This window comes from Citrobacter sp. RHBSTW-01044, assembly GCF_013781945.1.
In the GTDB taxonomy this organism is placed as follows: domain Bacteria; phylum Pseudomonadota; class Gammaproteobacteria; order Enterobacterales; family Enterobacteriaceae; genus Citrobacter; species Citrobacter braakii.
Map to the genome: position 1 here is coordinate 2,813,060 of NZ_CP056180.1, position 56,239 is coordinate 2,869,298.

Consider the following 56,239-nt stretch of genomic DNA (forward strand, 5'->3'; position numbering starts at 1 on the left):
ACCCTAAATAAACCAACAGGAATAATTATGCAAATCGTAAAAATCGAATTAAATCTGAAAGCAGTAAATAAAGAAATCGCATTATTCAACTGCGAAAAGAAAGTGTCTGGCGTTATTCACTCAGCCCAAAACGGTGAAACAACCGTCGTTCTCGATGGCGGCTATGTGCTCGGTCAGTTCGATTGCCCTCACTGTGCAGTAACAGCTATTTCACTACTTGCGGTTCAGGTAAACGATGGCGATAAGGCCGGGTTTGGTAACTACCGCAGCTACAAACTCGATTACTCAGAAAGAGTTTTCATCACCGTTCATTAAGAAAACGCCCACCGAAGCGGGCGTGCCCTGTCCGGTCCAACCGACCAAAGCGTACCGGACATAACAACCTGATATATCGGGGTGCTTTAAGGCACCTCCATTCTACACGAATCGAGGATAAAGTGATGAGTGGAACTAATCCTGTATTTTTAGTCCGCAGAGCAAAAAAACAATCCGGTAATAAAGATGCGGTGCTCTGGTGCAGCGATGATTTTGAGGCTGCAAATGCAACGCTGGATTATTTGTTGATTAAAACCGGCGCAAAGCTGAAAGATTATTTTAAAGCTGTTGCCACTAATTTCCCTGTCGTTAACGAGTTGCCCCCAGAAGGCGAACTCAGCTTAACGTTTTGTGATTTCTACCGCCTCAGCGACGACAACATGACATGGGAACAAATCCCCGGCGTTACGTTGCCCTCTTCTGATGCTGCCGCCGAAGCACGTCAGCATATCGTTAACGGCGTGGATACCAAAACCGGCGAAATCCTCGGGGAAAACGCAGGTGCTGTTGACAGCAAGAGCACAGGTAATACTTCGACGCCTGCTCTCACTGTTATCGCCACCATGCCTTTCCGTCATCGAGTTCTGGCTCAGTTCATTGGTGTTGGTGAGTATCTCTATCACGTCGATGCCGCGCAGAAAAAAGAAATCGTTGGCCTCGAAATGGATACTGATGAATCGTACATCCAGAATCTGCTGCTGGCCGCTGAAAACGTTGAAGACTTTAAAAAAGCCATCGAGCACGATATTCATAAAGCAGTCAATGCTGTTAAAAAAGCATTCCCTGTCGATGGAAAAATCCCTGAACTCGCGACCTTAATTCAGTTTTTGAAATTGTGGTTCGCTACAGATCATATTGACCGCGGTATCCTTGTTCGCGAATGGGCTGCAGGTAATCGCATCAGTAGCGTGCAGCGTACTGATTCCGGCACCAATGCCGACGGCGGTTACGTCACTGACCGTGGACCTGATGCACACCACACCCTTGACACTCTCGATTTAGAGATTGCCTGTGCCCTTCTGCCTATGGACTTCAACCACTTCGAGATCCCGGGCAGCATTCTTCGTCGCGCTAAAGAAATCGTGACCAAAAAAGAAGAACCGTGGAAATCATGGAGCAGCATTCTGCGCAATCAGCCTGGCGTTCTTGGCGTTAACCGCACGGCTATTTTTAATCTGGTACGTATCGCGCCGGAAAATATTCATCTCACTCCTGTCGCTCACCTGGAATTTGTTAACCAGACCATGACAGCCGCGTTCAATTCCGCGGTCGAGTTATTGCCATTGCATGAAGCCGAACCCGCAACACAGGGAATTCTCCAACCTGAAAGTAAGGAGCCTCCGCGCAAATCCTTCTGCACTCACGAAGAGAACCTGCAACGCGTGCGTGAAGAAGGAGCACGTCGCCGCGCAGAGGAAGCGACAGCACAACCGCAGAAAGTCGAACAAGAACTGGTTAAAAATGTCGGCAACGGAATATTCGACGTTACGGCTTTGCTTCAGAATTCAGCAACTCATGGCACGAAAAAGGCTACGGAGACCACCAGCGATGTGCAGGTTCAAGAAACTGTCAGTGATGAAAAACAGGCTGGTGATGAAGTGCAGTCAGGCGAAAGCAGTCTGGAAACTGGTGAAGAGTCACATACCAGCCAGCAGGCCGATGTAAACCAGAATACGGATTCTGTCGCCCAAAATAGCGATTCTGTAAACCAGACTGAACCAGTTTTGGCGCAAACCGAGCCAGAAGCGCAATCTGACGAACCAGCTGTTGTTTACCCTGCTTACTTCGAGCCAGGCCGCTATGAAGGTCTGCCGAACGAGGTTTATCACGCGGCCAACGGTATCAGCTCTACCCAGGTGAAAGACGCACGTGTTTCGCTGATGTACTTCAATGCGCGCCACGTAGATAAAACCATTATCAAAGAACGCTCTTCTGTACTGGATATGGGTAACCTGGTGCATGCACTGGCGTTGCAGCCAGAGCAGCTCGATGAAGAATTTAGCGTTGAACCCATAATTCCGGAAGGCGCATTTACCACCACGGCAACGATCCGCGCGTTTATTGATGAGTACAACGCCAGCCTGCCAGCGCAACTGAGTGCAGACGACATCAAAGCTTTGTTAGAGGAATACAACGCCACTTTGCCTGCACAGGTGCCGCTGGGTGGTTCAGCCGAGGAAACCGGCCAGAGCTATATGTCGCTGCCCGAAGAGTACCAGCGTATCGAAGCGGATCAGAAACAGACCGCTGCGGCGATGAAAGCCTGCATCAAGGAATACAACGCCACTCTGCCTGCACAGGTGAAAACCAGTGGTAGCCGCGATGCATTACTCGAGCAGTTGGCAATCATCAATCCTGACCTTGTTGCACAGGAAGTGCAAAAGCAGGCGCCGCTTAAAGTGTCCGGTACCAAAGCAGATCTGATTCAGGCCGTGAAGTCTGTTAATCCGGACGCCGTCTTCGCCGACGAGCTGTTGGATGCGTGGCGCGAGAATCCGCATGGGAAAGTGCAGGTCACCCGCCAGCAACTGAGCACTGCACTGAGCATTCAGAAAGCCCTGCTCCAGCACCCGACCGCGGGCAAGCTACTGACACACCCGAGCCGCGCAGTAGAAGTCAGCTACTTTGGCTTCGACGACGAAACCGGTCTGGAAGTCCGTGTGCGCCCGGATCTGGAAATCGACCTTGACGGGATGCGCATCGGCGCCGACCTGAAAACCATCAGCATGTGGAACATTAAGCAGGAAGGCCTGCGCGCCAAGTTGCACCGCGAAATCATCGACCGTGACTACCACCTGAGCGCGGCAATGTATTGCGAGACCGCAGCACTGGACCAGTTCTTCTGGATTTTCGTCAACAAAGACGAGAACTACCACTGGATTGCCATCATCGAGGCCTCCGCCGAACTGCTGGAACTGGGCATGCTCGAGTACCGCAAGGCGATGCGCGCTATCGCTACCGGCTTTGACACTGGCGAATGGCCAGCGCCGATCACCGCTGATTACACCGACGAACTGAACGACTTCGACCTGCGCCGCCTTGAAGCGCTGCGCACTCAGGCATAAGGGGAATGATGATGGAAAAGACCAACGTTGCAGTTGTTGAACATAACGAACCGAACACGATGAATAACACATCCCTGCTTCTGAATATCGACGTCATGGATCGCATGATGAAGCTAGCAGAGGTGATGTCTCAGGGCGTAGCGACAGTACCGAAACATCTACAGGGAAGACCTTCTGATTGCCTGGCAATAATAATGCAGGCCGCTCGTTGGGGTATGGACCCATTTGTTGTAGGACAGAAAACACACCTAGTTAACGGGGCTCTGGGTTATGAAACACAGCTTTACAACGCTTTAATCACCAGCTCCAAAGTTGTACACGGGCGCTTTAAATACGAGTACGGCGGCGAGTGGGAAAAAATTGTTGGCAAAAATGACGGGCGTGATGAATCAGGTTTGTTTGTTCGTGTCGGAGCAGTCCTTCGAGGCGAGACAGAGGTGACCTGGGGAGAGCCAATTTACCTTGCTGATATTACTACGCGAAATTCCCCTTTGTGGAAAACCGCACCTAAACAGCAAATAGGTTATTTGGCCGTCAAGTATTGGGCGAGGACTTACTGCCCTGAAGTCACAATGGGTGTTTATGACAGAGAAGATCTGGAACAACGAACAGAGCGCGAAATTAACCCTGCACCAATACAACGAATGAGCGCTGCTGAAATAGCAGGTGACACCGTCACAACCACGCAGAGCGCGCAGGAGTCGTCGGTAAATATCGACTCACTGGCTGATGATTTCCGCGAGCGTATAGATGCCGCACAGGATGTTGATAGCGCCAAAGCGCTGCGCGCTGATATCGAAAGCGCGAAGGTTACGCTGGGTTCAGCCCTGTTCACTGAGCTGAAGAACAAGGCGGTGAAACGTTATTACCTGGTTGATTCACGTAACAAGGTTGAGGCAGCGATCAACTCCCTACCGTCTCCGGACGAACCGGATGCAGCTGAACGGTTTGGGGAAGTTGAGCGAGTTCTTGCAACGGTGAAACGTCATCTAGGCGACGAGCTGCACGATCAGTTCAGCATCACCCTGGCGGATATGAAACCGGAATACGTGGCCTAAGGGAGGCGGGAGGCTTCGCCCTCCCACTGAGGAGATGTAATGCGACTGATTAACCGAGCCAATCAGCAATCCCCATTAGCGCGTCAGGCATGCGACATAGCACTGGCCACTCATGCAGAACGTTACGGCGACTATGGCCGCAGCAAGATGAAAGAGACGTACACGGTGAGAGTTGAAGGCGTAAAAGTCTGGGTTGAGGTAGTTAACCGTAAGGCGAGCTACGTGGCCACGGCAATGACAGGTATGCGCCGGTTGCGCGCGCTGCCAGGTCAGGTGAGTTGATAACGATATTTCATTAACAGTTTTCCGGCAGCTCTATAATAAGTTGCCGGAAGCCGGAGGTAGTATGGCCAAGCTTCTTAATCTGCTGGAATGGGCGAATTCAACTTATTCAACCCCTCCGTCTCTTTCAACACTTCGCCGCTGGGCGCGGGAGGGGCGCATTTTCCCTGCCCCGGAGCTTCACGGCAAAGAATATAAGGTTCAGCCTGACGCCATCTATGTGGATCCGAGCAAAAAGAACCTTCGTCACAAAGCAAAACACCTAGCGCTGCCAACTGGCGGCACTCTACTGGAGAGACTGACTCATGGCGAAAAGGCCAGTTCGTTACGACGCTAACCTGCCCCGTAACCTGACCTATCGTAAAAGAGACAGGCTTTATAGCTGGCGAAACCCGATTACCGGTCAAGAGTTATCTCTTGGCCGGATCGACAGAAAGGACGCCATTTCTCAGGCCATCGAAGCCAATAACTACATCGAACAGAATTACCTTCCGTCAGCGCTGCTGGACCGCATAAAGGAAACACCCACATTTACGGTGAAAGCGTGGCTTGAGCGTTACGAAGTAATTCTTGAGCGAAGAGAATTGAAGCCCAACACGATGAAGGTCAGGCGTAACCAGATCGCCACTATCAGTGATGAATTCGGACGTATGCCGCTATCTGCTGTCAGCACGAAGGACGTATCTTCTTTTCTTGAGAGTTACATACTCTGTGACAAGAAGAGCATGGCCTCCGGACTGCGTTCGGTGTTGTTGGATATTTTCAGGGAAGCGATTGTCGAAGGGCATATTGAAAGGAACCCGGCAGAGCCGACAAGAACGCCGACACCAAAAGTGAAGCGTGAGCGTCTTTTGCTTGAACAGTTTGAGATAATAAGAGATGCCGCAACAACCCATTCCGAATGGGCTGCAAATGCATGTGACCTTGCACTTGTCACCGGACAAAGAAGAGAGGACGTATCGTTGTTCAGATTCAGCGATATCAGGGATGGAAGGTTGTTTGTCACGCAGGAAAAGACAGGTCACAAATTGGCGTTGCCACTTGATTTGCGACTGGACTCTGCTGATTTGGTACTGCAGGATGTTATCGACCGTTGTCGTAAAAACAACCCGTCAGACTTCATGATTTATTCTTCGGTAAGGCGTGGCGGTAGGAAGCCAGGTCCGTTAACTCCGGACGGAATCACTCAAGCGTTTTCCGATATCAGGGATTCTACAGAGTTAAAGTTTGGCCCCAACCCTCCTCCGTTCCATGAAATCAGGAGTTTGGCGAGTAGACTCTATGAAAGGGAGCGCGGAGAGGATTTCGCACAGAGGCTGCTGGGGCATAAAAATTTAACAATGACCAAAAAATACCTGGACGCACGTGGTGCAGAATATGTTATGGTTTAGACAGGATATGGAAATTTCGAGTAATTTTCGTGGGATTTCGTGAAAGCACCGAAAAAACCCAACGAAAACAAGAATATAAAAAGAGACCGAATACGATTCCTGTATTCGGTCCAGGGAAATGGCTCTTGGGAGAGAGCCGTGCGCTAAAAGTTGGCATTAATGCAGGCTAAGTTACCCTGCCATTTAAGAATAGATGACAGCGCCAGGTTTTCCAGTCCGCGACTAAAGTGGCCTGAAAAAAAGGACGATTGTCACACATCCAAACGTAAAAACCGCAAGTTCTCCTGAGAGAGCCTTGCGGTTTTTTATTGGAAATCAGAACGCTACATCTGACAATTAGCAGAGCTTTTCTGCACGCTCCACAAACGGTGCGAGGCTCATTTTTTCGCCCGGTTTCGCCGGGTCGTCAATCTGGATAATCTCGATTGGCTTCGCCGTAGTTTTCCCACTCTCTACCTGCTGTCTGGCAACATCATTCAATGGGTATTGCACCAGCGTACTGGGATTGATGACATACAGCGCGTTACCTGGACGGCAGGTCAGCATCACCTCTTCCCGATTAAACGCCCACTTATCCTTGCCAACCTCAAAACGGCTGACGGTGATGACCTGTGGCGCAGCCAGCGCGGCCCCTGAACTTGCCAGTAGTAATAACGAGATAATGATTTTTTTCATGCGTTTCGCCAATCCATCAATCAGAAAGGTTCGAGGGTTGCAAACAGGCTGACAATCGCCAGCACAACGGCCCCAATTCCCCATTCCAGCTTAGTCATCCAAACAAAATAGAGTGTCATACTGCGGTTATCCTGCCGCATGCGTGGTACCAGAACATACCGATTCACCAGCGCAATCGCCACCATTAGCATCACCAGAGCACCTTTTAACAAAAGCAGTTGCCCGTAAGCCATGTGCCAGGGAACAGAAAAACCAACAATAAACAGCGCATTCATGATACCGGTAAGTAAAACTCCGATAACGAAAAGATGCCCGTAGCGGGAGAAACGCATCATAGTATTGATGGCCTGTTCCCGCCAGCGGCCTTGCGCCATTTGCATACAGTAAAGTACGGGCAGCAAACCACCGAACCAGGCGGCAGCGCATACCAAATGCAAGGCGTGGTTAACCTGCTGGATTGCCCCTGCGATACCGCTATGCAGCGTCGCGTGTCCGACGCCAGCCAGCAAAATAAACTGCGCAATCGTCAGCATTAACAGCCGTCGCGGCATGCTGCGCGGTACTATAATTACCACCACCAGCGTGACCAGTGCGAGGATAATCTGCCATAACCACACGCCGCCAAACTGCGTTTGCAACACGGCGCCCCATATGTCACTAGAAATAACATCCCGCCAGCCTGAGCCCATTAAACCACCCTGGATCGCCAGCATCAGCGTCGCGCTAATAAAGCTCCACGCTGCGGCATGTCGTTGTAGACGCAAAAATCGACGCATCATTAAACGACGAACCGAAACGGGAGCCAGCCATGCGCCGTAGAGCGCACAGCCAAACACCAGCATCAACGTGGTAAAATGGATAAACCGTAGTGCAACCCAGGTAAATTCCAGCATCGGTTATTTCACGCTAAAGGTATATTGCCCCTTTGTCTTATGGCCATCCACGGAGACGACGTGCCAGTCGACAGTATATTTTCCGGCCTCAAGCGTTTGAGCAAGTGGAATAATCAGTTGTGTTTTGTCCTGTTCACTGCGTGATGCCTTGCCCGTTTTGATCTGTTCTTTGTTTGGGCCTGTCAGCGTTGCGCCGCTGAATCCCGGCTCAACACCTTCAGAGAAATTCAGCGTCAACGCCTGAGGAGATACCGCAACCTCGGCATTAGCCGCCGGGCTTTGTTTTGTCAGGTGAGCATGAGCCAGGGCGGCGGGAGTTGCCAGAACGCTGGCGAGTACGATGAGAGCGTTGCGAAGCTTAGATGCAGATGAAGCCATTTCAACTATTCCTTTTTGTTATGTCTAATCTATAGAGAATAACCTTCTACAATGATCGAGTCGAGAATCATCATTTCGGTCTTGCCATTAATGCACACTCTTAGTAACTTTGCGCGCCGAAAGACAGAGAAAAGGAGAAGCCCATGAACATCAATCTGGCCAAACTTGAGCAAGCTGAAATGGATAAGGTCAATGTTGACCTGGCCGCGGCGGGTGTCGCATTTAAGGAGCGATACAACATGCCGGTTGTTGCCGAAGTCGTTGAGCGTGAACAGCCCGAACATTTACGCGACTGGTTTCGGGAAAGACTGATCGCACATCGTCTGGCATCCGTTTCCCTTTCACGTTTACCCTACGAGCCTAAAGTTAAATAAAACTTATATTACGTTACGATTCCTTACATGATGCCTGCTACAGTATAAGTATATTCTTAATCTATACTTTAAAGATGGTTGTAGACACTATGAAAAGGAAATCATTATGTCACACTGGAAAATCGCAGCAGCACAGTACGAACCTCTTCAAACCTCAGTTACCGAACATGTCGCGCATCACCTGCAATTCATTCAGGCAGCCGCTCAATGCCAATGTGAATTGCTGGTTTTCCCCTCCCTTTCCCTGTTGGGTTGTGTTGATGAGAATGACGCGCTCCCTGCCCCACCCGATGAAGCGTTGTTAGAACCTATCGCGCATGCAGCCGTGACTTATCGCATGACGATTATTGCGGGGCTATCGGTAGAACATAACAATCGGTTCGTAAAAGGTATCGCGCTTTTCTCTCCCTGGATGACCTCCCCCTTAATGTTTCATCAGAGCCACGGGGCCTGTATCGCCAGACAGCAAAATGCCATCAGCGTTGTGGATAGCCAGCCGGAAGGTATCGATATCGACCCGGCGTACTCGCTATTCACCAGCAGTCAGTCTGTCAGTGAGCCCGAATTGCTCTCCTCCACATCTCGTCTACAGAGTTTCTCGCATAAATTTGCCATTGCGGTATTAATGGCCAATGCGCGTGGCAGTAGCGCGTTATGGGATGAGCAAGGTCGATTGATTGTTCGCGCAGACAGCGGTTCCTTACTCTTAACCGGTCAACGCACGCCACGGGGTTGGCAAGGTGATATCATTCCTTTACGCTAATCGTTTTGGGTCAGGAGCATGGCATGTTGCGCATAATAGATACAGAAACCTGTGGTCTGCAGGGAGGCATTGTTGAGATTGCTTCTGTCGATGTGGTTGACGGAAAAATAGTCAATCCCATGAGCCACCTGGTGCGTCCTGACCGCCCCATCAGCCCTCAGGCGATGGCAATTCATCGCATTACGGAAGCGATGGTGGCCGATAAGCCGTGGATTGAAGATGTCATCCCACAATATTACGGCAGCGAATGGTACGTGGCGCACAATGCAAGTTTTGATCGCCGCGTATTACCCGACATGCCCGGGGAGTGGATTTGCACCATGAAACTCTCCCGTCGTTTGTGGCCAGGAATCAAATACAGCAACATGGCGCTGTATAAATCGCGCAAACTGAGCGTGCAGACACCAGCTGGCCTGCATCATCACCGTGCCCTGTACGACTGCTACATCACCGCGGCACTGCTGATCGACATCATACAGACGTCAGGCTGGTCAGCAGAACAGATGGTCGATATTACCGGCCGTCCTGCGTTACTCACTACTTTCACTTTCGGCAAGTACCGCGGAAAACCTGTATCAGAAGTGGCTGAACGCGATCCGGGCTATCTGCGCTGGTTATTTAATAACCTCGACAGTATGAGCCCGGAGCTGCGCTTAACGCTGAAACACTATCTGGATAACGCCTGAGCAGACGCATGCCCAGGCAGAGTCCCCTGCGCCAGTCCGATCAAAAACGCGTATTCCAGGGCCACGCCTTCGTATGATTTAAAACGCCCTGATTTTCCGCCATGCCCGGAATCCATATCCGTGCAGAGTAACAGCAGACGATCGTCCGTTTTCAGCTCGCGCAGTTTTGCCACCCATTTTGCCGGTTCCCAGTATTGCACCTGGGAGTCGTGTAATCCCGTCGTAACCAGCAGATGAGGATAATCCTGCGCTGTAACATTGTCATACGGGCTGTAGTTTTTCATGTAGGTGTAATACTCTTCGTCCTGCGGATTCCCCCACTCTTCAAACTCACCGGTCGTCAGGGGAATGGACTCATCCAGCATCGTGGTCACCACATCGACAAAAGGCACCTGCGCAATGACGCCATGGAAGAGTTCCGGGCGCTCATTAATGGCAACACCCATTAACATTCCTCCGGCGCTCCCCCCCATGCCATAACACAGCGAAGGCGCGCCATAACCCATTTTTAGCAGCGCGTCGCAGACGTCGAGGTAGTCATTGAAGGTATTTTTCTTGAGCAGAAACTTACCGTCTTCGTACCACTGCTGTCCTAACTCGCCGCCGCCACGCACATGAGCAATGGCATAAACAAAGCCGCGATCCAGTAAGCTCAAGCGGCTGCTGCTGAAATCGGCGTCCATGCTGGCGCCATACGAGCCATAGCCGTAGACTAGTAACGGGTTTTTCCCTTTCAGGAAATACTTTTGATGGTAAACCAGCGAAACCGGAACCTCGGTGCCATCACGCGCGGTGATCCAGACGTGTTCGCTACGGTAGTTCGCCGCATCAAATCCTGGGACCTCCGTCTGTTTGAGTACGCGACGCTCTCCGGTGTCCATATCCAGTTCAAACAGCGTGTCCGGTGTGGTCATGGAGGAATAGCCATAACGCAGACGCGATGTCTCCGGCTCTGGATTATAGGCAAGCCATGTCACATACGCCGGATCATCAAAAGCGATACCGACCACTTCGCGCGTTTTACGATTAATCTGTCGCAGGCTGGTTAAGCCCCGCTGACGCTCTTCCACCACCAGCCAGTCTGTGAACAGCGTAAAGCCCTCCAACATGACGCTGTCGCGCGGCGGGATCAGCGTCTCCCAGGCTTGTTCATCACGCACACGGGTACGGTACAGGCCGAAGTTTTTCCCCTGCCGGTTGGAACGCAGATAAAACGTATGCTGATAGTGATCGAGACTGTACTCGTGATCTTTGCGTCGCGCTAAAAAGACTAACGGCTCGGCATCCGCCAGTTCTGCGTCAAGCAGCAAAACCTCACTGGTGGTCGCGCTGGCGATATGAATAACCACATAATGTAACGAGGTCGTTTTATGCAGACTGACATAAAACATGTCATCGGCTTCTTCATACACCAGCTCATCCAGTGATGACGGCGAGCCGACGGTATGCCGCCACACTTGATACGGGAGCAGCGTCGTTGCGTGTTTGCGCACGTAATAGAAGGTTTGCGAGTCATTCGCCCAGACCAGATCCGCTTCAACGTTTTCCAGCACTTCCGGATACCAGTTACCGCTTTGCAGATTGCGAAAACGCACGCCATATTGCCGACGAGAGAGATAATCTTCGGCCAACGCCATGATGGTGTTATCCGGAGATATCGCCAGTCCCCCCAGCGTATAAAACTCACTGTGGGCCGCGCGCTGGTTACCATCCAGCAAGGTGTCCCATTCATCCCACTCTTCACTGAAGGCAGACTGACGTTGATAAATGGCATATTCGCACCCCGGTTCATAAATATGCCGGTAGCGATAACCATTCTTCACATAGGGGGCGGAAGCATCCTGAGGCGGGATACGGTCGATAATCTCTTTCAGGACGCGATCCTGCAATGCCTGCTGCGAGGCCATAATCTGGCGGCCATACGCATTTTCTTGTTGCAGATAATCCAGCACTTCTGGCTGCGAGCGGGTGTCATCTCGCAGCCAGTAAAAATTATCAACGCGGGTATCGCCATGATTCGTCATGGCGTGGGGGATACGAGAAGCTTTTGGTAGCATGTCATTGTTCTTTTGCTTAAACATCCTATAAGGGTGGCAAAAGACAGCAATGATGCAAGCGAAACATGCACCTTAACGGTAAGTAATTAACCCGGTAAAGCCTGTTTTTGTTCCTTGAGATCCTGTTCAATGCCTTCACGAACATCCTGCGGGATCTTCAACGCATCGCCCAGCGCGTTCAGATAGCTACGCTCCATAAAGTGGTCGATATCAATCGCTGCACAGCTCAGGAAGTAAATTTCCAGCGCCTCTTCTTCGTTGCGGATCCCTTGTGCCAGGCGCTGAGGATCTAACGGTTGTTCAATCGCACGTTCGATCAGAATGCGGCCCTGCTCTTCCACGCCTGCTTCACGGAGCTGCTGCTCAATGGCGGTACGTTCTTTGGCATCAATATGACCATCGCTTTTCGCCGCAAAAACCAGCGCCAGGATCAGTCGTTCGGTTCGCTCATCCAGCGGTGAGCTTTGTGCACCGAACTGCGGTTCACCCTGATGCGCCGCGCGAACCTTATCCTTGTATTTGTTCCATAATACGGTACCGGCAACCGCACCGCCGCCCACCAGAAGCGCGCTGGTGCCGTATTTACTCAGTAATTTCCGTGAAGATTTGTTGGCAACCAGTAATCCTGCCAGACCGCCTAACGCGCCGGGAACCAGAAGTTTACTCAGCCCTTGCTCACCAGAAGATGACGCGGAAGATCCTTTTTGCCCAAGAAGAGATTGAAGTTGATTCAGCCAGTTAGCCATGTTGCCCCTCAAGTACAGACGAATAATCATCAAAGCGTACCCGAGGGGATGTCAGGAAGTGTTCAGGTCATCAAAAGAAGTGCAAATACCTTCTACCTTCGTTACTGCGACTGATACTCCGCCGTTCCGGCTTTGCAGTCGACTTTTACCTGGTAGTGAATATCCGCGCTTTTACCGCGAACCGTGAGGGGAACTGACCATTTCCCATCTTTGCCCGTAATATCGGGCGTGTTGACCCAGGCGACAGGATCGGCTTGCCCGACGCGTTTTTGATCGTCAGCCCAGCGCGCGATGCGATTTTGCTGATAATCACGTTTCACGCTCGCCGCGATACCGTCAGCATTCAGTCCTTCGCACTTGGGGAACTGAACTTTCTTGCTTTCCATATTTGCCGCAAATACAGATACGCTGGCAGATAACAACAGCAGGCTCAACAACGCTCTTTTTTTATACATTCTTTTCTCCTTAATCTCCCCTTCGTCCTTCAGGTTGCCTGTTGCAACGTGAAAAGACGTCAGGGATTGCACAATGATTCAGGGAAAAGCATGGTACAAAACGTCAGGAGCGCAAGTCGTTTCAGGCAGCCTGAGTATCATCCTCAGCGTGCGCATCGCTTTCGACCGCCTGCGGAGAGGGCAGCTTGCCGTTTTTCAGAATGGCGCTCAGCACATCTTTCTGCTCAGCCAGCCACAGGGAAAGCGCTTCGCGCTGCTCGTCTTCCAGCGCTACCGGCGATTGCTCCAGCCATGTGTCGAGCAAATCTGCTGTATCAAGCATTTTGTCATACGCATCGGCTTCCTTTTTGCTGGTAAACGACATTTTTTCCTCACCTTCCCGAATGACTACGTATTTAACTTCAACCGCCATTTTTGCAGCCTCTTAAATTACCTGTATTTATGTACAGTATATTCTTTTTGCGCCTTGAAATCAACCTGGTAATAAAGACAGACGCAAACGTTTTCGTATATACTGCGCCCAGATAAAACAGGGGATTAATTTATGACGTTATTAGGCACAGCGCTGCGTCCCGCAGCAACGCGAGTGATGTTATTAGGTTCAGGTGAACTGGGTAAAGAGGTGGCGATTGAATGCCAACGCCTGGGTGTGGAAGTCATTGCCGTGGATCGTTACCCCGACGCGCCAGCCATGCACGTTGCCCATCGCTCATATGTAATCAACATGCTGGATGGCGATGCTTTACGCCAGCTCGTCGAGCGTGAAAAACCACATTATATCGTGCCGGAAATAGAGGCGATTGCCACGGATGTGCTGGTAAAACTGGAACAGGACGGTCAAAACATCGTGCCGTGCGCCCGGGCGACGCAGTTGACCATGAACCGCGAAGGAATCCGTCGTCTCGCCGCCGAAGAATTATCTCTACCAACCTCTTCTTACCGCTTTGCTGACAGCGAAGCCCGCTTTCGCGAGGCCGTCGCCGAAATCGGCTATCCCTGCATCGTGAAGCCGGTAATGAGTTCCTCCGGTAAGGGACAGAGCTTTATTCGTTCCGCCGATCGACTCACTGAAGCCTGGAATTATGCTCAACAAGGCGGCCGAGCAGGTGCCGGACGCGTTATCGTCGAAGGCGTAGTGAATTTTGATTTTGAAATCACCCTGCTTACCGTCAGCGCCGTTGATGGCGTACATTTCTGCGCACCGGTAGGACATCGTCAGGAAGATGGCGATTATCGCGAATCCTGGCAGCCGCAGCAGATGAGTGACCTGGCGCTGGCTCGAGCGCAGGAGATTGCCCGTAAGGTGGTGCTGGCGCTGGGCGGCCACGGTCTGTTTGGGGTAGAGCTATTTGTCTGCGGTGATGAGGTCATTTTCAGCGAAGTTTCCCCTCGCCCTCACGACACGGGTATGGTGACCTTGATTTCGCAGGATCTGTCTGAGTTTGCCCTGCATGTACGCGCATTTCTCGGTCTGCCGGTTGGCGCAATCCGTCAGTATGGGCCTTCTGCTTCCGCCGTTATTCTGCCGCAGCTTACCAGCCAGAATGTCACGTTTGATAACGTACAGGCCGCTGTGGGCACAGGTATGCAAGTCAGATTCTTCGGCAAGCCAGACATCGACGGGAGCCGTCGTATGGGCGTTGTGCTGGCCACAGCGCAGAGTATTGAAGACGCGGTGACACGCGCGAAAGACGCGGCGGCACAGGTGAAAGTCGCAGGATAAAAAACGGGCCAGATGGCCCGTTTCAGACTCGCAGGCCCGGTAATGATTACCGGGCATTTTACGCAATTACAGCTTCGCGCCTTCGACTGCTTCACGAGCCAGCTTGGTAATGCGTGCGTAATCGCCAGCTTCCAGGGCATCTGCCGGAACCAGCCAGGAACCACCGATGCACAGCACGCTTTTCAGTGCCAGGTAATCACGGTAGTTCGCTGGAGAGATACCACCGGTTGGGCAGAAACGGACCTGAGAGAACGGACCCGCAATTGCCTGCAGCGCTTTAGTACCGCCGTTGGCTTCTGCCGGGAAGAATTTGAACTCTTTCAAACCGTAGTCCATACCCAGCATCAGTTCAGAAACGGTGCTGATGCCTGGGATCAGCGGAATAGTGCCTTCAGTTGCAGCTTTCAGCAGCGGCTCGGTCAGGCCCGGGCTGATAGCAAACTGCGCACCCGCTTCAGTGACTTCAGCCAGTTGCTGTGGATTCAGTACGGTACCCGCACCAACGATAGCGTCGGGAACTTCTTTTGCGATCGCGCGAATGGCATCCATCGCACATGCGGTACGTAAGGTCACTTCCAGAACGCGCACGCCCCCTGCAACCAGCGCTTTTGCCATTGGCACCGCGTGTTCCAGTTTATTAACCACGATAACCGGTACAACCGGGCCCGTGGTCAGGATTGCTTCTGCACTTGTCTTCCAGTTTTTCATCAGAGTTTTCTCTCGCCTGATTACAAAATAAGTCTTAAAAAGTGATACAGGTTGCGCCCTGCTCCGCACCGGACAGCTTTTCACGCAACGCGCTGAACATTTCACGTCCCGTACCCACGCGCGATGCGCTGAGATCAGGAATGTGTGGCTGACGGGAGGCAAGTTCCTCTTCATCCACCAGCAGCGTCAATTCACCTGTCTGTCCATTCACACGAATGATGTCGCCATCGCGTACTTTTGCCAGCAGCCCGCCATCATAGGCTTCCGGGGTTACATGGATTGCTGAAGGCACTTTACCTGAAGCACCTGAAAGTCGTCCATCGGTAACTAACGCAATTTTGAAACAACGGTCCAATAATACACCAAGTGGCGGCATGAGTTTATGTAATTCTGGCATTCCGTTCGCTTTTGGTCCCTGATGGCGCACAACCACCACGCAATCCCGGTCAAGCAGACCCGCATCGAACGCGGGTAAGACATCATGCTGACTTTCAAAGACAACTGCCGGCGCTTCAATAATCTGGTTTTCTACCGGTACCGCCGACGTTTTCATCACCGCACGCCCGAGATTACCGCTCAGCACTTTGGTGCCGCCGTGGTGGGAGAATGGTTGGTCAAAGGTGGCGATCACGTTGTTGTCCAGAGACTTCACCGCCCCTTCGCGCCAGTCCAGTTCACCCTCGTTAAGCCACGGTTCCATGGTGTAGCGGGATAAACCGAATCCGGCAACGGTGTTCACATCTTCATGTAGCAGACCCGCATTAAGCAGTTCACGCATTAACACCGGTACGCCACCCGCGGCCTGGAAGTGGTTAATATCTGCTGGACCATTCGGGTACAGACGCGCCATCAGCGGCACGATATCGGACAGATCGGAGAAATCATCCCAGTTAATCAGAATCCCGGCCGCACGCGCCATAGCCACCAGGTGCATCGTATGGTTGGTAGAGCCCCCGGTCGCCAGCAGCGCCACAATACCGTTCACTACCACTTTTTCATCGATCATTTTACCGATCGGCATCCATTCATTGCCGTTGCCGGTCAGGCGTGTTACCTGACGGGCTGCAGCCGCGGTCAGCGCTTCACGCAGCGGCGCATCAGGATGTACAAATGAGGAGCCAGGCAGTTGCATACCCATAAACTCCACTACCATCTGGTTAGTGTTCGCTGTGCCGTAGAACGTACAGGTACCCGGAGCGTGATAAGACGCCGCCTCGGATTCAAGAAGCGCCATGCGATCGACTTTACCTTCAGCATACAGCTGACGGATACGCACTTTTTCTTTGTTCGCCAGACCGCTCGCCATCGGACCGGAAGGAATAAAGATTGACGGCAGATGACCAAATGACAGCGCAGCCATTACCAGGCCCGGGACAATTTTGTCGCACACGCCGAGGAACAACGCGCCGTCGAACATGTTGTGGGAAAGGCCCACTGCAGCAGACATCGCAATCACTTCACGACTGAGCAGCGAAAGCTCCATCCCATCTTGTCCCTGGGTCACACCGTCGCACATTGCAGGTACACCGCCAGCAACCTGGCCTACTGCATTGGCTTCATGCAGTGCTTTACGAATGATGGCCGGATAGTGTTCATACGGCTGATGCGCGGAAAGCATGTCGTTATAGGAGGTAATGATCGCGATATTGTTACGCAGCATGCTTTTCAGCGAGGCCTTATCGTCCGGCTGACACGCAGCAAAACCATGCGCCAGGTTACCGCATGCCAGTTGCGAGCGATGAACGGTAGTTGATTTCGCTTGTTCAATACGGGCGAGGTAGGCGGAACGTGTGTCACGAGAACGTTCGACGATACGTTGTGTTACGCGTAACAAATTCGGATTCATAGAGGCTCCTAAAATTTATCTGTCAGAGCGTTGGATCAACAATGTGTTTCAGTTGGGTAAAAATAGCTGAATCGCTTGTTGGCCGTAGCTCAGGGGCAAAATCGTTTCAGGCAGTGTAATAAAAAAAGCCCCGCGGGTGAATCCACGCGGAGCTTAAAAGTGCAAAAATTATTCTACAATCTGTGTTAGATCATGTTACCGGTAAAATAACACCTATGGGCTAGATGATATTTTACTCGAATTCGTTCCAGGAACGACCATCTCGGGTAATCATCGCCACAGAAGCAACCGGGCCCCAGGTCCCTGCCTGATACGGCTTCGGCGCGTCGTTGTCCATCGCCCAGGCTTCGGTAATTGAGTCGACCCACTTCCATGCTTCTTCAACTTCATCACGACGCACGAACAGCGCCTGAATTCCGCGCATTGTTTCGAGCAGCAGGCGCTCATAGGCGTCGGCAAGGTGCGTCTGGTTGAAGGTTTCGGAATAGCTCAGATCAAGCTTGGTAATTTGTAGATTATGCTTGTGATCCAGACCCGGCACTTTGTTCAGTACCTGGATATCGACACCTTCATCAGGCTGCAAACGGATGGTCAACTTGTTCTGCGGCAGATCCTGCCAGGATTCTCTGAACAGATTCAGCTCAGGCGTTTTGAAGTAAACCACCACTTCAGAGCACTTCGTCGGTAAACGTTTACCGGTACGCAGGTAGAACGGAACTCCTGCCCAGCGCCAGTTATCGATATCCACACGGATCGCCACAAACGTTTCCGTGTTGCTGCTCTTGTTCGCGCCTTCTTCTTCCAGATACCCCGGCACTTTTTTGCCCTGGGCAAAACCCGCGGTGTACTGACCGCGAACCGTTTTTTCACGTACGTTCGAACGATCGATACGACGCAGCGATTTCAGTACCTTCACTTTTTCATCACGAATGCTGTCGGCGCTCAGATCGGACGGCGGAGACATCGCAATCATGCACAGGATCTGCAGCAGGTGGTTCTGAATCATGTCGCGCATTTGACCTGCCTGGTCAAAATAGCCCCAGCGGCCTTCAATACCCACTTCTTCCGCCACGGTAATTTCTACGTGATCGATAGTGCGGTTATCCCAGTTGTTCACAAACAGGGAGTTGGCAAAACGCAGTGCCAGCAGGTTCAGGACCGTCTCTTTGCCAAGATAGTGGTCGATACGATAAACCTGACACTCTTCGAAATACTCGCCGACCTGATCGTTGATTTCACGGGATGTTGCCAGCGACGTACCCAGCGGTTTTTCCATCACAACACGGGCTGGTTTAGCATTCAGCTTTGCTTCACCCAAGCCTTTGCAGATCGCGCCAAAGGTGCTCGGCGGCATCGCGAAATAGTTAATGGTGGTACGTGATTTTTGATCCAGCATTTCGCCCAGACGGCTAAACGCGGCGGTGTCATTGACGTCCAGATTACAAAACTCCAGACGACCGCTGAGAGTCTCCCACAAACCTTCGTCGATTTTTTCTTTCATGAAGGTTTCGAGCGCTTCACGCACAACCTTGGTATAGGCTGCTTTGTCCCAGTCGGCACGCCCTACCCCAATGATACGGGTTTCCGGGTTAATCTGGCCGGCCTTTTCCAGTTGATACAGGGAAGGCAGCAATTTCCGCCGCGCCAGGTCGCCCTTCGCGCCGAAAATGACCAGATCACATGCCTGGGCTGTTTGCGTTACCGCCATGTCATTCTCCTCAATTAAGTGCCTGGTGCTTTTGCCAGACACTGGTTGTAATTTTATTACAGTGCACTGTACTGCTTTTACGTGAATCCGGAAACCGTAAACGCTTATCCAGCCGTGCTGTTACCGCGAACAGTCGCTTTATGGGCGTTTGCCGTCGCAAATTGGACAAAAAAGTCGTCTTTTTTCGTACCCCTGAAGACGTAAGAAAACCCGACTCCGATCATGTAATGAAAAAAAACAACAACTATTCTGTCCATTTTGCCCCGTTGCTGCATTAGCAGGGGTAATATCTATACACGAAATTATGCCCCGATTTCTCCGTATCATTGAAATCGTTTTTGCCCATGACCCATGAGTCTACCTACATCATGAATATGCTGGAAAAAATCCAGTTAAAACTGGAACAGTTGAGCAAGTCAGAGCGTAAAGTCGCCGACATTATTCTTGCCTCTCCCGAGCGGGCAATCCATTCAAGCATCGCCACACTTGCTGTGGAAGCCAATGTCAGCGAACCGACGGTGAACCGTTTCTGTCGCAGCATGGATACCCGCGGCTTCCCTGATTTTAAACTGCATCTGGCGCAAAGTCTGGCAAATGGCACCCCTTATGTTAATCGCAATGTGGATGAGGATGACAGCGTAGAATCTTACACGGGGAAAATCTTCGAGTCAGCGATGGCAAGCCTCGACCACGTCCGCCAGTCTCTGGATAACGCAGCGGTAAACCGGGCCGTAGATTTATTAACTCAGGCGAAAAAAATTGCCTTCTTTGGCCTCGGTTCTTCTGCCGCTGTGGCGCATGACGCAATGAATAAATTTTTCCGGTTTAACGTACCGGTAATCTATTCCGACGATATTGTTCTGCAACGCATGAGTTGCATGAATTGTAGCGACGATGACGTCATTGTGCTTATTTCTCATACCGGAAGAACCAAAAGTCTGGTGGAACTGGCGCAGTTGGCGCGGGAAAATGACGCCATGGTTATCGCCCTCACCTCTCCCGGCACGCCACTGGCGCGTGAAGCAACGCTGGCAATTACTCTCGATGTACCGGAAGATACTGACATTTATATGCCCATGGTCTCTCGACTTGCTCAACTGACCGTGATAGATGTGCTGGCTACAGGATTTACTTTGCGCCGTGGGGCAAAATTTAGAGATAACTTGAAGCGTGTCAAGGAAGCGCTCAAGGAATCGCGTTTTGATAAAGAATTACTCATCAAGAGTGATGACCGCTAAAAGCAATAACAATGTTCTACCCTTTTATCATCCGGGTCGTTCATTTACCGTTAATATTTGAGAACGACCGGATTAATGTTCACGCAACACCAAGTTGTTTCAGTCAACGGAGTATTACATGTCCAGAAGGCTTCGCAGAACCAAAATCGTTACCACGTTAGGCCCGGCAACTGACCGCGATAATAACCTTGAAAAGATTATCGCCGCGGGTGCGAACGTCGTACGTATGAACTTTTCTCACGGCTCTCCAGAAGATCACAAACTGCGGGCGGATAAGGTCCGTGAAATTGCCGCAAAACTGGGACGTCATGTAGCTATTTTGGGTGACCTGCAGGGACCTAAAATCCGCGTATCAACCTTTAAAGAAGGTAAAGTATTTCTTAACGTTGGCGACAAGTTCCTGTTAGACGCCAACCTCGGCAAAGGCGAAGGCGACAAAGAAAAAGTCGGTATTGATTATAAAGGACTGCCTGCTGACGTCGTCCCAGGCGATATCCTGCTGCTCGACGACGGTCGCGTACAGCTTAAAGTGCTGGAAGTTCAGGGCATGAAAGTCTTCACCGAAGTTACCGTCGGTGGCCCGCTGTCCAACAATAAGGGCATTAACAAACTGGGCGGCGGTCTCTCTGCTGAAGCCCTGACCGAAAAAGACAAAGCCGACATCGTCACCGCTGCGCAAATCAGCGTTGACTATCTGGCCGTCTCCTTCCCGCGCTGCGGCGAAGATCTGAACTATGCCCGCCGTCTGGCGCGCGACGCTGGCTGCGATGCGAAAATTGTCGCCAAGGTAGAACGTGCAGAAGCCGTCTGCGACCAGAATGCGATGGATGACATCATCCTTGCCTCCGACGTGGTGATGGTGGCGCGTGGCGACCTGGGCGTTGAAATTGGCGATCCTGAGCTGGTAGGTATTCAGAAAGCGTTGATTCGCCGCGCACGTCAGCTGAACCGTGCGGTCATTACCGCCACGCAGATGATGGAGTCGATGATCACCAACCCAATGCCGACCCGTGCGGAAGTGATGGACGTGGCTAACGCCGTCCTCGACGGTACCGATGCCGTTATGCTCTCTGCAGAAACTGCAGCAGGTCAGTACCCAGCTGAAACCGTCGCGGCTATGGCACGCGTCTGTTTGGGTGCTGAGAAGATCCCGAGCATCAATGTTTCTAAACACCGCCTTGACGTGCAGTTTGATAACGTTGAAGAAGCGATTGCCATGTCAGCGATGTATGCCGCTAACCACCTGAAAGGGGTCACCGCTATCATCACAATGACGGAATCCGGTCGTACTGCGCTGATGACTTCACGTATCAGTTCTGGTCTGCCGATTTTCGCGATGTCTCGTCATGAACGTACGCTGAATCTTACTTCCTTGTATCGCGGCGTCACCCCAGTTCACTTTGACAGCGAAACTGACGGCGTCGTTGCCGCCAATGAAGCAGTGAATCTGCTGCGCGATAAAGGCTATCTGGTTTCCGGCGACCTGGTCATTGTGACGCAAGGCGATGTCATGAGCACCATTGGCTCAACGAATACCACGCGTATTCTGACCGTCGAGTAACGCCCCGTTTGATGTAAAAAAGCCTCTCGTTTGAGAGGCTTTTTTTTATTTCTTCGGATAAAGATCTTTGCGCTTATAAGGCTCAATTTCACCGGGTTTGCGCGTCTTAAGCAGTTTTAGAATCCAGGTGTATTGCTCGAGATGCGGCGCCACAAAGATTTCCACTTCTTCGTTCATTCGTCTGGCAATGGTGTGGTCATCCGCCGTCAGGATGTCATCCATCGGAGGACGAACCTGAATCGTTAAGCGATGCGTTTTCCCATTGTATACCGGGAACAGCGGCACCACACGGGCGTGACACACCTTCATCAGGCGGCCAATTGCCGGTAACGTGGCTTTATAGGTAGCAAAAAAATCCACAAACTCGCTGTGCTCAGGACCATGGTCCTGATCCGGCAGGTAGTATCCCCAATATCCCTGACGTACAGACTGAATAAACGGTTTGATGCCATCATTACGCGCATGCAAACGACCACCAAAACGACGGCGTACCGTGTTCCAGACATAATCGAATACCGGATTTCCCTGATTGTGGAACATCGCAGCCATTTTCTGTCCCTGGGAAGCCATCAGCATCGCTGGGATATCTACGCCCCAACCATGAGGAACCAGAAAAATCACTTTTTCATCGTTGCGACGCATCTCTTCGATGATTTCCAGCCCCTGCCAGTCGACCCGATGCTGAATTTTTTCCGGGCCGCGTATGGCGAGTTCCGACATCATGACCATCGCCTGAGGTGCAGTCGCAAACATCTCATCGACAATAGCTTCACGCTCAGCTTCGCTGCGCTCAGGAAAGCAGAGGGATAAATTGATCAGTGCTCTGCGACGCGAGCTTTTTCCCAGCCGCCCTGCCATTCTTCCGAGCTTTGCCAGAATTGGATCGCGAAATGATGCCGGCGTTAACGAAATACCTGCTATCGCCGCCACGCCCAGCCACGCCCCCCAGTAGCGCGGATGGCGAAATGATTTGTGAAACTCAGGGATATATTCAATATTCTTTTTTTTCGTTTCCATGCTCTTCCAGTGTCTGGTGCGGCGAAAAGTAGATCTGCTGATAGTGTAGCGGCGCGCGATGCGCCGTACAAAATAAAAAAGCCGGCACGCATAGCGTACCGGCTCTGTCAGCGTGTTAATTAATCGAAACGCAACTGAGGAACAACCTCTTTCACCTGTGCCAGGTAATCGGTGCGGTCCGACCCGGTCAGACCTTCTGTGCGCGGCAGTTTCGCCGTCAGAGGATTCACTGCCTGCTGGTTGATCCAGACTTCGTAGTGCAGATGCGGACCCGTAGAACGCCCGGTATTGCCAGACAGCGCGATACGATCGCCACGTTTCACTTTTTGTCCTGGTTTGACCAACAACTTACGCAGGTGCATATAACGCGTGGTATAGGTGCGACCATGACGAACCGCAACATAGTATCCGGCTGCGCCGCTGCGCTTGGCTACAACCACTTCGCCATCACCCACCGACAGCACCGGCGTCCCCTGCGGCATCGCAAAGTCGACACCTTTGTGCGGCGCAACGCGTCCGGTCACCGGGTTCAGACGACGCGGGTTAAAGTTGGAAGAGATGCGGAACTGCTTAGCCGTCGGGAAACGCATAAAGCCTTTCGCCAGTCCGGTACCGTTGCGGTCATAGAACTTACCGTCTTCAGCACGGATTGCGTAATAATCTTTGCCTTCAGAACGCAAGCGTACGCCCAGCAGTTGGCTTTGCTCACGTTTACCGTCCAGCATTTCGCGAGACATCAGTACCGAGAACTCATCGCCTTTTTTCAGTTTGCGGAAATCCATCTGCCACTGCATGGCCTTAATCACTGCGCTGATTTCAGAGCTGGTCAGTCCGGCATCTTTGGCACTGGCGACAAAACTTCCGCCCACGGTGCCTTTGATTCGGCTGTTAACCCAATCGCCCTGCTGCATTTCGCTGCTCATTTTGAAACCCGTCGCGGTGCGATCGTAAGTACGGGTTTCACGACGGGAGACTTCCCAGGTCAGGCGCTGCAAGTCACCTTCCGCGCCTAACGTCCAGGACAGTTGCTGACCAATTTTCAGATTACGCAGTTGTTTGTCGGAAGCCGCGAGCTGACTGATGTCACCCATATCGATGCCGTACTGATTCAGAATACTGCTCAGCGTATCGCCCGTGGAGACAACATACTCATGCACGCCGGCTTCACCAGACGTTTTGTCATCCAGTTCGTCCTGTGGGATAGCTTCGTCTTCCTGAGCGGCCTGATCGATAGGTTCGCTGGCCTCAGGCAATAGTGAACGAATCTCGCTTTTTTCCAGCTCGATAGTTTTGACGATAGGTGCAGAATCAGGATGGTAAACATAGGGCCGCCAGACAGCGACGGCCAATGTCAGTACGGTAAGCGACCCCAGCATAACGCGATGGGGCCGCGGCAGATTATTAAATGCCAGAGCGACAGAGCGGGCTATCTGTTGCACGTAATCACTTCCTCATTAATCTCCTTTCAGGCAGCTCGCATACTGGTTGGCTAATTGGTTCAAAAACGCTGAATAGCTTGTTTTACCCAGTTTGATATTCGTTCCGAGCGGATCCAACGTTCCCATTCGAACGGATGTCCCTCTCGCGACGGCTTCAACGACCGCTGGCCTGAACTGTGGCTCAGCAAAAACGCAGGTTGCTTTTTGCTCAACCAACTGTGTTCTTATTTCATGTAAACGCTGCGCACCAGGTTGAATCTCAGGGTTCACGGTAAAGTGACCAAGCGGTGTTAGTCCGTAGTGTTTTTCGTAGTAGCCATAGGCGTCATGAAAAACGAAGTAACCTTTTCCCTTGAGCGGCGCGAGCTCGTTACCTACCTGCTTATCGGTTGCGGCTAATTGTGCCTCAAAATCCTTCAGGTTGGCGTCAAGTTTGGCTCGACTTTGCGGCATAAGTTCCACTAATTTTTCATGGATTGCAACCGCTGAGGCCCGTGCTATCTCTGGGGAAAGCCAAAGATGCATGTTGTAATCGCCGTGATGGTGATGCTCGTCACTTTTTTCACTGCCGGCATCATTATGTCCATGATCGTCATCATCGTCGTCAGCACCTTTCATGAGTAACGGTTTCACGTCATTGAGCTGCGCAATCGTTACCTGTTTTGCGTTAGGAATATTCTTGACTGATTTTTCCATAAACGCTTCCATCTCAGGTCCAATCCAAACGACTAAGTCCGCGCCCTGTAAGCGTTTTACGTCTGAAGGACGCAATGAGTAATCGTGTTCGGAAGCCCCGTCAGGCAGCAGAACCTGGGTGTCAGTAACCCCGTCAGCAATGGCTGAAGCGATAAACCCCAGTGGCTTAAGAGAAGCCACGACAGCGGCATTTGCCGACTGTGTTGCACTACCCCAAAGAGCAGCGGATAATGCTGCGAAAAGAAGCGTATTTTTATGTAACATAATGCGACCAATCATCGTAATGAATGTGAGAATTGTGATATTATAACATTCTATAACTTCTGCAAGACTAAAATTGATATGACGACTTTGGTTTCACTGGAAAATGTCTCGGTCTCTTATGGTCAACGCCGCGTCCTCTCTGACGTATCGCTTGAACTTCGACCCGGTAAAATATTGACGCTTCTCGGCCCAAATGGTGCCGGGAAATCTACGCTGGTGCGCGTTGTATTAGGGCTGGTAGAGGCTGATGAGGGAGTTATCAAGCGTAATGGTCGATTGCGGATTGGCTATGTGCCGCAAAAACTGTACCTCGATACGACGCTTCCGCTGACGGTAAGTCGGTTTATGCGCCTGCGTCCCGGCACCAAAAAAGAAGATATCCTTCCGGCACTGAAGCGTGTTCAGGCCGGACATCTGATGAATGCGCCGATGCAAAAACTCTCTGGCGGGGAGACACAACGCGTCCTGTTGGCCCGTGCTTTATTGAATAAACCTCAGCTACTGGTGCTTGATGAGCCAACCCAGGGCGTGGATGTCAATGGGCAGGTCGCACTATACGATCTTATCGATCAGTTGCGACGTGAACTGGATTGCGCCGTACTAATGGTTTCTCATGACCTGCATCTGGTGATGGCAAAAACCGATGAGGTACTGTGCCTGAACCATCATATTTGTTGTTCTGGTGCGCCGGAAGTGGTTTCCATGCACCCGGAATTCATCTCAATGTTCGGACAACGCGGTGCCGAACAACTCGGAATTTACCGTCATAATCATAATCACCGCCACGATTTACAGGGTCGTATCGTCTTACGCCGGGGAAATGGTCACTCATGATTGAATTGTTATTACCCGGTTGGTTAGCCGGGATCATGCTGGCCTGTGCCGCTGGCCCGCTCGGCTCGTTTGTGGTCTGGCGTCGAATGTCTTATTTCGGTGATACGCTGGCCCACGCTTCGCTACTGGGGGTCGCCTTTGGCCTGCTGCTGGATGTAAACCCTTTCTATGCGGTCATCGTCGTCACCTTGTTGCTGGCAGGCGGTCTGGTATGGCTGGAAAAGCGCCCTCACCTTGCGATCGATACTTTATTGGGCATTATGGCCCACAGTGCGCTGTCATTAGGGCTGGTTGTCGTCAGCCTGATGTCCAACATCCGTGTAGATCTGATGGCCTATCTGTTTGGTGATTTGCTCGCCGTGACGCCAGAAGATCTTATCTCCATCGCCATTGGGGTGGTTATCGTTCTGGCGATTTTGTTCTGGCAGTGGCGCAACCTGCTGTCGATGACCATCAGTCCGGATCTGGCATTTGTGGATGGCGTGAAGCTGCAACGCGTTAAGCTTCTGCTGATGCTGGTCACAGCATTAACTATTGGTGTGGCGATGAAATTTGTCGGGGCGTTAATTATCACCTCGCTGCTTATTATCCCTGCGGCAACCGCCCGTCGCTTTGCCCGTACGCCAGAACAGATGGCAGGGGTTGCCGTTGGTGTGGGAATGATAGCGGTTACAGGCGGGCTGACCTTCTCGGCCTTCTATGACACCCCGGCAGGTCCTTCCGTGGTGCTGTGTGCTGCGCTGCTGTTTATCTTCAGCATGATGAAAAAACAGGCGAGCTAATGCGTATTTTAGCCGGATGGAGGCTATCACCTTATCCGGCTTTTTATTTCATGAACGAAATGGCTCCCTTCCCGCGGTTTATTAAATGTCTATCCCCACAGCCACATAATCAGCGTTAGACTATAAAATTGATTTTGTAAATTTAGCAATTACAGTCAATTACCATAAAATCAATCAGTTAATGAAAAATCGCCTTGGACAATTTCGGGCAATGTGAGTCATTTCATCGCCCCAAATCATGCCCCGAACTGATTTTTGCCCCCAAATTTGCCCCCAAAAATTAACAATCGATGGTGGTCTAAGCTGCCGCTAATTTATGCACGTTCTGAAACTGCAACCATCAGCAGAATGTTTAAACCACTCTGGCAGCATGGCCGTGTAATTTGCTTAGCTGATGGCTGGTAAGAATGGAAAAAGGAAGACGACAAGAAACAGCCTTGCTTTATTCATCGGGCCGATGGTGCCGTACCGGCTGATAAATTTATACGACACGCGGTGACGCGTGCCGTTGGAAATGTGAAAAATCAGGGGCCCCAGTTAGCTCAACCAATGTGACGCAGCATTACATTGCCAAATTCATAGCTACCATTTGATATAATTGAAATTATCATGCTTTCTACTTTCAAAAACAGCCAGTGGCTACCTTTTACAACTCATTGATTATCTAAACTTTGATTTTAGTTTTGGGGAAGAGTTTTCGCCAAGAATCCAAGTTTTTCGCCGGCGCATTCAACGCGCTACCACTATTGGCAAACCTCGATGATAAAGCTTTTACTGCCGCTGAAGTCCGCTATGAGCGATAAGCAGACCTTAGGATAGTTCTTCTGGTATGCCATACCACGCTTCCAGCATGGGTTACTCTGCGTCGGGAAATTTGCAGAGCAGTAGTAATGTTACTTTTGTATTCTGTTAACGCGAACCACAGGAGGTTGCGTTTTGGTGTCAAGACTGCCGTTAATACTGATCATTTGATCGGGTTTTACCGTGCGACCGTCAAAGACAGAAAGTGGAATCAGTGTATAAATACTGCCGGTTTTGTCACGAAAAACAAATTTATCTCCACCTTGACCATCAATCAGATTCCCGCGCAGGGAGATGGTTGCACCATCATGCATACTTTTGGCTTGTTGAACCGTCATGATTCGCGCATCTTCTGTACCCCGGTACCCCTCATCCAGAGCGTGTGGTGGTGGCGGCGCAGTATCTTTTTTCAGTCCACCATTGTCATCGTCAGCGAAAACTGTCGGGATTAAAAAACAATATATTAATGGTATCACGTATAATTTCATTCCGTCCTTACCTCAGTAACAACTTGACTTATTAAGTCTGGTTGCTATTCCTTAATCTGGCAAACTGGAACTGTCTTAAAAAGTAATATCGTTACAAATCATCTAACTGGCGAGATACAAGCAAAACAGAGAGGTCAAACATGCCCAGAAAAAAACAGACAGTCCCCGGCATTGAAGAAAGTCATTACTTTCTGAATTTTGAGTCGAAATTTCATAAGGTTGGATTCGCTGTTTTACTCATTATTATTTCCCTGGCGGTATTAGGTGTTTTTTCGGATGGTTATTTCAGTAATGCCGTGAGTAAGAATACTACCGGAGAAGTGACACTGGATTTTGAGCGATTTGGTCGTTTGCAGACAGAGTTTAAATTAAAGATCTCGACTACAGGTCAACATTCTGAGGGGAACATTTATCGTATTGGTGGAGATTTCAATGCTTTCTATGAAACAGAAAATATCTGGCCTCTACCTGACAGAATGTACAGCAAGGGAGATGATCTGTACCTCGTGTATAATGCCAATAAAAAACAAGAAAATATATCAATCTGGTTACTTGTTACACCAGTAAAACCCGGAAGCGCCATGAGTGTGATCCAGTTAAATTCCGGCCCTGAAATTCGTTTCAGTCAGTTTATTTATCCATAGGAGATCATTATGGAAATGGTGCTGAGAGCCTTAGCAATTTATCTTATTTTACTCGTCGTATTTAAGATTGTTGGACGCCGCGCATTATTACAAATGACCAGTTTCGACCTGATTTTATTATTGATTATTAGTGAAGCCACACAACAGGCATTACTTGGCAATGATTTTTCCATAACAGGGGCGATGCTCACCATTGTCACTTTGGTAGTGATCGATATATTTTTCGGATTCATTAAAAAACAGATGAGCGGCGCTGAATCTGCTCTTGATGGCTCACCGGTGATTCTGCTGGACCACGGCGAACCGTTAATGGAGAAAATGAAAATGGTTGATGTCTCTCTCGATGATATTCTGGTGGCTGCACGCCAGAGTCAGGGCATTACGGAACCAGGGAAAATTAAGTATGCAATCCTTGAGCGTAATGGCCATATTTCAGTCATTCCTGATGAGGATTAAGGGGGGAAATGAAAAAATCAGCGTACAACAAAACCAAAACCACTGGCGAGTTAACAAAACAGATCGCGAATACGTTCATTGACAGCGGATTATCCTTAACCACAGCTGAATCTTGCACGGGTGGACGTCTGGCTGCTGCGCTCTGCGCAGAGGCAGATACCGCCGCGTTTTATGATATTGGCATCATTACCTTTAGCAACAGTGCAAAACAGAAAATGCTTGGTGTGCAGGCCAGTACGCTGGAGAAATATACCGCTGTAAGTGAACAGACGGTGATAGAAATGTCTGAAGGCGCCCGGGTACGCGCCGGAACAGATATCAGTATTGCCATTAGCGGCTATGCGGGGCCTGACGGCGGAGAGGATGGTACTCCCGCGGGTACAATCTGGTTTGCGTGGAATTTCCGCGGGCAGATAGTAACAAAACGAACCATTTTCTCCGGCAGTTGTCAGGATGTCATTGAAAAAGCGATCTGTTATAGCCTTGAGGTTTTAGTGGAAGAAGTTTCAGCCTGGCAACGGCACTGACTGTGGTTTGTCAGTGCATGCATTGCCAGAAATAGTCTGAAAAGAACTTATTTTTTCGCTTCGACGCCGTTTGCATCAGATCTCAAAAGGAACTGCGCCGTCGTGTTCGGGAGATGCTTAAGAAGCCAGTCAGCCATATCGAGTTCTTCCGCCAGAATTGACTTTATGGCAGGTATGGACGCGGTGTCACCCGCTTTCTCAGCAGCAACCAGGAGCGAGGTATAACAAGCTATTTCAAATTGTTCAAATACATAGCCGCTGATCGCTCCCTTTACAATTTCATCAGAGGGTAACATGCCTCCAATCGACTGGCCAAACGCGGCCATTTTACTCATCGAGTCTTTTAGTACAGAACGCGAGATATCATTTCGCTTAAGAATCTCTTCCAGCACGGTAATCTGTCGTTTTGTCTCGGTCAGGTGTTGCTCTATTCTGGCACGTAAATCAGGATAATTATCGATACGGCCTGCCATTGATTCCAGCATGGATTCCGCTTGCTTTTCCATCGCATGCGCATCCCGTAGCCAATCATGGTAATGCTCAATATAATTCATCGTGATTTCCTCGAGTCAGTAATTTTATTTTTTCTCGGCCTTTTTATTGATATTGCCTACCGCAAGGTCGGTGAGTTTCAGGTCGGTATCTTTTTCTTCCTTAAGTGTTTCCGCGAGAAGTTTCACCGCTTTTTTATAACCCAGTTGTTCCGCTAGGGTGGCCAGAGTGCCGTAACTGGCTATCTCATAGTGCTCTACTTTCTGTGCCGCAGCGATTAACGCCGCATCGCGAACTTCATTTTTTTCAGTGCCTTCTATGGCCTCATTAGCTTCTTCAATCAGTCCTTCCATAGCCACGCATTTGATACGTTTAAGCTTAATTTCCGGCTCTTGTTCAAGGATTTGGTCTATACGCTCTATTTGCCCCCGAGTTTCTTCCAGGTGTGCATTAAAAGCCGCACTGAGTTTTTCATTTGACGCCGCTCTGGCAAGTTTAGCCAACCCGCGCGTTAATTGTTTTTCAGCACTATAGGTGTCTGAAAGCAGGTGAATAAATACATCTTCAATAGTTTTCATATTCATATGGATTCCTTCAGGGCTAGAGAAATACTGCGAGTCTAATCCAGACCCGCAGGACACTCTTTTTTATTAAAAGATGAGACTGAAACTAATAATCAGGAATTGTCAGACTTACGGCCACCACTGTGACTGTTCTGCCCGCCTTTCTTACCGGCTTCAGATGCACGTTGCGGATCATTTTTGAAGTTTCCCCCGCTGTGCTGACCACCTTTGCGGCCTGCTTCAGATGCTTTATCTCGGTTTTCAGCGAAATTACCGGAACCACCACGATGCTCTGCCATATATCACCTCATATATCGGTTATGCCAGTCAGATACAAAAGTGTATTTCGTACCCGTCGTTGTTCAGTGCTTAACGTTAGCGGTAATCCTGACTTAGTCAAATTTAATTCCGGCATCCACCATTTTTCCACCTTTATTTTTCAATACATTACAAATCTCTCGCTTGGCTTATTTTAAGGCTAACATGATATTAAAGACACGCTAACTCACCGACCACGCACAAAAAAATAAAAAATATTAAAACCAGGATTAATCTGATACGGAAATTATTAAGATACAAGCTGTGAATTTTGATCTACGCTTATTAGCTCTTCCAAGTAAATATAGAGAGGTGATGGAATGGCGGATAAATATAATGAGAAACAGGATACGAATATGACAAATTCAGAACGTTTTCCTGTTCCACCTTTTCCACACCAAAGACAACCTTTTCCGGGACTTGCCGGAAAAATGCAACCACGTCCGGATCATGGTGAAGAAAGTTATCAGGGAAGCGGTCGCCTTACTGACCGAAAAGTGTTAATTACCGGAGGTGATTCAGGAATTGGACGAGCAGTCGCAATTGCTTTTGCACGTGAAGGCGCGGATGTGGCAATCAACTACCTGCCTGATGAAGAAGAGGACGCTCGTGAGGTCGTCGATCTAATTCAGAAAGCAGGAAGAAAAGCCGTGGCACTCCCTGGTGATATCCGTGAAGAGACATTTTGCCAGCAATTGATTAGTCAGGTGGTTAAGACCTTAGGTGGGCTCGATATCCTGGTCAATAACGCGGGTCGCCAGCAATTCTGTGAGTCGATTGAGGAACTTACAACTGATGCCTTTGATGCAACATTCAAGACCAATGTCTACTCGTTATTCTGGATTACTAAAGCGGCACTCCAACATTTATCCCCTGGTAGCGTGATTATAAACACCTCATCAGTTCAAGCCTACGAGCCCAGCGAGATCCTACTGGATTATGCTCAGACCAAAGCGGCTATCGTAGCTTTTACAAAATCGCTGGCAAAACAACTGGCACCGAAAGGGATCCGGGTAAATGCCGTTGCCCCCGGTCCCTACTGGACGGTTCTTCAATGCTGTGGCGGCCAACCACAGGAGAAAATTGAGCAGTTTGGTGCTAATTCACCACTTGGTCGACCTGGTCAGCCTTCGGAAATTGCACCACTATATGTCACCCTGGCTTCCCCAGAGAACAGCTATACGTCCGGGCAGGTCTGGTGTTCTGACGGCGGGACCGGGACGTTATAACGAGTGATTGCACGAGATGAATAACGGGAGAACTAATGATGAAAGCAATGACTTATCATAGCCGTCTTCATGCCCGCAACCACACACTACCTTAACCCGGTATATAAACGCCGTAAGATATTGTTATTCGTGTAACGTAAAGTGCTATCTGTGGTTCGGGCCCCGCATACTTATCGGGGTAAACCCCAGTGCACTTCATGGTGACATCTTTGGCCATGAGTTTATGACAGAGGCCGTTGAGACAAAACCGGAAGTGACAGCGGCCAGTATTGGCGATCGTGTGGTAATACCCTTCTTCCCAGACACCCAGGAGATTAAATGGCTGACTTAAATGAACGCGTTGAAATCCTTGAGAGAAATCTAGACGATCTGAGACTCGACCTTCACGCATCAAAGATTGCTATTAGCGTTTTATCTACTGTGATAAACAGCATGAGTGCTGAACCTGGAGTACTTGAAAGATCTTATGATCAAGCCAAAAGTTCTGGTCCTCTTGTAAAATTCAATCATCCAGTAGAGGAAGGTTATGAGGATAAACTTACGGAGAGAATATTAAATATACTCTCGTGTACCTAAAACAAGCTTAACTAATCCAAAACTACCCCAGAGGATAAGCGGAATATCCTCTTAGGGTGAACGCATTCCGGACTTCCCCAGCCGGGGACAAACCGACCATAGCGGTGGGGTTCAGATATGCGCAATAATCCCTTCAATGAAAAATCTGAGCACAATAGTTACGTACGAACTGTCTGCTCATGGCACATAGCAGCCCTTAAGCGGTAACTCGCCATCATGGGGTGTCGGGGGGGCGGAGGTTCAAATCCTCTCGCGCCGACCAAAAATCCTTTAATAACCAGCCTGTTACGGCTGTTTTTTTATGTCTGTTTTCTGAAAGGGGAAGCTTCGGGGAATTACTGGGAAAAAGTCCGTCAAATGTTGTCTATTAATCGCTCTCGAACACAATGATTAAGGCCCCCTTCACTTTCGGAATTCATCAATTCACAAAGAAATCATTCCGATTTATTTTACAAGCTCCGTTTAAATCTTTAACGGTGCGCACCACTTTTTCTTACTGCCCAATACTTTTAGTCTGACATATGGCTGGAGGTTTCTATGTGTGGACGCTTTTCACAGTCAATGACACGAGAGGACTATCTTGCCCTGCTCGCTGAAGAAGGTGAACGCGACATTCCATACAATTTTGAGCCAACTAGCTGATTGAATGCGGCAAGATATCAAAATCCTTCTGCAGCTAAATTTATATAGCTCGCGGTTACGCGTGTTATATAGAATGTGAAAACAATGAAAATAAAGTAATAACTATTAAGGCAAATTGGCATCCTCGACTAATTTTGTCAATTTATCTATAGATAACGGCTTTGAGTAATACCATCCCTGTACACCGCACTCAGGGAACATTTCAGTTAAATAATTAACCTGAGTTGATGTTTCCACACCTTCGAATACGACCTTATGAGTTATATCTTTAAAAATCTCTACCAATCCTGATAATAAATTATTACTTATAGAGTATTCATCGATAGAGTCTGTAATTGATTTATCAATTTTAATTTCATCTATTTGTAAACTTGACAGCCAGTTTAAATTTGAATAGCCCGTCCCGAAATCATCAATGGCTATTGAAATACCTTTATCATTAAATAAAGAAATTACCTTTTGGAGTGAATTTAGATCCGCACTCTGTCTTTCTGTTAATTCCATCATTATCATTCCGGGCTTTATATTTAATTCATCGATCATCTGAAACACTTTTCTTTGAAAAGATTCAGACAAAAGGTCTTGTGAACTAACATTAATGCTTATAAAGACATTAAATTTTTCAGAAAGGGACCTAGCTTCTTTTACTACCATTCGAAATACAAGATTACTTACATCTTGAATTAAATTATGTCTCTCTGCAATAGGGATAAAAATATCAGGAGGAATGCTACCAATATCATGGTCATCCCATCTAATTAGTGCCTCTACACCAAGAACCATACCGGTTTTTATTTTATAAATAGGTTGATATACAAGATATAATGATTCATTTCTTATGGCATTTTTTAATCTTGATACTAATGATTGTTTGCGTGCAACCTTTTGATTATAAACAACACCTAAAAGAACACCTGTTACAATAGATGTAAATGCAATCAACAATATCATTAACCAATTATCGAAACTCACCCACGGAAATTTAACTCCTCCCATGACACAGATGTCATGTTTTCCATTACAACTTTGCGTAGTAATAATTCCTAACTGATAGGATTTATCATGTTTAGCCTCCTCAAGCAGATCGACCAGTTCACCAAACCTAAACAAATGAAGAGAATGATCTCTATTGCCGACAATTGCTGAAAATCCTTTCTCTTCATGGTCTGTAGCAAATCTGTTAAAAGCAAATGGTGAAATCGTTATAGCTAATTTTTGGTTGCTTAGTAAATCAGCTTTAACATTATTTTCCAACAACACGCCAAAAAACCACGTCAAGTTATCCTTTTCAACTTTTCTATCGTATATGTTGAGTAATAATGGTGCTGGCAACTTTCCCCACAACGCAGTACAAGTAATTGCCCCATTAGAAATAAATGATATATCCTTTATAAGTGCATAAGGCCATAGAGCGATTCTTACAGCATGAAGCTGTAGTTCACTACAGGGACTATAAGCATCAAACATCTCATAACCATCATTTATTTCATCAATCTGTTGAATGAGACTAACACTTCTATTCAATACTCGTTCTGTATATGAACCGATACGCTCCTTATATATATAATAAGTAGAAATCTCAGTTAACGACAAAAACAGCAAAAATGAAAATGTGATTGATATCACATAGGGCTTAAGTGTAGTCAATTTGTAGTTCTTTATCACACAAACCTCTTAATATATCCTAACCCTTTGTGACAACATACATTCCACTATCAATATACAATGTTGAACATACAATTAAAATAGATTATCGGCAACAATAGTTGTTTCTTTATACTTTCCATTAGAAACTGACATCATACTATAGTACAAAACTATATAAGTGAGATTTATGTCTCCATTTCAATCAAGTACATGTCTCCCTACATGTACAAACATCGTGAACATGATAGCATTCAAGGGGGCTGAGTATGATGAGGGAGCGTTCTTCCCCCGATGCTGGTGTTCGGGTAAAACCGCTCATGACACTGCCGGCGATCAACACTGACGCCAGCAAGTATGGGAAGGAACAGATTAGCTGTACTGTTCAGGAAATGTTTGAAGAGGCTGATTGTGGCTGGTTTCAGATTAAACGCCTTGAACCATCATATTGCTTAAGTACAATCCGCCGTGACTGGCAATCATTCAATACTCGCACTATCGAACGTTCGCCAGTTCGCCGCCGCCCGTTCTCGCATACGACGACGCGTGGCGTCTTCTCAACACCGCGCAGGTAATTTTTTGTATAGCGTCGACACCCCTACATCATAAATTATAGCCAAACGTTTTCTTGACTCACCTGCAGCAATCAACCTTCCAGCCTGAGCCCACTCTTCTGCGGTTAACTTTAGTCCTCTTGCACAAAAGACATCGATATATCAGCCAGCGAGGAAACAGAACTGGCGGCGTTGCGAAGCTATCGAACTGAGTTACGTCGCATCGATTTGTCTTCCGCCCCTGATATTAACTGGCCTGAATATTCGGTTGAGTAGGCCATTCTGGATTTGAGGTATCTACCCGGTTAAGCAAGACACGGTATTTCTTCCACTCCAGTAAAAGTGCGGTTTCAACCTTCGTTGCCATGCCCAGATCAACAGCATCCTGTAAGGGGGCTATAGCGGATGTTGCGACCGCCAGAAGATTTATTTTTTCCTGTTCGGCCAGCATCAGAAGATGTTTATTTTCCGCATCGGTATCGTGGACCCACTGTGCTCCATCCCACTTAACAAAATGGCCTTCCGGCGCGACGGAAACAACATCGTCAGGTAACTTACCTAACTGGTCAATCGTGGTAGCTTTCCCGGTTTGAATGTCGTAGACAATTTTCCCGCGATGGTCCTCAACCAGTGACCATTTTTCTGACTTAAGATTAAATACAGCGACAAAACCGGCCTTCGCTGGCGGCGGAGAAATATTGGTACTGTAAGCAGGTAATCCGGTATTAGCAGGGATAAACCCTTCACATTTCCCAATATATTCATTTGTATCTGCACGAAGATTGTAGAGAGTAATAGTCCGATTTTCTCCGGTCATTTCAAAAGTCATCAGGCAAGCCTCACAATATAGTTAAACGCAATATTTTTGACAGTGTTTTCCGCGTTACCAGTAGCGTTAACAGTGACGGAGTGTCCGTGTGAACCAATAGCAATGGAGTGTGCATGAGCGCCAATTGCAACAGAGTGCGCATGGTTACCCGTAGTGTTTGTGACGCCAGACCAGGTTCTGGAAGCGTTAAAGTTTACAGGAACACCATAAGTAAAATTAGAACCTGTAAAACTTTTAGCCGCTGTAGAGCCACCAAGTGTAAATGTTCCACTTGCTGTATAGAAGCTACTATTATCACTTCTGAAGTAACCGAGAGTACCAGTAATTTCCATAGTACCTCTGTTGTGGTTATGGTCACCGGTAGTGTTTGAAGTCTTAGTGCCGTAATCAAACGATGATGTGGTTTTAGTTCCCAAATCCGTACTGGATGCGCTGGCTCCGTGGGTATGCGATATAACACCATCCTGTTCATATGAAAGTGCCGCACGACCGTTCGGTTTACCCTTAATCGTCTGGCCTCGCATATCCGGGATAACACCCGATGGATACGCAATCGCAAGCAATGGATAGGCTGCTTTATCGAAAGGTTGCCCCTGCATTAAAGCATACCCTTGCGGAGTTGTATCAGACGGCCAGGGAATAGGTGCGCCGACCGGAAAAGAATCATCAGGTACCCAGGGAGTCCATGCCTGCGTTGAATGCTTGCTACGTGTATAACTGCGGGATGAATTGTACACGCGGTAAATCTGTGTCACTCCGGCGCTTCTCAGTACCATCAGAGAACCTGCATTATTCTCCGGGTAATTCAGTGCCGTACTGGTATTAACATTCATATCCTGAGCATACAGCCCCGGCGTCTGGAAATTGTCCAGATTTTGGTCTGCACCAATCATCAAGACTTGCCCGTTAAAAATATCCTGTGAGGTGATGTAAATATCATCTGTAAGCGCTTTTTCGTTTACTCTGCGCGTTGAAGGCACCGCGCCAGCTGCTAAATTTATCGTTTCTACCAAACCAAGGTATGTGATAATTTCATTTATTGAGTTTTTAGCAATCAACCCACGCCCGGTCGTCGTCAGATCCGTCAACATCAACGTATTTTTACTGCTAAAAAATGGCAATTTACTTCCGGAGGTAGACAGCCCGGACAGCGACGTCAGTATTTCATTTAGCGGCTGTTTACCCGCTAACGCATTGAGCATCGTGGTTGCAAAATTAGGATCATTTCCTAATGCCTGCGCTAACTCAGCCAGCGTATCCAGAGCTTCAGGGGATGAGCCAACTAATGCAGCAACCGCAGCCTGAACGTACTCGGTATTCGCAATCTGTTTGTTACTGACACTTAATGGCGGCGTGGGGGCAGTTGGAGTCCCTGTCAGATCCGGACTGTCCAGTGGGGCCTTCTGGTTTGCCAGGTCTTTGACTTTTTTAACGGCTTTCGGTGTCGCTGCATAGGCTTCACTGTCGCTGTCGTCATCGCTGCTTAACTGCACAAGCCCTTTCTGCGTGGTGCTGGCGTCTCCTGGCTTCAGACTTTCAGCAATATCCCTCGCTTCATCACGGTATCCCTGTGAGGCTACTGCCGCGCTTTCAGCGCCAGCCATTGCGGCTTCGGCGCGCTGAGTATCATCAGCTACAGCAGCTTTCAGTTGCTCCGAAACCTTGCCTGCGGCTTTCTCCGCAGCGTCTGTCGCCGCTGTTTCAGCGGCCTCCACTGCCTCGTTCCGGGAAGTCAGCGCCTCATCTCTGGCCTGTTCTGCACGGGTGACACTCTCAGCGGCTGCATTTTTCTGTTTCTCAGCCTTTTCGGCTGACTGCAGGGCTGATGCATCACTGGAAGATGCCGATTCTGCACTGGCTGATGCCGCAGCCTCTGATTTAGCAGCCTTTTCGCTGTACTCCCTGGCATGCTGTTCACTTAGCACTGCAGCTGCCGCGCTGTTATCACCCTGTTCTGCCGCCTGCGTGGCCGTAAGGGCGCTTTCACGCGCTGAAATTTCAGATGCGGCTGCATTACCGGCATGTTCACCCGCTGTTTGTGCTGCTGCAGCAGCACTTCCGGCACTTCCTGCTGCTGACTGTGCCGAAACTCCCGCTTCCTCCTGCGCTTTCTGTACCGTATCGGCGGCGATTTTTGCCTGTCCGGCCTGCTCCGTCGCTGTCTGTGCAGACTTTGCCGCACTGTCCGCATCCGCTGCACAGGCCAGAACGTCCTGCGCGGTCTGTCGGGCATTATCATCAGCAGAGCGGGCAGACACATCAGCAGCATCTGCAGAGCGTGCTGCCTGCTTCTGTGACTCTGCTGCAGCCGTTGCAGAAAGGGCTGCCGAATCCTTACTTTGTTCCGCTGACTGTGCGGCCTGTTCGGCGCGTTCCCGATCCTTTTCTGTTGCACCGCTCAAATCCACTACACGGTTTACCATTTCTTCAAAGCGTTTCATCACCCCCGGGCGCAGATCTGCATCTTTTGGTGCATCGAGAAACGCATTCAGGGTATCCGGCGCATCAGTCGGGGCCACGTAAATGTCGCCAGCCACAGAGGGCGGAAACCCTTCCCGCATCAGTGACACACTGTAATAACCCGGTTCAGCCTCAATGCTGTAGTGGCCGTTCGCGTCTGTAACAGTGGATGAAATCACCTCCACAACAACGGTCGGGCTGGTTTTCTTCGCATTCAGCTGAATAGTGCAACCCTGTACCGGTTTCCCCGCCCCGTCTTTAAATACGCCAGAAATTTGTACTGACATATGTCATTACCTCTTGTTTTCAGCAATAAAAAAGCGCCCATTCAGGCGCTCGTTTCTGGATTCAGGTATCAGTAAATGCTGATCCCCGTGCTGTTCTTCTTCACCACCATGACCAGCAGGTTGCTGATATCAGCCCAGGCCCCGCCGCCATACCCCCTGGATGAAACCGTGAAGCTCAGCGTCACATTTCCACCTCCGGCTGGCATATCAAGAACCCTGCTGAATGATCTCGCTGTAATCGCGGGTTCTGCGTTGTATATCTCTCTGCCGTTGTGCTTCACCACAAGCCCACAGTCTGTCCATATCTCGTTGCTTGTCTCTGATTTTGCCTTTCCTCCTGCAAAGGTGATGGGGGGAATGATTATCTGCCTGTCAAAATGGTGGTCATCCTGTATCTGAACCGTGAGGGTCCCATTCGGGTAATTAGCGCTTCCGGGGAAAGCCCGCCCGACGGCTTTAACGATATCGCCGACAATATTCTCTGCCCGCATTGTCCCGTTAATGGTGCAGTTTTCCGCTATCGTCACATTATTGAGGGTGCCGGAATTCGCGCTGATATTACCGCTGATATCCGCATTACGGGCAGTCAGCCTGCCGTCAGGCGTCAGCATAAAGGTCGGCGGGTTCCCGCCACTGGTGATGCTCGGGGCCGTCAGATATTTGAGGAACACCTCGTTCATAAATATCTGGTTGCCCTGCGCCACAAACATCGGAGTTTCATTGCCGTTCGCCGGGTTGATAAACGCGATACGGTCAGCCGCCACCAGGAACTGGCTCAGCTTACCTTCTTCCGTATCCTCCATGCTCAGGCCCAGACCAGCCACATAGTGCTTCCCGTCTTCGGTCTGTTCTATCTTCACGCCCCACATGGCATTCCACTTGCCGTTCGCGTCCTGCCACTCTTCCGAAAACTGATCCAGCCGGCTGGCGTTGTCTTCTGTCAGTTCCACCTTCTCCAGCAGTTCTTTGCCGAGGTGGCTTTCGGTGATTTCCCCTTTGAAGAAGTCCAGATAGCCCGCCGCATCGTTGCTGGCCTGGCCTTTAGCCTCCACGAACGCCGATTTCCCGACCTGGTTCACGGCACGGATATAGAAGTAATAGTCTTTACCTGGTTTGATACTCGCGTTTGCCGCAATCCAGTACAGCGCCGTGCCGAGATAACGCGCATCGCTTTCCACCTGGCGGATATCGGTTATCTGCGTATCCGTAAACCAGAATTCATACTGCACCGTGGGGTCATATACCGCCTGACGCGGGGTGGCGGTTATCTGGAAATAGCCGGGAATCAGCTCAACATAAGACGGTACAGCCGGCGCGGCGATACTGAAATCTGTGCTGGCAGGCTCACCCTGCTGGCCCTGGGTGTTCACCGCCCGCACCGTCAGGGTGTAGCGCCCCGGCGTCAGGTTGCGGAAGGTGTGCTCCGTTTCGGTCAGGGTCAGGCTGCTGGCCAGGCGGTCGCTGTTATCTTCCGCTTTCACCGTCAGGCGCAGGAAGAAGTTAACGCCTTTCACCACGCGCGGCGTGTCCCAGCGCGCCCGCGCCTGATACTGCCCGTCCTCTGCCAGAATCTCCGTGGTGAGATGCTGCACAGCGGGTGGTGTGTTCGTGACACCTGTGCCGGGCAACGGGTCAAACTTCGCACCGTTGTCCACGATGCTCTCTTTCTCCGGAACATGCTGCACGGCGGTGATGGCATACGTCCCGTCATCATTCTCCCGTATGGCCACGCAGCGAAACAGGCGCTGGCGCAGGTCCGGCAGTTTCAGCCCCCACACGCTGTACGCCGCCACGCCATCGGGTAACTGGCTGACGGTCACGCGGTCCGGGGCCGGATGTGCAGTGACCGCGACGGTAACAGGCTGGCCATCGCTGCCCACCAGGTTCAGCACCACATTGCCGCCTGGCGGTATTTCCACCTCGCGGTCCAGGGTGAGCGTACGGGACAGGCTGTCGACCGACAGAACGCGTCCGCCCACGGTCACGCCGGCATAATCACTGTCGCAGACCTCAATGATATCGCCGGGAACATGTCGCAGTCCTTCGGCCCCCACGGAAAAATCCACCGTCTGCGTTTCCAGCAATTCGGTGGTGATGGCCCACAGTCCGGCGCGGTGCGCCTGCCCCCGGCTGGTACAGGCGAACGCGTCCATCTTCAGGACGTTGCGACCGTAGCGCCGGATGGCAGCGTCGTTTTCCACCAGTTCGGTGGACGTTTCCCAGCCGTTGTTCGGGTCGGTGTAACGGACCTCGGCGGCATTATGGCGCTCTTTCAGGGCGCTGAAGCTGTAGATGAACGGCGCACCGTCAGCGGGCATCACCACATTACTCTGCGTATAGGTCCAGACTTTATCGGCGGGCCGGTCCTGTACAAAGGTCAGGGTATTGCCGTTCCAGACCGGCATGCAGCGCATCAGGGAACAGAAGTCCCCCAGCACGTCCCACGCTTTACGCTGGTCCGTCAGATACGCATTGCAGGTGATACGCGGCTCTGTCCCGCCAAAACCGTCTGGAACAAGCCGATCGCAGTACTGTGCAATGGCATACAGCGCCCACTTGTCCACATCGGCAACACCGATGCGGCTTCCCATGCCATAGCGCGGGTGGGTCAGCATATCCAGCACACACCAGGCCGGATTATCTGTCCAGGCGGGTTTAAACGTCCCGTCCCACAGCCCGGAATACGTCCGTTTTACCGGATCATAATTCGACGGCACCTGTACGATGCGCCCGCGCAGGAGATAGTTTCGCGTGACCTGTTGGCTGCCAAACTGCTCCGCGTCCACTTTTACCCCGATAACGGCGGTATTCGGATAGAGTTGTTTTACATCAATGATTTCGGTATAGCCCGACCACACCGTTTTGTTCTGCAGCAGGTCTGTCGTACTGTCATCAGTGATACGTTGCATGCGGACTTCAAACGGCCGGGGCGGCAAATCATCGATCACCACAGATGCCAGAAACTGCGTGGTTGTTTTACCTGTAATGGTGATATCCCGTTCCGTTCGCCACAGCCCGTCCCGGCGAAACTGGATCAGCATCTGTACGCTGGTCGGGTTGCGGTCGCCTTTGGTACTGGTACTGACCAGAGACTGCACACCAAAGGTAAAACGCAGACGGTCCACCGTTTTAGCGGTAATGGTGCGGGTCACCGGCTCTGACTTCTTCACCTCCACACCCAGCAGGGTTTCAGCACCGGAGTCTTCGAATCCCTCCATCGCGGTCTGCTCATCCTCCCCCACGCGGTAAACCACGGTGACACCGTGAACCATCGCATTACCGTCGCTGTCGAGGACCGGCGTTTTGTTAATTCTGACACTTTTCAGCCCGTCCACCGGACCTTCAATCGGCCCCTCGCAGATGGCATCAACAACGGTCAGCATCTGGCTGGATTTCAGGTCGTCAGGAGCCTCATGCGGCGTTTTACTGCTGCCACCACCCTTCCCCATAATCTGTTCCCTCTGAAACGACAAAACCGCCCGAAGGCGGTTCTGTTTTAATATAAATATGCTGCAGTAAATCAGCGACCGATGATCACCACCTGCCCGCCGCCGCCCTCATCCCGTGTGCTTATTTCCTGGGAGATCGTGCGGGAGCCGACCAGCATTTCACCGTACAACACCGGCAGGGCATTCCCCTGCGCCACCATGTTGTCCAGTGACGAAAAATAAGTGTTCTGTTTGCCGTTATCGGTCTGCCGGGACGAGGGGATTTTTGCCTGCGGCGTCAGCATCTGCGCCACACCACCCAGCATCATGGCTGCCCCCATAGAAAACAGAACTGAGGATACCGAAATACCACCGGCAGATAACGCAGCCCCCCAGGCTGCCATTGAAGCGCCTGCCGTAAAAAAGGACGCGCCTATTGCCACAGCACCCAGCACGACCTGAAACAGGCCACCGGATTTTGCCCCTGCCATACGCGGGACAATATGAATAATGGCCCCGTCCGGCAGCGGTTCATGCAGACGGGCTGACACGCTGGTTTCATCCACATCCTGACCGGCGATGCGTATCTGATACCAGCCATCATTCATTTTCTGCCGGAAGCCCGGAACCTGTATGGCCAGCGCGTAAATGGCCTCGGCCCCCGTTTTTATACTGAGGCTGAAGCGGCGGCCAAATCGTTGTAAATCCCCGTGAAGGCAGAGTCGTGCCATGCCCGGTGTCGCCATATCGAGTGTGTGCGGCGTTGCCATTTTTCAGAATACCTCTCGCGTTTACTGAGCTGGTCAGGAATATGGTGCAGCAGTTCGCCGTCGCCGCAGTAAATCGCGGCATGGTTGGCAACTGATGAACCAAAACAACAAATCAGAATGTCTCCGGGCTGTGCCTCTTCAGCATTCACCCGATAAAAACCTGTCGCCTCCAGATTATCCAGATACAGATTCTCGCCCTGCTTCCACCAGTCCTCCCCCCGCGCAAAATCCGGCATCTCAATACCCGCCAGATGGTACGCATCTCGGAACAGGGTGTAACAGTCCGTCCCCCCGTGCTCAAATGCCCGCCCGGTGAGGAATGGCATGCAGCGAAATTTGTATATCCGGTCATCGCAGACCAGCCACCACGGCAGGCCACTTTGCACCTGCAGGCGGCGATCAACATCGCTGAGAAACGGCTGGCCATCGGGATGGCTGTGTACCAGGGCCACCACATCGCCTGCCGCCTGCGCCTGAAGGTAATCTGCCGGATCCATGCGGAAATACAGAGTCGGTTCAGCGGAAAGATTCTGGCAGGGAAAATACCGCTCCCCTGCGGGCGTGTTCACCACCCAGCCACACGATTCAGCCGGCGCGCATGCTGCAGCATGCGCCAGGAGTGTTTTTTTCATGGGTGTATCCATCAGGAAAGACGGTTAATGGAGAGGAAACAGCCGATGCGCGGCAGGTTATTACGCAGCTCGCAGCCGGTACGGCATTTGCTGCAGGCATCTTTTGCAGGGTCTGTCGTGGGTTTATCAAACTCGTCCGCCACAGGTGGCCCGACATAGCCACACTCCTGCGAACGGTAGGTCCAGTTGCAGACATCAGCCAGCATGATCCGCGACGGATACACGCTACCGTCCGTTTCGGTCGGTGTGGCCAGCACGAAGGTCGCCGTGGTGGCTTTCAGCTCCGACAGTTGTTCAATCACCCAGCGGCTGACCACTTCCTGTTCCGGATCAGCCTCCGGATTGCCGCCTGTAAAGTTCACCGCATCGAGAAAACGGGCGTATACCACGCGCCTTACCACCGTGGCCCCGACGAGGCTCTGCACATCCTCCGCGAGTCCCGTGACCATGCCAAACAGGTTCGACACCGCCAGCGTCGGTCGGGAAGACGTCCCTTTCCCTACCAGATCAAATCCGGTTCCCTGTATCGGGTAAACGTCATACTTCCTGCCCTGCCAGGTGACCGGCTCTCCCTTCTCGTTTAGTTCATTTGAAAAGTAGTAACGCTGGCCACCAAAGGCCGTCAGGTCGATTACCCACAAGTCAATGCGGGCAGACTGCTCGGTTTTCGTGGTTTCGTTGAGGGTGTTCTGAGGAATATCCTGCATAAGGATCCTTAAGCAATAACCTGCTCAAATTTACAGCTGAAATCAGAATACGTGACGTTGTCCGTAACAGACCATTCCCGGCAGACAACTTTAATCGTGCGGTTGTATTTTGGCGGTCGCCACAGAAAGGCTTTATATCCCCCGTGCTCGACCAGAAACGCTTCAAGTGCGGTGCGGGAATTGTCCGACGTTGTCCGGAAAACAGGCTGGAAGTTAATTAACTGATGGTTGAGTCCGGTCGGGCGACGTTGCTCATAGCCATCCCCAAATTTTATGGTTGTCACTGAAGGGGAAACAGAAGACGGCATCCCCTCCCTGGGTGCCCAATGAAAGGTTTTCACTTATCCTCCCGCCAGCATGCCGCCATCGCGGCCCTGAGTTCTCAGGATGCTCATGACGCGCGTATCGATCATTCTGACCAGCATCTGCGATGCCTGCGGCCCTATCTCCCCGTTTTGTCCGTCATTCTGGATGGCAATGTGATACACAGGTGAATAAGTAATCCACCCATTCATACCACCACCAGAGGAACCCGGGTCACCCAGCGCCCTGACGCCCAGCGTACCGTCAGGCGTTTTAGCAAGGGGCATAATGGCTTCCGGACCAGCTTCACCAAACACACCTGCCCCCTTTGCAAAAGCAAACAGGGTCGGGCTGTCATAGATGCCGTTACTGTAGGCACTTAATGAAGGTGAGTCATAAACACCGCCCTTCGCATTAAAACTAAAACTGCTGCCAAAACTGCTGATGGCCGTGCCGGTACTCGCGGTGGCTGCACCACCCAAAAGACTGCCGCCGATACCCATAATGGATTTCAGAATGGTGTTAGTAATCAGCGCCTGCGCTGCCATATCGACAAGGTTTTTAATCACCGACTGTGTCAGGGAGGAAAATAACCCAATCATCCCGTCCCGGAGTGTCTGTGTACCGTTCAGCATCCCGGTCAGCATGTTGGAGGTTCGCTCCTGGGTGGTTTCCATCAGGCCAATGGCGAGGCTGTTCAGGTTTCCCTGCGACTTATAAAGCTCCACCGCCGTCTGGTACTGCGCATCAGCGGAATCCTTGTCAGCCTTTTGCTTCAGCAGTTCGTACTGTTCTTTATTGATAACATCGTTCTGATAAAAAGCCTGCAGCAAAGACTGACGCTCGGCCAGTTGATTGCGCAGTTCTGCCAGCGGATCAACCGTGCCGGCGATATCAATCAGAGGGGCAGACATTGCCGCTGCCTGTGCCTGTAACAGTTCGCGGGCTGTACTTTGTGCCAGCGTGATTCTGGCCGTCTGGTATTCCTTTTCATCCAGAAGACGGGCATCCAGGAGCGACTTCAGCTCCTGGCTCGCTTCGCGCTCTTTTGTCAGAGAGGCTCTGGCCGGCGCATACTGTTCTGCCAGTTCGAGGCGCTGTTTCTGATAATTTTCAGCATTCAGTAGCAACGTCTTCTGAATATCAGCCTCGCTGGCCCCGTCAGCGCGGGCGGCTTCAAGGAGTTTTCTGGCGCTTTCCTGCTCCTGCAGGTTGATTCGTCCGAGACTTGAGGCATGCGCCGCTTCGATTTCACGCCGCAGTTGCTCATAATGGTTAACCTTCGCCTTTTGCCCCTTACCAGTATCCCCGCCTTCCCCGGTCCAGGGGGTATCGGGTTTATCGCTCCCTGTTTCATTCCTTGGTTTATCCGGCTTCGGCGAGGGATCGGTTTTCCCTGATTTAGCCTGCTCTATGGCCTCTTTGACAATTTTTTGCCGTTCCTTGAGGAGTTTTAACCCTTGTTCAACGGCATCCAGATCCCCTTTGTAGCGGGTTTTATCGTTCTGTACGCCTTTAAGCTGTCCGAACGGGTCGAAGCCGCTCAATCCATCGATACGGCTGTCCGCATCCTGAATTTCCTTAATCAGTTTATTTCGCTGAATAACCTGATTCTCAAACTGTTCATCAATATCCAGCTGTTTCACGTTGAGCTGGTTAAGCGACAGTTTTTTTAGTTCTTCATTCGTTTCAACGACAGCATTTTTCAGGTCAATCGCTGACTGACGGGCATTCTTCGCCTGATTATGGAAATAGAGCAACGCCGAACCTGCCAGCATCGCCGCTCCCACCGGACCGCCAACAAGTGCCAGCGCCCCTCTTGCCATACCTACTGCTGCAGAGGCTGCGCGGGCTGAAACGGAAAGCTGTTTATTGGCAGCATTCAGCTGGCTCTTTGCCTGGGTGGAGAGCAGTGTCTGCTCGGTTTCCTGCCGGATTAAGCGGTTAAACTCACTCTGATAACTGACGTTAAGGCCAAATTGTCTGGCACTTTTCTCCATTTCCCGATAACGCCCGAATTCTGCGTTATTCTGTGCCAGCGTGGCGGCGGTACTTTCCAGCGTTTTTCGCGCCATATCGGCCTGCGCCATCGCGCTGGCCCTGACTGCCTGCTGCTGCTCCACCCAGGCACCGATGTTGCCCCTGATACCTGCCGTCAGTTTTGTCGCCAGAACAGGAATCAGCGTATACAGCGCAACGTTGGCGACCGTATTAAAATTATCCGTCAGGCCATTAATGGCATCGGTAACGGTCTGAACACCACTGCGCAGCGGGCCGTTTCCGCTCTGTCCCACCTTAATAATCAGGCCTTCAAAAGCCGAAGTCAGGCTGAGAAGATCGCCGTTGAGGTTATTTACCCTGATTTCGGCCTGCTCATGTGCGGTCTGTGTACCGGTCAGGGCGGCGGTCAGCGACTCCACCTTCTCGCGGTTCTGCACCAGGATGGATGCCGCGCTGAGGTTTTCCACCCCGAACAGCTTCACGGCCTGCTTTGTTGACTGGTTTTTCCCGGCCAGGTTCTCCAGTGCCTGACTCAGCCCGACAACAGAAGGCTTCAGGGTTTTATCGGTTCCCTTCTCCAGATTCAGGATCACGTTACGCAGCGCGGTTCCGGCCTCGCCGCCTTTAACCTCACGCTCCGCCAGTACCTGTATGGCGGCATTGAGGGTTTCAAAACCTACGCCAGCCTGTGCCGCTGCCACCCCGCCATTTTTAATAGCAGCAGCAGTATCGGCTATCTCCGACGAACCAAATTTCGCGCCGGCAGCCAGCACATTGATATACCGGTCGGCTTCACTGGCTCCCGCCCCAAACTGGTTTAACGACAGCGCCAGCGTTCGGGTGGCATCCGGAAGCGTGGTCCCTGCCGCCTGGGCCAGCGTTAACGCGCTTTTGGTCGCCGCCGTCAGCCCCGCAGAGGTACTCAGCAGTTCAGGCTTTGCCGAAGCCATCAGCTTAATGGCCTCGGCAGCCTGCGATGCGCTGTATTCCGTTGTGCGGCCCATTTCCTGCGCTGCCTGATCGTACAGTTTCATCTGCGCACTGGTGGCACCGGTGATGGCCTGCAAATCCGACAGGGACTGGCTGTACTGCCGCGTAGTGTTAATAATGGTGCCCAGCGATAAACCCGCCCCGGCAAAACCTGCCAGCCTGCCAGCCAGCCCTGATACCGAAGCAGAAACACGCTTATAGGCATCCTCCGTCTTTTTCGCATCAGCCTGGGCATTGCGGTTAAACTGGCGTGACTGACTCTCAGCGCTGCCGTAGGCGCTCATCAGCTGCGATTTAAAGTTCGCTGCATTCAGATGCAGCCCAACGGCAAGAGAGGCAACGTCACCCATTACATTAATACCTTCATAACTGCCGCACACTGCGCATCCAGACTCGGATTCACGGCGGCGGTGGGGGATTTAACAGGGGGCGGATTACTGTCAGGCTCTTCCCGGCAAGGCTTTTTGAAAATGCCCTGTTTGAGGAAGAAAGCCCGCCAGTGGAAAAGCGTGTCAGCCGGAAGCGCCGCAATTTTTGACGGGTCAGGCTCGCCCCAGCGGTCGGCCAGCCAGAAAATCAGCTCCAGCCAGGGCGAGTCACTCAGTTTTTTTCGGCGGTTTCCAGCTTACCGATGGCGTGCTTTTTCACTTTGTCGATGGCATCCAGAAGCACAACGTTATCGTGTGCCGCCAGCAGCTCCTTCGCCGTGGGTTTGTCTTTGGCTTTAATCGGCGAGCCGTCAGGCTGAACCAGGCTGTCGATAACAATCTGTACGCTCAGCTCAGACGCCAGGCGGGCATTGCCAGAGGTCTGCGCCTCGATGAGTGCATCTTCATGATCAATAAGCTCAGCCGCCGTCAGCCGACGCAGGTAAACCTTTGTGCCTAAAATTTCAGTTTCAGTAGGCGTGGATTTCGTTTTGAGCAGTGCATTTTTCAGTGCGGAGAGGCTAAATTCAGACATGGTGTATCCTGTTTTTCAGACGAAAAAAAACCGCCCGGAGGCGGTGTATATCGGGAAACAGATTACGCTCCGGCATCTGGTGCCGGCGCGGCGATCCCCCATTTAATGTTGTTTTGCTTACCCTGCACCGTAATCTGGATAACTTCACTGGCAGGCGCTGTGATTTCGTTCATCTGCCAGCCTGAAAGCGCAAGGATCATTGAAGCCGTTCTTTTGTTCGGCAGCTCAATATAAAACTGAACGGTCTTACGCTGTTCTGCAGCATTGAGGAACGCGGTGAAATCTTCGTTTTCCGGGTCGTCAATGAATCCCAGCGATTTCTCCGGCCCTTCCGGCAGGTCTGACACCGACTGCTTACTCTTGTCCAGCAGGGTGGTACAGTCGACAAATCCTCCCGTCTGACCTGTCGCGCCCAGTGCCTTACAGTTAATCAGGGGTTTGAGCGCCGCCACAGCGGCCCCCACCTCGCCGAACTTCACCACCGTCCCGGCAGGAAGCATTGCGTACTCAGGGGATGATTTTGGCGTGTTATTTTCATCAGCCATAATGATTCTCTCTTAAATAGTGGGCAGCGGTTGCTACCTGTTCTGAATACCATTGCGGATTTCAACGGTCAGAATGCGCAGAACCTGCCGGACGTTGTAATCCAGTGCCGGACGGATGAATGGATCGGCAACCTGTTTCACCGTACCGAACTCTTGGGCCAGCGCTTTCATGTAATGCTTCTTGCTGGGGCCAACCCGAAGGGTGACCACCGTATTTCCGCGACCTTTCCGCGTGGATGAGCGAATTTTGATGGAATCACGCATATGCTGCTCTGCAGAGGATGCATCGTCGAAGCCGGCATGTTGTTTCATGTCGTCTTCAACCACTTTCAGCGCCTCACGCCCCGCGTCACGTAACACCTTCGTGCCGACCTTTTCACCGAGTGCGATAAGCTGCCGCTCCAGCTCGTCCAGCCCTTTTACGTCCATAGTGATCATGGTGAGGCATCCCGGTAGTGAAAGGTGAAATCCCGGACGAGCCGGTACTGAATATTGCCGCTGGTCAGTACCGATTTACTCTGCTGTATTCCACCCCGGACCACATTCTGCACGGGAAAGCCCTCCAGCTGGCCATGCACGATAGCGGTCCATTCCGCGCTGATTTTCTTATCCAGCTGTAACAGGCGGGTGTAGTCATTAAGCAGATAAATCGCTATCTGGAAGCGACCCGCAATCAAGCCTGTGCGCAACAGTCCGGCGTACAGCTCCGGATCGGAGATACACTGGTAAGTAATTCCCTCCTGCAGCTCATCAGGCAGGAGCAGAGGGTAAACATCCAGCCCGGTCAGGCGTTCAAGTGCTGCCTTTAATGCCAGCTCGATCATGACGTGCGTCTGCCTCCCCTGTGATGATGATGCGGTCCGCAAGACGTTCGACGTTACGAACGGTATAAACCCGGTCAGACGTCGTTATTTTCCAGTCGATATCAATATTCAGGTTCGGATGAGTGGTAAAAAGACACGTTTCAACAACCTGTTGTTGATCCAGTGTGCGGATCTTTCTGCCCGAGACCAGCTCGCGCTTCGCCCAGGCTTTCCCGGTCGTGACCAGTTGCTCCGGCAGCTGTTCACCCAGCGGTCCCCGACCGGATTGCATATACCCAATCGAAAGACGGCAGGTCATCTCTTCCGGCTTCAGGCTCATACGGTGTTCTCCTGCAACGGGAAAAGAAGATGCCGGACCGGAGCCGTCTCCAGCCACTGACCGGTGAAACCATTCAGATACGCATCCCCGACCAGATACTGCATGGCCAGCTGGATATCTTCATCCGCCACAAAACCGCGTACACCTTCCGGCAGCGCCTGCAGTTCGTCGTCGCTTCCCACCAGTTTGCAGTAGTAGTCACGTTCAATACTCTTCTGCGCAGCCGCCACCATTTTAGTGAGCATGCCGTCATGCTCCGTGAAATCCGGCTCCAGACGGAGCTGGGTTTTCACGTCATCCAATGTCAGTATCATGGTCATCGGCTCCCTTGCGGGGACTCAGCGCCTTTTCCGCATCTTCTGGCCATACCGCAATATGGCGTTCAACCAGTTTTTCTGCGTACTCAGTATCAAAACAGGCCGTATCACCGCGTGAATAACGATGATAGGGTCCCAGGAAAAAAACCGCTTTCCGCATCACTTCTGCTCCCGTCAGGACCGTGGCCCCGTTTGTTTCACTTCCGGTCAGATCAACACCTGTATCACCTGAACCCGCTGCAGTATTCTGACCGTCATCCCCGTCCACTGTATTTTCCGGCGTCAGTTCATCCGGCTTTTTCACATCACCGGCTGCAACCGCCGCTGCCGCTGCTTTTGCCGCTTTCGTCGTCATCGTTTTGCTCCTGAAAAGAAAAAACCCGCTGCTGCGGGCTTGGGGAATTACGTGCTTTTACGCTGTGCGACCGTGGTCGCACAGAGTGCAGGACCGGTTAAAACAGCACTTTTGTCCCGAGAACAAGACCTTCCGGATGACGGAAGCCGATATCGTGCTCCGTCACCACGCGAATCAACGACTGGTTACGGGAGAACGCGGAAACCAGATTTCCGTCCCCGTCCTGATAGGAGGCTTCCTGCGAAAACGACACCTTCATGTTGCCGTCTTCACCGATAACCACGTCATTAAAGTCAGCGAAGTAAATTTCCGACTCTTTGCCAGCGTCACCGAGGTTTGCCGGGATAGCGCTGGTACGCTGAATCTGAAATCCCTTCAGCATCCCCTGGGCCATTTCCGGGTAGACCTTATTACCGTTACCGTCGCGCAGCCCGAACAGTTTCATGTAGGTACGGTTCGACATGCCCCAGCCGCAGCTGATCATGTTGCTGTTCCCGTCCATCGCCATCAGGATGATGCTGTCGAGATAGGTATCAATCGTCTGCAGATTAACCTCTGCAGCAGCTTCCCACGGCAGCAGGCGGTTCCACTCAGTTGCTCGCGTTTTCATACCGACAGGCGTATCACCGGTACCGTCATCGCGCATAAAGGCTTTATCTTCACGAACAGAGATCGCGGTCAGAATATCCTGCAGGACCAGCTGCTCCACGTTGTAGCCAGCACGACCAATCAGCTGGTTTGAGATTGGAACCATTGCAATCATGGTTTTCGCAGTGAGTTTCACATCATCGAAGCGCGCTTCTGATGTTTTCGCATCCTTGCCTTCCCCGGTGTAGCTCGCCGTCGCACCACCTGCCAGACGCGGCAGCGCCATGTTGCCGTTCGGCAGCGGAATGGAGCGAGCGCCCAGCTTACGAACGATGGTGCGATCGCGCAGCAGTTCGATCACCTCGCTGTGCAGGTTTTGCGGAATAAGAACACCGCCTGACGCGGCGGCAGTGTTGATGGCCATCGAGACAGACTGGTCATTCAGTTCTTCAGCTGCAAATTTAGCAGCATCCTGAACGTTACCCTGTGCTGCCGCAATCGACATCACCAGACGGGTCATGCCTGCGCCGGTATATTGCTTTGGCTCAGCCTTAATGCTGATACCTGGAGTCTGCTGTGTGCCTTTAACCGGTTTGGCGACAAGCGCTGCAGCACGTTCAGCCGCTTCCAGACGCTCAATCTTGGCGCTGATATCCGTGAACTGCTGCTGCAGGCTGGCAAATTCGGTTAACTGCTCCGCAGTCAGCGTACCGCCACCAGTTTCTACTGCCGCCAGTACCTGAACCTTCTGATTAATACCCGCACGTTCACGACGCAATTCTTCAATATGATCCATGTTTTTCTCTCTTTTTGGCATAAAAAAAGCAGCCTGTTGGCTGCTTTCTGGTAATGACGCGTTAGCGCCGGGTTACATTCTGGTTTGCAGGTCCATCGCGGCTGCCTGCAACTTTATGGAAGTGGTTTGTTGAGGTTGTTTGTACTTTGCCGCAATGGCATTAATCGCGGACTGAGGATCCGAAACTTCATCAGCAAGACCAGCAGAAATGGCATCAGCGCCGAAATAGATTCCGGCCTGTGTGTTAATCACCGTCTGAGGGGCAAGTTTCCGGTATTCCGCTACAGAGGTAATAAACGTCTCGTACATATCGTCAATCATCCTCTGGAACATTCCCCGAGCGTCTTCACTCAGTGGCTCATGTTGTGTACCGTTATTTTTGTTATCTCCCCGAAAAATCGTGGTGAATGTTAACCCCATTTGCTCTTCCATCCTGGAAGTATCCAGGTGTTCCATGATCACTCCAATCGAGCCGACTCCACTGGTCTGGCTGACTACAATTTTGCTGCAGGCCGAAGCGATAAAGTAAGCCGCAGAATAGGCGCTGTAGTTCACAATTGCAGTAATAGGCTTAGTTTGACGTGACTGGAAAATATAATCGGCCAGTTCCTTGCATCCAACCGCCGCACCACCACCAGAATTTATATCCAGCACAATTTCACTGATGGAAGGGTCATTTAATGCAGCATGCACCTGGCTACGTATGCGCTCATAGCTGGTAAGTTCCGAACACATTGCAGTAATTTGCCCACGACGTGGAACCAGAATGCCGTGAACAGGAATAACAGCCATTCCACTAGCTGGTTGAACCAAATCTGGCGCCTGATTGTTATCAGGATTCTGTGTCATGTGAATTCCAGCCTCTTCTGATAATCCCTGAATACGGGGAACCAGCACAGCTTTTACAGAATCCATTGTCTGTCGTGTCACGTAATGTGGAACACCAAAGACCATAGCCGCCAGATGCGGCAGATTAATTAAATTTTTTGTCATGATGTTTACCAGGTCAGCCCGCACTGCGGGTGATATTCAGTTTCTGGACAGAATAGAGTTGATTTCTGCCAGTTGTTTTGCTGTTGGCGTGTTATCGCCAGGTAAGATTTGTTTACTGTCGACCATATTCAGAGGCGTCAGGTATTTGTCCCCTCCGGCGATGGGTGGAAGGTTCTCCATGCGGCGAATGTCGTTAACCGATAACCAGCCCCACTGGCGGCCTAATGCATAAGATTCATAGCGTGACTTCTGATCACCGCGCAGCAGGCCAGAAACATTGAATTCAATGTACAGATCACTGCGCTCGCTGGGTAAAAGCAGATCGCGCATTAATGCGCCTTCATGGCGCTTCAGCCAGGCCAACAGCGTGTACATCACAAACTGCAGCCCCTGGTGCTCAATGTTGTTATTCGTGGCTTTCGCCAGCATCTGCACCATATGGGGCGGGATTTTATAGAGCCGGCACACTTCCTCCACGCCCCATTGACGGGACTGTAACAGCTGCGCTTTCTCATTATCCTGAGATAGCTGTTTGTAGCTCATCCCTTCCTGAAGCAATGCAACAGAGAATGCGTTCCTGACGCCGGAATATCTGTCCGTCCACTTTGCCAGCAGGCGGTCGATAGCATCCTGGCTTTTGATCGTCGGAGCGTCTTTTGGACGTTCAATAACGCCGCTCATCGTTGTACCACGGCGAAAGACCTGAGAAGCATGCTCTTCCACGGCGAGGTTTAGCCCAAGAACATCCGCGTTCGTCTGGATTGGGGAACTGCCGATATAGCCATCCAGTGAGAAGACCTTCACATGATGCATCATGCGCATTGGCAACGTTTCGCCAATTTCGGGTAGTTCATAATATGGCATCCCATCCGGGCCTTTCAGGACAATGACCTTTTGGGGATTAACCGGGATTAATTCGCGGGGATAACCTTTCCCGTCCCTGTCGATGATCGAGTAGCAATTTCCCTCCAGGCCAAGCAGGCCCTGCTGCTGTTCAAAGTATTCAAATGAAGTGTCTTTTTTGTTGGGCTCGGAATGAATCAGATCATATACAGGGTGGTCAGTCGCCCGTTCACGGCCTCCGTTAGCGCCTCGCCTGTAAAGTTCACACGGCAGCTGCGCCACCGATTCTGCCAGAAGCGTTACACATGCCCGGACCGCCGATAACGCCATTGCGGTTTCAGAAGTGATAACGATCCCCGCCTTGCTCTGGCTGGAACTCACACCACCCAGCATCGCCTGCCAGAAACTACCACCAGACTGAGATTTACCCCGAAACATCTGGGGAATGAACATTATTCACCCCCTGATTTAATTACGCTGGCAGACATTGATTTCGCGATTAAAAATGACCACAGCAGGCAGATTGAACCGCCAGTAATAAGCCCGGCTGCAGGTGAAATAAGCCAGGCACCGGCAGACAGTAACGCGGCTCCGGCGAGGCCGATAAAAAAACTTAAAAACGTCATTAGCATGCTACATCTTCCTCGTCGTAAACGGATGAATTACTCGCCCGGCTATTCAACATTGCCCGTCCGATTGCCATAATCAGCGAAACCGCGCCATCGATTTTGTTTTCGTTATGCTCTTTGATGGGTTTAACCACATCGTCATTACCGGGCAAATACTTCCCGACGACGTTGCTGATACACCAGCTCATAATCGGGTTCCCGTCGTGATGAAAGCGGCCTGACTCAATGGCGGCTTCCAGCTCCTTCGTCGGATCAGACATATTGGTGTAGTTCTGAACAATAGTGATCGGATTAAGGCTTTCATCAGCCAGATCATGTGAAAGCCCCGTCGCGCCGAACGGGTCAATCGGTGACTCACTGACTGGGTTGAGCTTGTTTGCCGCCTTGGCCTCTTCAAGGATGTAGCGGTAATCAACTTCAGCGCCATCAGTAACTGTAAGCAGTCCCATTTCAACCCATTTCTGAAATCGCTCCGCAGTACGACGATCTTCGTTCTTTTCAACGCTGAATACTGCGTCGTAGGGAACCCAGAAGCGGGGAGCAACGCTGTAGTAATGTGTCTTGCCGTCAATTTCCCTGGTGAACAACCGCGCCATACTGTTCATATCCAGCTTGCGCGCCAGGTCGAAAGACAGAACACATGGCTGTCCTTCGAATTGCTCCAGCGTAAGTGTCTTATCCTCACAGTTCTGCCAGGAAACCAGGTTGTAGAAAGCAGCACGGGCTGCAACCCAGATGTTGAGGTGTTTAGTTTTAAATACACCAGCCTGAC

Annotated in this window: 58 protein-coding genes and 5 pseudogenes (2 of these 63 cut by a window edge); 24 read left to right on the forward strand and 39 right to left on the reverse strand. The window is 51.0% G+C overall.

Annotation, left to right across the window (positions count from 1 at the left end):
* The 6 genes and pseudogenes from HV352_RS13685 to HV352_RS13710 form a co-directional block, all read left to right on the forward strand.
* Positions 1–315, forward strand: a pseudogene (locus HV352_RS13685) (DNA breaking-rejoining protein); it begins 37 nt to the left of the window's first position.
* A gap of 125 nt (positions 316–440) precedes the next feature.
* Positions 441–3,380, forward strand: coding sequence for a RecE family exodeoxyribonuclease (locus tag HV352_RS13690; protein ID WP_047415381.1), 2,940 nt, complete (start codon positions 441–443; stop codon positions 3,378–3,380).
* A gap of 11 nt (positions 3,381–3,391) precedes the next feature.
* The gene (locus tag HV352_RS13695; protein WP_181635476.1) at positions 3,392–4,438 is read left to right on the forward strand and encodes a RecT family recombinase; all 1,047 of its coding nucleotides are present in this window, start codon (positions 3,392–3,394) and stop codon (positions 4,436–4,438) included.
* Between the two features lie 39 nt (positions 4,439–4,477).
* A complete protein-coding gene (locus HV352_RS13700) occupies positions 4,478–4,720 on the forward strand; it encodes a DUF4060 family protein (protein ID WP_047415379.1) in 243 nt (80 codons plus the stop codon).
* 64 nt (positions 4,721–4,784) lie between these two features.
* Positions 4,785–5,057 (forward strand): excisionase, encoded by a 273-nt coding sequence (locus tag HV352_RS13705; RefSeq protein WP_072034353.1) that lies wholly within the window; start codon positions 4,785–4,787, stop codon positions 5,055–5,057.
* Positions 5,026–6,111: a tyrosine-type recombinase/integrase gene (locus HV352_RS13710; RefSeq protein WP_047415377.1), complete on the forward strand. Its 1,086-nt coding sequence runs from the start codon at positions 5,026–5,028 to the stop codon at positions 6,109–6,111. The genes HV352_RS13705 and HV352_RS13710 overlap by 32 nt, the downstream gene beginning before the upstream one ends.
* A gap of 336 nt (positions 6,112–6,447) precedes the next feature.
* Here HV352_RS13710 and HV352_RS13715 read toward each other — a convergent pair whose 3' ends face one another.
* The 3 genes from HV352_RS13715 to yobA are packed head-to-tail and all read right to left on the reverse strand — an operon-like array spanning position 6,448 to position 8,057.
* A complete protein-coding gene (locus HV352_RS13715) occupies positions 6,448–6,786 on the reverse strand; it encodes a YebY family protein (protein ID WP_003833793.1) in 339 nt (112 codons plus the stop codon).
* Positions 6,787–6,806: 20 nt separating this feature from the next.
* The gene (gene copD / locus HV352_RS13720; RefSeq protein ID WP_049271209.1) at positions 6,807–7,679 is read right to left on the reverse strand and encodes a copper homeostasis membrane protein CopD; all 873 of its coding nucleotides are present in this window, start codon (positions 7,677–7,679) and stop codon (positions 6,807–6,809) included.
* A 3-nt stretch (positions 7,680–7,682) separates the two neighbouring features.
* Complete coding sequence (gene yobA / locus HV352_RS13725; protein WP_131381113.1) at positions 7,683–8,057, reverse strand: CopC domain-containing protein YobA; 375 nt, start codon at positions 8,055–8,057, stop codon at positions 7,683–7,685.
* A 143-nt stretch (positions 8,058–8,200) separates the two neighbouring features.
* On the opposite strand from yobA, the gene HV352_RS13730 reads away from it, so the two are divergent.
* The 3 genes from HV352_RS13730 (at position 8,201) to exoX (ending at position 9,880) form a co-directional block, all read left to right on the forward strand.
* Positions 8,201–8,431: a DNA polymerase III subunit theta gene (locus HV352_RS13730; RefSeq protein WP_003034925.1), complete on the forward strand. Its 231-nt coding sequence runs from the start codon at positions 8,201–8,203 to the stop codon at positions 8,429–8,431.
* A gap of 106 nt (positions 8,432–8,537) precedes the next feature.
* Positions 8,538–9,194 carry a carbon-nitrogen hydrolase family protein gene (locus HV352_RS13735; protein WP_049271204.1) on the forward strand — a complete coding sequence of 219 codons (657 nt, stop codon included), beginning with the start codon at positions 8,538–8,540 and terminating at the stop codon, positions 9,192–9,194.
* Between the two features lie 23 nt (positions 9,195–9,217).
* Positions 9,218–9,880 (forward strand): exodeoxyribonuclease X, encoded by a 663-nt coding sequence (gene exoX / locus HV352_RS13740; protein WP_016152773.1) that lies wholly within the window; start codon positions 9,218–9,220, stop codon positions 9,878–9,880.
* Here the strand turns inward: exoX and ptrB are convergent.
* The 4 genes from ptrB to yebG form a co-directional block, all read right to left on the reverse strand.
* On the reverse strand, positions 9,862–11,937 hold the full coding sequence (gene ptrB, locus HV352_RS13745) for an oligopeptidase B (protein WP_181634819.1): 2,076 nt from the start codon (positions 11,935–11,937) through the stop codon (positions 9,862–9,864). The two genes, exoX and ptrB, sit on opposite strands and share 19 nt — an antisense overlap.
* An 86-nt stretch (positions 11,938–12,023) precedes the next feature.
* Positions 12,024–12,683, reverse strand: a complete 660-nt coding sequence (locus HV352_RS13750) for a tellurite resistance TerB family protein (RefSeq protein ID WP_104652107.1) — start codon at positions 12,681–12,683, stop codon at positions 12,024–12,026.
* A 101-nt stretch (positions 12,684–12,784) separates the two neighbouring features.
* Positions 12,785–13,138, reverse strand: coding sequence for a protein YebF (gene yebF / locus HV352_RS13755; RefSeq protein ID WP_016152770.1), 354 nt, complete (start codon positions 13,136–13,138; stop codon positions 12,785–12,787).
* A gap of 121 nt (positions 13,139–13,259) precedes the next feature.
* Entirely contained in the window at positions 13,260–13,550 is a 291-nt protein-coding gene (gene yebG, locus HV352_RS13760) for a DNA damage-inducible protein YebG (protein ID WP_137379902.1), read from the reverse strand.
* Between the two features lie 132 nt (positions 13,551–13,682).
* Here yebG and purT point away from each other — a divergent pair, with 132 nt between their 5' ends.
* Positions 13,683–14,861, forward strand: a complete 1,179-nt coding sequence (gene purT, locus HV352_RS13765; protein ID WP_181634820.1) for a formate-dependent phosphoribosylglycinamide formyltransferase — start codon at positions 13,683–13,685, stop codon at positions 14,859–14,861.
* Between the two features lie 66 nt (positions 14,862–14,927).
* On the opposite strand, the gene kdgA is transcribed toward purT, so the two are convergent.
* The 3 genes from kdgA to zwf all read right to left on the reverse strand — a co-directional run bounded on the left by kdgA (position 14,928) and on the right by zwf (position 19,123).
* A complete protein-coding gene (gene kdgA / locus HV352_RS13770; protein WP_016152768.1) occupies positions 14,928–15,569 on the reverse strand; it encodes a bifunctional 4-hydroxy-2-oxoglutarate aldolase/2-dehydro-3-deoxy-phosphogluconate aldolase in 642 nt (213 codons plus the stop codon).
* Positions 15,570–15,603: 34 nt separating this feature from the next.
* The gene (edd, locus tag HV352_RS13775; RefSeq protein ID WP_016152767.1) at positions 15,604–17,415 is read right to left on the reverse strand and encodes a phosphogluconate dehydratase; all 1,812 of its coding nucleotides are present in this window, start codon (positions 17,413–17,415) and stop codon (positions 15,604–15,606) included.
* A gap of 232 nt (positions 17,416–17,647) precedes the next feature.
* The gene (zwf, locus tag HV352_RS13780) at positions 17,648–19,123 is read right to left on the reverse strand and encodes a glucose-6-phosphate dehydrogenase (RefSeq protein ID WP_003034896.1); all 1,476 of its coding nucleotides are present in this window, start codon (positions 19,121–19,123) and stop codon (positions 17,648–17,650) included.
* A gap of 368 nt (positions 19,124–19,491) precedes the next feature.
* On the opposite strand from zwf, the gene HV352_RS13785 reads away from it, so the two are divergent.
* Both HV352_RS13785 and pyk read left to right on the forward strand, forming a co-directional pair.
* Positions 19,492–20,361 carry a MurR/RpiR family transcriptional regulator gene (locus HV352_RS13785; RefSeq protein ID WP_019076523.1) on the forward strand — a complete coding sequence of 290 codons (870 nt, stop codon included), beginning with the start codon at positions 19,492–19,494 and terminating at the stop codon, positions 20,359–20,361.
* 118 nt (positions 20,362–20,479) lie between these two features.
* Positions 20,480–21,922, forward strand: a complete 1,443-nt coding sequence (pyk, locus tag HV352_RS13790) for a pyruvate kinase (protein WP_046276423.1) — start codon at positions 20,480–20,482, stop codon at positions 21,920–21,922.
* Positions 21,923–21,967: 45 nt separating this feature from the next.
* On the opposite strand, the gene lpxM is transcribed toward pyk, so the two are convergent.
* The 3 genes from lpxM to znuA all read right to left on the reverse strand — a co-directional run bounded on the left by lpxM (position 21,968) and on the right by znuA (position 25,338).
* Entirely contained in the window at positions 21,968–22,939 is a 972-nt protein-coding gene (gene lpxM, locus HV352_RS13795) for a lauroyl-Kdo(2)-lipid IV(A) myristoyltransferase (RefSeq protein ID WP_080858667.1), read from the reverse strand.
* A 119-nt stretch (positions 22,940–23,058) separates the two neighbouring features.
* Positions 23,059–24,378 carry a murein DD-endopeptidase MepM gene (gene mepM / locus HV352_RS13800; RefSeq protein WP_016152763.1) on the reverse strand — a complete coding sequence of 440 codons (1,320 nt, stop codon included), beginning with the start codon at positions 24,376–24,378 and terminating at the stop codon, positions 23,059–23,061.
* A gap of 15 nt (positions 24,379–24,393) precedes the next feature.
* Positions 24,394–25,338: a zinc ABC transporter substrate-binding protein ZnuA gene (gene znuA, locus HV352_RS13805; protein ID WP_019076521.1), complete on the reverse strand. Its 945-nt coding sequence runs from the start codon at positions 25,336–25,338 to the stop codon at positions 24,394–24,396.
* 78 nt (positions 25,339–25,416) lie between these two features.
* Here znuA and znuC point away from each other — a divergent pair, with 78 nt between their 5' ends.
* From znuC to HV352_RS13820, 3 genes and pseudogenes are all read left to right on the forward strand, one after another.
* On the forward strand, positions 25,417–26,172 hold the full coding sequence (gene znuC / locus HV352_RS13810) for a zinc ABC transporter ATP-binding protein ZnuC (RefSeq protein WP_016152761.1): 756 nt from the start codon (positions 25,417–25,419) through the stop codon (positions 26,170–26,172).
* Positions 26,169–26,954 (forward strand): zinc ABC transporter permease subunit ZnuB, encoded by a 786-nt coding sequence (gene znuB / locus HV352_RS13815; RefSeq protein ID WP_016152760.1) that lies wholly within the window; start codon positions 26,169–26,171, stop codon positions 26,952–26,954. Before znuC ends, znuB begins: the two co-directional genes overlap by 4 nt.
* Positions 26,955–27,245: 291 nt before the next feature.
* Positions 27,246–27,509: pseudogene (locus tag HV352_RS13820) on the forward strand (SOS response-associated peptidase family protein); the annotation flags it as partial.
* A gap of 338 nt (positions 27,510–27,847) precedes the next feature.
* Here HV352_RS13820 and HV352_RS13825 read toward each other — a convergent pair.
* Positions 27,848–28,243, reverse strand: coding sequence for a YdeI family stress tolerance OB fold protein (locus HV352_RS13825; RefSeq protein ID WP_016152759.1), 396 nt, complete (start codon positions 28,241–28,243; stop codon positions 27,848–27,850).
* 140 nt (positions 28,244–28,383) lie between these two features.
* On the opposite strand from HV352_RS13825, the gene HV352_RS13830 reads away from it, so the two are divergent.
* From HV352_RS13830 to HV352_RS13840, 3 genes are read left to right on the forward strand one after another with little or no spacing between them, the layout of a single operon-like run.
* On the forward strand, positions 28,384–28,887 hold the full coding sequence (locus tag HV352_RS13830) for a hypothetical protein (RefSeq protein WP_016152758.1): 504 nt from the start codon (positions 28,384–28,386) through the stop codon (positions 28,885–28,887).
* 9 nt (positions 28,888–28,896) lie between these two features.
* A complete protein-coding gene (locus HV352_RS13835) occupies positions 28,897–29,343 on the forward strand; it encodes a YetF domain-containing protein (protein WP_075847167.1) in 447 nt (148 codons plus the stop codon).
* Between the two features lie 8 nt (positions 29,344–29,351).
* Positions 29,352–29,870 carry a 2-oxo-tetronate isomerase gene (locus HV352_RS13840; protein WP_016152756.1) on the forward strand — a complete coding sequence of 173 codons (519 nt, stop codon included), beginning with the start codon at positions 29,352–29,354 and terminating at the stop codon, positions 29,868–29,870.
* 47 nt (positions 29,871–29,917) lie between these two features.
* On the opposite strand, the gene HV352_RS13845 is transcribed toward HV352_RS13840, so the two are convergent.
* The 3 genes from HV352_RS13845 to HV352_RS13855 form a co-directional block, all read right to left on the reverse strand.
* On the reverse strand, positions 29,918–30,424 hold the full coding sequence (locus HV352_RS13845) for a ferritin-like domain-containing protein (RefSeq protein ID WP_016152755.1): 507 nt from the start codon (positions 30,422–30,424) through the stop codon (positions 29,918–29,920).
* 24 nt (positions 30,425–30,448) lie between these two features.
* On the reverse strand, positions 30,449–30,946 hold the full coding sequence (locus tag HV352_RS13850; RefSeq protein WP_016152754.1) for a ferritin-like domain-containing protein: 498 nt from the start codon (positions 30,944–30,946) through the stop codon (positions 30,449–30,451).
* Between the two features lie 92 nt (positions 30,947–31,038).
* The gene (locus HV352_RS13855) at positions 31,039–31,224 is read right to left on the reverse strand and encodes a general stress protein (RefSeq protein ID WP_016152753.1); all 186 of its coding nucleotides are present in this window, start codon (positions 31,222–31,224) and stop codon (positions 31,039–31,041) included.
* Between the two features lie 339 nt (positions 31,225–31,563).
* Between HV352_RS13855 and HV352_RS13860 the strand changes: the two genes are divergently transcribed.
* From HV352_RS13860 to HV352_RS13875, 4 genes and pseudogenes are all read left to right on the forward strand, one after another.
* Positions 31,564–32,472, forward strand: a complete 909-nt coding sequence (locus HV352_RS13860) for an SDR family oxidoreductase (RefSeq protein ID WP_016152752.1) — start codon at positions 31,564–31,566, stop codon at positions 32,470–32,472.
* Positions 32,473–32,695: 223 nt separating this feature from the next.
* A complete protein-coding gene (locus HV352_RS23705) occupies positions 32,696–32,803 on the forward strand; it encodes a hypothetical protein (RefSeq protein WP_230330203.1) in 108 nt (35 codons plus the stop codon).
* The gene (locus HV352_RS13870; protein ID WP_181634821.1) at positions 32,791–33,048 is read left to right on the forward strand and encodes a hypothetical protein; all 258 of its coding nucleotides are present in this window, start codon (positions 32,791–32,793) and stop codon (positions 33,046–33,048) included. The genes HV352_RS23705 and HV352_RS13870 overlap by 13 nt, the downstream gene beginning before the upstream one ends.
* A gap of 537 nt (positions 33,049–33,585) precedes the next feature.
* A pseudogene (locus tag HV352_RS13875) lies at positions 33,586–33,681 on the forward strand (SOS response-associated peptidase); the annotation flags it as partial.
* A 114-nt stretch (positions 33,682–33,795) separates the two neighbouring features.
* Here HV352_RS13875 and HV352_RS13880 read toward each other — a convergent pair.
* Entirely contained in the window at positions 33,796–35,337 is a 1,542-nt protein-coding gene (locus HV352_RS13880; protein ID WP_249415443.1) for an EAL domain-containing protein, read from the reverse strand.
* 287 nt (positions 35,338–35,624) lie between these two features.
* Between HV352_RS13880 and HV352_RS13885 the strand changes: the two are divergent.
* Positions 35,625–35,744: pseudogene (locus HV352_RS13885) on the forward strand (DinI-like family protein); the annotation flags it as partial.
* A gap of 147 nt (positions 35,745–35,891) precedes the next feature.
* Here the strand turns inward: HV352_RS13885 and HV352_RS13890 are convergent.
* Positions 35,892–36,020, reverse strand: a pseudogene (locus tag HV352_RS13890) (helix-turn-helix domain-containing protein); the annotation flags it as partial.
* Between the two features lie 60 nt (positions 36,021–36,080).
* Here HV352_RS13890 and HV352_RS13895 point away from each other — a divergent pair.
* Positions 36,081–36,164 carry a tail fiber assembly protein gene (locus tag HV352_RS13895; protein ID WP_306299935.1) on the forward strand — a complete coding sequence of 28 codons (84 nt, stop codon included), beginning with the start codon at positions 36,081–36,083 and terminating at the stop codon, positions 36,162–36,164.
* Here HV352_RS13895 and HV352_RS13900 read toward each other — a convergent pair.
* The 20 genes from HV352_RS13900 to HV352_RS13995 form a co-directional block, all read right to left on the reverse strand.
* A complete protein-coding gene (locus tag HV352_RS13900; protein ID WP_075847165.1) occupies positions 36,136–36,717 on the reverse strand; it encodes a tail fiber assembly protein in 582 nt (193 codons plus the stop codon). The genes HV352_RS13895 and HV352_RS13900 overlap by 29 nt on opposite strands.
* A complete protein-coding gene (locus HV352_RS13905; RefSeq protein ID WP_075847163.1) occupies positions 36,717–39,464 on the reverse strand; it encodes a prophage tail fiber N-terminal domain-containing protein in 2,748 nt (915 codons plus the stop codon). Before HV352_RS13905 ends, HV352_RS13900 begins: the two co-directional genes overlap by 1 nt.
* Positions 39,465–39,532: 68 nt before the next feature.
* Positions 39,533–42,913, reverse strand: coding sequence for a host specificity protein J (locus tag HV352_RS13910; protein WP_087050944.1), 3,381 nt, complete (start codon positions 42,911–42,913; stop codon positions 39,533–39,535).
* Positions 42,914–42,984: 71 nt separating this feature from the next.
* Positions 42,985–43,662 (reverse strand): tail assembly protein, encoded by a 678-nt coding sequence (locus HV352_RS13915; RefSeq protein ID WP_049268765.1) that lies wholly within the window; start codon positions 43,660–43,662, stop codon positions 42,985–42,987.
* The gene (locus tag HV352_RS13920) at positions 43,560–44,294 is read right to left on the reverse strand and encodes a C40 family peptidase (protein ID WP_075847159.1); all 735 of its coding nucleotides are present in this window, start codon (positions 44,292–44,294) and stop codon (positions 43,560–43,562) included. Before HV352_RS13920 ends, HV352_RS13915 begins: the two co-directional genes overlap by 103 nt.
* 11 nt (positions 44,295–44,305) lie before the next feature.
* Complete coding sequence (locus HV352_RS13925; protein ID WP_016152743.1) at positions 44,306–45,001, reverse strand: phage minor tail protein L; 696 nt, start codon at positions 44,999–45,001, stop codon at positions 44,306–44,308.
* A gap of 8 nt (positions 45,002–45,009) precedes the next feature.
* A complete protein-coding gene (locus tag HV352_RS13930) occupies positions 45,010–45,309 on the reverse strand; it encodes a phage tail protein (protein WP_049268767.1) in 300 nt (99 codons plus the stop codon).
* Positions 45,310–45,342: 33 nt separating this feature from the next.
* The gene (locus tag HV352_RS13935) at positions 45,343–48,645 is read right to left on the reverse strand and encodes a phage tail tape measure protein (protein WP_137366890.1); all 3,303 of its coding nucleotides are present in this window, start codon (positions 48,643–48,645) and stop codon (positions 45,343–45,345) included.
* A 250-nt stretch (positions 48,646–48,895) separates the two neighbouring features.
* Positions 48,896–49,258, reverse strand: coding sequence for a phage tail protein (locus HV352_RS13940; protein ID WP_075847155.1), 363 nt, complete (start codon positions 49,256–49,258; stop codon positions 48,896–48,898).
* Between the two features lie 62 nt (positions 49,259–49,320).
* Positions 49,321–49,803 carry a hypothetical protein gene (locus HV352_RS13945; protein WP_003832379.1) on the reverse strand — a complete coding sequence of 161 codons (483 nt, stop codon included), beginning with the start codon at positions 49,801–49,803 and terminating at the stop codon, positions 49,321–49,323.
* Between the two features lie 33 nt (positions 49,804–49,836).
* Positions 49,837–50,241 carry an HK97-gp10 family putative phage morphogenesis protein gene (locus HV352_RS13950; RefSeq protein WP_016152739.1) on the reverse strand — a complete coding sequence of 135 codons (405 nt, stop codon included), beginning with the start codon at positions 50,239–50,241 and terminating at the stop codon, positions 49,837–49,839.
* On the reverse strand, positions 50,238–50,627 hold the full coding sequence (locus HV352_RS13955) for a hypothetical protein (RefSeq protein WP_016152738.1): 390 nt from the start codon (positions 50,625–50,627) through the stop codon (positions 50,238–50,240). Before HV352_RS13955 ends, HV352_RS13950 begins: the two co-directional genes overlap by 4 nt.
* The gene (locus HV352_RS13960) at positions 50,596–50,946 is read right to left on the reverse strand and encodes a phage head closure protein (RefSeq protein WP_016152737.1); all 351 of its coding nucleotides are present in this window, start codon (positions 50,944–50,946) and stop codon (positions 50,596–50,598) included. The genes HV352_RS13955 and HV352_RS13960 overlap by 32 nt, the downstream gene beginning before the upstream one ends.
* Positions 50,943–51,260, reverse strand: coding sequence for a head-tail connector protein (locus tag HV352_RS13965; RefSeq protein WP_016152736.1), 318 nt, complete (start codon positions 51,258–51,260; stop codon positions 50,943–50,945). The genes HV352_RS13960 and HV352_RS13965 overlap by 4 nt, the downstream gene beginning before the upstream one ends.
* Positions 51,241–51,618 (reverse strand): hypothetical protein, encoded by a 378-nt coding sequence (locus HV352_RS13970; protein WP_016152735.1) that lies wholly within the window; start codon positions 51,616–51,618, stop codon positions 51,241–51,243. Before HV352_RS13970 ends, HV352_RS13965 begins: the two co-directional genes overlap by 20 nt.
* Before the next feature lie 97 nt (positions 51,619–51,715).
* Complete coding sequence (locus HV352_RS13975; RefSeq protein WP_016152734.1) at positions 51,716–53,002, reverse strand: phage major capsid protein; 1,287 nt, start codon at positions 53,000–53,002, stop codon at positions 51,716–51,718.
* A gap of 72 nt (positions 53,003–53,074) precedes the next feature.
* The gene (locus HV352_RS13980; protein WP_016152733.1) at positions 53,075–53,995 is read right to left on the reverse strand and encodes a S49 family peptidase; all 921 of its coding nucleotides are present in this window, start codon (positions 53,993–53,995) and stop codon (positions 53,075–53,077) included.
* A 36-nt stretch (positions 53,996–54,031) separates the two neighbouring features.
* Positions 54,032–55,291, reverse strand: coding sequence for a phage portal protein (locus HV352_RS13985; protein ID WP_016152732.1), 1,260 nt, complete (start codon positions 55,289–55,291; stop codon positions 54,032–54,034).
* Positions 55,291–55,470 (reverse strand): hypothetical protein, encoded by a 180-nt coding sequence (locus HV352_RS13990; protein WP_003832363.1) that lies wholly within the window; start codon positions 55,468–55,470, stop codon positions 55,291–55,293. Before HV352_RS13990 ends, HV352_RS13985 begins: the two co-directional genes overlap by 1 nt.
* On the reverse strand, positions 55,464–56,239 hold the 3' portion of the coding sequence (locus HV352_RS13995) for a terminase large subunit (RefSeq protein ID WP_075847151.1). The gene runs 952 nt beyond the window's last position; 776 of the gene's 1,728 nt are visible here — the last part of the coding sequence; the start codon falls outside the window, past its right edge; the stop codon is at positions 55,464–55,466. Before HV352_RS13995 ends, HV352_RS13990 begins: the two co-directional genes overlap by 7 nt.

Excerpts from the sequence above, each read along its gene's own strand:
- HV352_RS13690 (WP_047415381.1), top strand. The coding sequence starts at position 441 with ATGAGTGGAACTAATCCTGTATTTTTAGTCCGCAGAGCAAAAAAACAA.
- HV352_RS13695 (WP_181635476.1), top strand. The coding sequence starts at position 3,392 with ATGGAAAAGACCAACGTTGCAGTTGTTGAACATAACGAACCGAACACG.
- HV352_RS13700 (WP_047415379.1), top strand. The coding sequence starts at position 4,478 with ATGCGACTGATTAACCGAGCCAATCAGCAATCCCCATTAGCGCGTCAG.
- HV352_RS13705 (WP_072034353.1), top strand. The coding sequence starts at position 4,785 with ATGGCCAAGCTTCTTAATCTGCTGGAATGGGCGAATTCAACTTATTCA.
- HV352_RS13710 (WP_047415377.1), top strand. The coding sequence starts at position 5,026 with ATGGCGAAAAGGCCAGTTCGTTACGACGCTAACCTGCCCCGTAACCTG.
- HV352_RS13715 (WP_003833793.1), bottom strand. The coding sequence starts at position 6,786 with ATGAAAAAAATCATTATCTCGTTATTACTACTGGCAAGTTCAGGGGCC.
- copD (WP_049271209.1), bottom strand. The coding sequence starts at position 7,679 with ATGCTGGAATTTACCTGGGTTGCACTACGGTTTATCCATTTTACCACG.
- yobA (WP_131381113.1), bottom strand. The coding sequence starts at position 8,057 with ATGGCTTCATCTGCATCTAAGCTTCGCAACGCTCTCATCGTACTCGCC.
- HV352_RS13730 (WP_003034925.1), top strand. The coding sequence starts at position 8,201 with ATGAACATCAATCTGGCCAAACTTGAGCAAGCTGAAATGGATAAGGTC.
- HV352_RS13735 (WP_049271204.1), top strand. The coding sequence starts at position 8,538 with ATGTCACACTGGAAAATCGCAGCAGCACAGTACGAACCTCTTCAAACC.
- exoX (WP_016152773.1), top strand. The coding sequence starts at position 9,218 with ATGTTGCGCATAATAGATACAGAAACCTGTGGTCTGCAGGGAGGCATT.
- ptrB (WP_181634819.1), bottom strand. The coding sequence starts at position 11,937 with ATGCTACCAAAAGCTTCTCGTATCCCCCACGCCATGACGAATCATGGC.
- HV352_RS13750 (WP_104652107.1), bottom strand. The coding sequence starts at position 12,683 with ATGGCTAACTGGCTGAATCAACTTCAATCTCTTCTTGGGCAAAAAGGA.
- yebF (WP_016152770.1), bottom strand. The coding sequence starts at position 13,138 with ATGTATAAAAAAAGAGCGTTGTTGAGCCTGCTGTTGTTATCTGCCAGC.
- yebG (WP_137379902.1), bottom strand. The coding sequence starts at position 13,550 with ATGGCGGTTGAAGTTAAATACGTAGTCATTCGGGAAGGTGAGGAAAAA.
- purT (WP_181634820.1), top strand. The coding sequence starts at position 13,683 with ATGACGTTATTAGGCACAGCGCTGCGTCCCGCAGCAACGCGAGTGATG.
- kdgA (WP_016152768.1), bottom strand. The coding sequence starts at position 15,569 with ATGAAAAACTGGAAGACAAGTGCAGAAGCAATCCTGACCACGGGCCCG.
- edd (WP_016152767.1), bottom strand. The coding sequence starts at position 17,415 with ATGAATCCGAATTTGTTACGCGTAACACAACGTATCGTCGAACGTTCT.
- zwf (WP_003034896.1), bottom strand. The coding sequence starts at position 19,123 with ATGGCGGTAACGCAAACAGCCCAGGCATGTGATCTGGTCATTTTCGGC.
- HV352_RS13785 (WP_019076523.1), top strand. The coding sequence starts at position 19,492 with ATGAATATGCTGGAAAAAATCCAGTTAAAACTGGAACAGTTGAGCAAG.
- pyk (WP_046276423.1), top strand. The coding sequence starts at position 20,480 with ATGTCCAGAAGGCTTCGCAGAACCAAAATCGTTACCACGTTAGGCCCG.
- lpxM (WP_080858667.1), bottom strand. The coding sequence starts at position 22,939 with ATGGAAACGAAAAAAAAGAATATTGAATATATCCCTGAGTTTCACAAA.
- znuA (WP_019076521.1), bottom strand. The coding sequence starts at position 25,338 with ATGTTACATAAAAATACGCTTCTTTTCGCAGCATTATCCGCTGCTCTT.
- znuC (WP_016152761.1), top strand. The coding sequence starts at position 25,417 with ATGACGACTTTGGTTTCACTGGAAAATGTCTCGGTCTCTTATGGTCAA.
- znuB (WP_016152760.1), top strand. The coding sequence starts at position 26,169 with ATGATTGAATTGTTATTACCCGGTTGGTTAGCCGGGATCATGCTGGCC.
- HV352_RS13825 (WP_016152759.1), bottom strand. The coding sequence starts at position 28,243 with ATGAAATTATACGTGATACCATTAATATATTGTTTTTTAATCCCGACA.
- HV352_RS13830 (WP_016152758.1), top strand. The coding sequence starts at position 28,384 with ATGCCCAGAAAAAAACAGACAGTCCCCGGCATTGAAGAAAGTCATTAC.
- HV352_RS13835 (WP_075847167.1), top strand. The coding sequence starts at position 28,897 with ATGGAAATGGTGCTGAGAGCCTTAGCAATTTATCTTATTTTACTCGTC.
- HV352_RS13840 (WP_016152756.1), top strand. The coding sequence starts at position 29,352 with ATGAAAAAATCAGCGTACAACAAAACCAAAACCACTGGCGAGTTAACA.
- HV352_RS13845 (WP_016152755.1), bottom strand. The coding sequence starts at position 30,424 with ATGAATTATATTGAGCATTACCATGATTGGCTACGGGATGCGCATGCG.
- HV352_RS13850 (WP_016152754.1), bottom strand. The coding sequence starts at position 30,946 with ATGAATATGAAAACTATTGAAGATGTATTTATTCACCTGCTTTCAGAC.
- HV352_RS13855 (WP_016152753.1), bottom strand. The coding sequence starts at position 31,224 with ATGGCAGAGCATCGTGGTGGTTCCGGTAATTTCGCTGAAAACCGAGAT.
- HV352_RS13860 (WP_016152752.1), top strand. The coding sequence starts at position 31,564 with ATGGCGGATAAATATAATGAGAAACAGGATACGAATATGACAAATTCA.
- HV352_RS23705 (WP_230330203.1), top strand. The coding sequence starts at position 32,696 with ATGACAGAGGCCGTTGAGACAAAACCGGAAGTGACAGCGGCCAGTATT.
- HV352_RS13870 (WP_181634821.1), top strand. The coding sequence starts at position 32,791 with ATGGCTGACTTAAATGAACGCGTTGAAATCCTTGAGAGAAATCTAGAC.
- HV352_RS13900 (WP_075847165.1), bottom strand. The coding sequence starts at position 36,717 with ATGACTTTTGAAATGACCGGAGAAAATCGGACTATTACTCTCTACAAT.
- HV352_RS13905 (WP_075847163.1), bottom strand. The coding sequence starts at position 39,464 with ATGTCAGTACAAATTTCTGGCGTATTTAAAGACGGGGCGGGGAAACCG.
- HV352_RS13910 (WP_087050944.1), bottom strand. The coding sequence starts at position 42,913 with ATGGGGAAGGGTGGTGGCAGCAGTAAAACGCCGCATGAGGCTCCTGAC.
- HV352_RS13915 (WP_049268765.1), bottom strand. The coding sequence starts at position 43,662 with ATGGCAACGCCGCACACACTCGATATGGCGACACCGGGCATGGCACGA.
- HV352_RS13920 (WP_075847159.1), bottom strand. The coding sequence starts at position 44,294 with ATGAAAAAAACACTCCTGGCGCATGCTGCAGCATGCGCGCCGGCTGAA.
- HV352_RS13925 (WP_016152743.1), bottom strand. The coding sequence starts at position 45,001 with ATGCAGGATATTCCTCAGAACACCCTCAACGAAACCACGAAAACCGAG.
- HV352_RS13930 (WP_049268767.1), bottom strand. The coding sequence starts at position 45,309 with ATGCCGTCTTCTGTTTCCCCTTCAGTGACAACCATAAAATTTGGGGAT.
- HV352_RS13935 (WP_137366890.1), bottom strand. The coding sequence starts at position 48,645 with ATGGGTGACGTTGCCTCTCTTGCCGTTGGGCTGCATCTGAATGCAGCG.
- HV352_RS13940 (WP_075847155.1), bottom strand. The coding sequence starts at position 49,258 with ATGTCTGAATTTAGCCTCTCCGCACTGAAAAATGCACTGCTCAAAACG.
- HV352_RS13945 (WP_003832379.1), bottom strand. The coding sequence starts at position 49,803 with ATGGCTGATGAAAATAACACGCCAAAATCATCCCCTGAGTACGCAATG.
- HV352_RS13950 (WP_016152739.1), bottom strand. The coding sequence starts at position 50,241 with ATGATCACTATGGACGTAAAAGGGCTGGACGAGCTGGAGCGGCAGCTT.
- HV352_RS13955 (WP_016152738.1), bottom strand. The coding sequence starts at position 50,627 with ATGATCGAGCTGGCATTAAAGGCAGCACTTGAACGCCTGACCGGGCTG.
- HV352_RS13960 (WP_016152737.1), bottom strand. The coding sequence starts at position 50,946 with ATGAGCCTGAAGCCGGAAGAGATGACCTGCCGTCTTTCGATTGGGTAT.
- HV352_RS13965 (WP_016152736.1), bottom strand. The coding sequence starts at position 51,260 with ATGATACTGACATTGGATGACGTGAAAACCCAGCTCCGTCTGGAGCCG.
- HV352_RS13970 (WP_016152735.1), bottom strand. The coding sequence starts at position 51,618 with ATGACGACGAAAGCGGCAAAAGCAGCGGCAGCGGCGGTTGCAGCCGGT.
- HV352_RS13975 (WP_016152734.1), bottom strand. The coding sequence starts at position 53,002 with ATGGATCATATTGAAGAATTGCGTCGTGAACGTGCGGGTATTAATCAG.
- HV352_RS13980 (WP_016152733.1), bottom strand. The coding sequence starts at position 53,995 with ATGACAAAAAATTTAATTAATCTGCCGCATCTGGCGGCTATGGTCTTT.
- HV352_RS13985 (WP_016152732.1), bottom strand. The coding sequence starts at position 55,291 with ATGTTCATTCCCCAGATGTTTCGGGGTAAATCTCAGTCTGGTGGTAGT.
- HV352_RS13990 (WP_003832363.1), bottom strand. The coding sequence starts at position 55,470 with ATGCTAATGACGTTTTTAAGTTTTTTTATCGGCCTCGCCGGAGCCGCG.